At 59.0% G+C, this 55,689-nt stretch carries 57 protein-coding genes and 1 tRNA gene (1 of these 58 only partly in view); 22 read left to right on the top strand and 36 right to left on the bottom strand.

Annotation, left to right across the window (positions count from 1 at the left end):
- Window positions 1-23: 23 nt before the first annotated feature.
- Entirely contained in the window at window positions 24-1,286 is a 1,263-nt protein-coding gene (gene ftsY / locus C7964_RS13190; RefSeq protein ID WP_110280275.1) for a signal recognition particle-docking protein FtsY, read from the bottom strand.
- Between the two features lie 70 nt (window positions 1,287-1,356).
- Entirely contained in the window at window positions 1,357-3,048 is a 1,692-nt protein-coding gene (locus tag C7964_RS13185) for an NAD(P)H-dependent oxidoreductase subunit E (protein WP_110280090.1), read from the bottom strand.
- Between the two features lie 143 nt (window positions 3,049-3,191).
- Here C7964_RS13185 and C7964_RS13180 point away from each other — a divergent pair, with 143 nt between their 5' ends.
- Both C7964_RS13180 and C7964_RS13175 read left to right on the top strand, forming a co-directional pair.
- Entirely contained in the window at window positions 3,192-4,208 is a 1,017-nt protein-coding gene (locus tag C7964_RS13180; RefSeq protein WP_110280089.1) for an alkane 1-monooxygenase, read from the top strand.
- On the top strand, window positions 4,201-4,587 hold the full coding sequence (locus tag C7964_RS13175; RefSeq protein ID WP_110280088.1) for a hypothetical protein: 387 nt from the start codon (window positions 4,201-4,203) through the stop codon (window positions 4,585-4,587). The genes C7964_RS13180 and C7964_RS13175 overlap by 8 nt, the downstream gene beginning before the upstream one ends.
- Here C7964_RS13175 and xseA read toward each other — a convergent pair.
- Together xseA and C7964_RS13165 are read right to left on the bottom strand one after the other, a co-directional pair.
- On the bottom strand, window positions 4,576-6,063 hold the full coding sequence (gene xseA / locus C7964_RS13170) for an exodeoxyribonuclease VII large subunit (RefSeq protein WP_110280087.1): 1,488 nt from the start codon (window positions 6,061-6,063) through the stop codon (window positions 4,576-4,578). The genes C7964_RS13175 and xseA overlap by 12 nt on opposite strands.
- Entirely contained in the window at window positions 6,060-6,653 is a 594-nt protein-coding gene (locus tag C7964_RS13165) for a hypothetical protein (protein ID WP_110280086.1), read from the bottom strand. Before C7964_RS13165 ends, xseA begins: the two co-directional genes overlap by 4 nt.
- 162 nt (window positions 6,654-6,815) lie before the next feature.
- Between C7964_RS13165 and purD the strand changes: the two genes are divergently transcribed.
- A complete protein-coding gene (gene purD, locus C7964_RS13160) occupies window positions 6,816-8,078 on the top strand; it encodes a phosphoribosylamine--glycine ligase (RefSeq protein ID WP_110280085.1) in 1,263 nt (420 codons plus the stop codon).
- Between the two features lie 66 nt (window positions 8,079-8,144).
- Here purD and C7964_RS13155 read toward each other — a convergent pair whose 3' ends face one another.
- Together C7964_RS13155 and fdxA are read right to left on the bottom strand one after the other, a co-directional pair.
- Window positions 8,145-8,651 (bottom strand): CarD family transcriptional regulator, encoded by a 507-nt coding sequence (locus C7964_RS13155; RefSeq protein WP_055294644.1) that lies wholly within the window; start codon window positions 8,649-8,651, stop codon window positions 8,145-8,147.
- Between the two features lie 207 nt (window positions 8,652-8,858).
- Window positions 8,859-9,194, bottom strand: coding sequence for a ferredoxin FdxA (gene fdxA, locus C7964_RS13150; protein ID WP_110280084.1), 336 nt, complete (start codon window positions 9,192-9,194; stop codon window positions 8,859-8,861).
- A gap of 217 nt (window positions 9,195-9,411) precedes the next feature.
- On the opposite strand from fdxA, the gene C7964_RS13140 reads away from it, so the two are divergent.
- The 3 genes from C7964_RS13140 to C7964_RS13130 all read left to right on the top strand — a co-directional run bounded on the left by C7964_RS13140 (window position 9,412) and on the right by C7964_RS13130 (window position 11,151).
- A complete protein-coding gene (locus tag C7964_RS13140; protein WP_146214858.1) occupies window positions 9,412-9,696 on the top strand; it encodes a hypothetical protein in 285 nt (94 codons plus the stop codon).
- A 124-nt stretch (window positions 9,697-9,820) separates the two neighbouring features.
- Window positions 9,821-10,120: an ArsR/SmtB family transcription factor gene (locus C7964_RS13135; protein ID WP_110280081.1), complete on the top strand. Its 300-nt coding sequence runs from the start codon at window positions 9,821-9,823 to the stop codon at window positions 10,118-10,120.
- Entirely contained in the window at window positions 10,117-11,151 is a 1,035-nt protein-coding gene (locus C7964_RS13130; protein WP_110280080.1) for a permease, read from the top strand. The genes C7964_RS13135 and C7964_RS13130 overlap by 4 nt, the downstream gene beginning before the upstream one ends.
- On the opposite strand, the gene C7964_RS13125 is transcribed toward C7964_RS13130, so the two are convergent.
- Genes C7964_RS13125 through C7964_RS13115 form a run of 3 tightly spaced genes read right to left on the bottom strand, consistent with a single transcriptional unit; the run spans window position 11,143 to window position 14,710 of the window.
- Window positions 11,143-11,514 carry an RNA-binding S4 domain-containing protein gene (locus tag C7964_RS13125; protein WP_110280079.1) on the bottom strand — a complete coding sequence of 124 codons (372 nt, stop codon included), beginning with the start codon at window positions 11,512-11,514 and terminating at the stop codon, window positions 11,143-11,145. The genes C7964_RS13130 and C7964_RS13125 overlap by 9 nt on opposite strands.
- Complete coding sequence (locus C7964_RS13120; protein WP_110280078.1) at window positions 11,511-14,210, bottom strand: helicase-related protein; 2,700 nt, start codon at window positions 14,208-14,210, stop codon at window positions 11,511-11,513. Before C7964_RS13120 ends, C7964_RS13125 begins: the two co-directional genes overlap by 4 nt.
- A 32-nt stretch (window positions 14,211-14,242) precedes the next feature.
- The gene (locus C7964_RS13115; protein WP_353652415.1) at window positions 14,243-14,710 is read right to left on the bottom strand and encodes a tetratricopeptide repeat protein; all 468 of its coding nucleotides are present in this window, start codon (window positions 14,708-14,710) and stop codon (window positions 14,243-14,245) included.
- A 166-nt stretch (window positions 14,711-14,876) separates the two neighbouring features.
- Between C7964_RS13115 and C7964_RS13110 the strand changes: the two genes are divergently transcribed.
- Window positions 14,877-15,167 carry an SCP2 sterol-binding domain-containing protein gene (locus C7964_RS13110; RefSeq protein WP_110280076.1) on the top strand — a complete coding sequence of 97 codons (291 nt, stop codon included), beginning with the start codon at window positions 14,877-14,879 and terminating at the stop codon, window positions 15,165-15,167.
- Entirely contained in the window at window positions 15,167-16,117 is a 951-nt protein-coding gene (locus tag C7964_RS13105) for an alpha/beta hydrolase (protein WP_110280075.1), read from the top strand. The genes C7964_RS13110 and C7964_RS13105 overlap by 1 nt, the downstream gene beginning before the upstream one ends.
- Here the strand turns inward: C7964_RS13105 and C7964_RS13100 are convergent.
- Window positions 16,114-17,328 (bottom strand): threonine ammonia-lyase, encoded by a 1,215-nt coding sequence (locus tag C7964_RS13100; RefSeq protein WP_110280074.1) that lies wholly within the window; start codon window positions 17,326-17,328, stop codon window positions 16,114-16,116. The two genes, C7964_RS13105 and C7964_RS13100, sit on opposite strands and share 4 nt — an antisense overlap.
- A gap of 104 nt (window positions 17,329-17,432) precedes the next feature.
- Between C7964_RS13100 and C7964_RS13095 the strand changes: the two genes are divergently transcribed.
- The 3 genes from C7964_RS13095 (at window position 17,433) to C7964_RS13085 (ending at window position 21,917) form a co-directional block, all read left to right on the top strand.
- Entirely contained in the window at window positions 17,433-18,446 is a 1,014-nt protein-coding gene (locus C7964_RS13095; protein WP_110280073.1) for a ligase-associated DNA damage response exonuclease, read from the top strand.
- The gene (locus C7964_RS13090; RefSeq protein WP_110280072.1) at window positions 18,443-20,032 is read left to right on the top strand and encodes an ATP-dependent DNA ligase; all 1,590 of its coding nucleotides are present in this window, start codon (window positions 18,443-18,445) and stop codon (window positions 20,030-20,032) included. The genes C7964_RS13095 and C7964_RS13090 overlap by 4 nt, the downstream gene beginning before the upstream one ends.
- A 67-nt stretch (window positions 20,033-20,099) precedes the next feature.
- On the top strand, window positions 20,100-21,917 hold the full coding sequence (locus tag C7964_RS13085; RefSeq protein ID WP_110280071.1) for a M3 family oligoendopeptidase: 1,818 nt from the start codon (window positions 20,100-20,102) through the stop codon (window positions 21,915-21,917).
- Window positions 21,918-22,000: 83 nt separating this feature from the next.
- Here C7964_RS13085 and C7964_RS13080 read toward each other — a convergent pair whose 3' ends face one another.
- From C7964_RS13080 to C7964_RS13055, 6 genes are all read right to left on the bottom strand, one after another.
- Window positions 22,001-22,285 (bottom strand): DUF4389 domain-containing protein, encoded by a 285-nt coding sequence (locus C7964_RS13080; RefSeq protein ID WP_055294772.1) that lies wholly within the window; start codon window positions 22,283-22,285, stop codon window positions 22,001-22,003.
- A 9-nt stretch (window positions 22,286-22,294) separates the two neighbouring features.
- Window positions 22,295-23,269: a Gfo/Idh/MocA family protein gene (locus tag C7964_RS13075; protein WP_110280070.1), complete on the bottom strand. Its 975-nt coding sequence runs from the start codon at window positions 23,267-23,269 to the stop codon at window positions 22,295-22,297.
- 120 nt (window positions 23,270-23,389) lie between these two features.
- Window positions 23,390-24,286, bottom strand: a complete 897-nt coding sequence (rpoH, locus tag C7964_RS13070; RefSeq protein WP_055687569.1) for an RNA polymerase sigma factor RpoH — start codon at window positions 24,284-24,286, stop codon at window positions 23,390-23,392.
- A gap of 162 nt (window positions 24,287-24,448) precedes the next feature.
- Complete coding sequence (locus tag C7964_RS13065) at window positions 24,449-25,480, bottom strand: RluA family pseudouridine synthase (protein WP_110280069.1); 1,032 nt, start codon at window positions 25,478-25,480, stop codon at window positions 24,449-24,451.
- 28 nt (window positions 25,481-25,508) lie between these two features.
- Window positions 25,509-25,585 (bottom strand) — tRNA-His (locus tag C7964_RS13060).
- A gap of 43 nt (window positions 25,586-25,628) precedes the next feature.
- Entirely contained in the window at window positions 25,629-26,108 is a 480-nt protein-coding gene (locus C7964_RS13055) for a GNAT family N-acetyltransferase (protein WP_110280068.1), read from the bottom strand.
- Between the two features lie 80 nt (window positions 26,109-26,188).
- Here C7964_RS13055 and C7964_RS13050 point away from each other — a divergent pair, with 80 nt between their 5' ends.
- Window positions 26,189-26,380 carry a DUF6324 family protein gene (locus C7964_RS13050; protein ID WP_110280067.1) on the top strand — a complete coding sequence of 64 codons (192 nt, stop codon included), beginning with the start codon at window positions 26,189-26,191 and terminating at the stop codon, window positions 26,378-26,380.
- On the opposite strand, the gene C7964_RS13045 is transcribed toward C7964_RS13050, so the two are convergent.
- Window positions 26,367-26,825, bottom strand: coding sequence for an MmcB family DNA repair protein (locus C7964_RS13045; protein WP_181417174.1), 459 nt, complete (start codon window positions 26,823-26,825; stop codon window positions 26,367-26,369). The genes C7964_RS13050 and C7964_RS13045 overlap by 14 nt on opposite strands.
- 320 nt (window positions 26,826-27,145) lie before the next feature.
- Here C7964_RS13045 and C7964_RS19990 point away from each other — a divergent pair, with 320 nt between their 5' ends.
- Window positions 27,146-27,292 (top strand): hypothetical protein, encoded by a 147-nt coding sequence (locus tag C7964_RS19990; protein ID WP_165689306.1) that lies wholly within the window; start codon window positions 27,146-27,148, stop codon window positions 27,290-27,292.
- Window positions 27,293-27,520: 228 nt separating this feature from the next.
- Here the strand turns inward: C7964_RS19990 and C7964_RS13040 are convergent, their stop codons facing one another.
- From C7964_RS13040 to C7964_RS13015, 6 genes are all read right to left on the bottom strand, one after another.
- The gene (locus C7964_RS13040; protein WP_110280066.1) at window positions 27,521-27,829 is read right to left on the bottom strand and encodes a hypothetical protein; all 309 of its coding nucleotides are present in this window, start codon (window positions 27,827-27,829) and stop codon (window positions 27,521-27,523) included.
- A gap of 49 nt (window positions 27,830-27,878) precedes the next feature.
- Window positions 27,879-28,358: a transcription antitermination factor NusB gene (nusB, locus tag C7964_RS13035; RefSeq protein WP_110280065.1), complete on the bottom strand. Its 480-nt coding sequence runs from the start codon at window positions 28,356-28,358 to the stop codon at window positions 27,879-27,881.
- The gene (locus C7964_RS13030; protein WP_110280064.1) at window positions 28,355-28,894 is read right to left on the bottom strand and encodes a 6,7-dimethyl-8-ribityllumazine synthase; all 540 of its coding nucleotides are present in this window, start codon (window positions 28,892-28,894) and stop codon (window positions 28,355-28,357) included. The genes nusB and C7964_RS13030 overlap by 4 nt, the downstream gene beginning before the upstream one ends.
- Window positions 28,894-30,024, bottom strand: a complete 1,131-nt coding sequence (gene ribB, locus C7964_RS13025; protein ID WP_110280273.1) for a 3,4-dihydroxy-2-butanone-4-phosphate synthase — start codon at window positions 30,022-30,024, stop codon at window positions 28,894-28,896. The genes C7964_RS13030 and ribB overlap by 1 nt, the downstream gene beginning before the upstream one ends.
- A 100-nt stretch (window positions 30,025-30,124) precedes the next feature.
- On the bottom strand, window positions 30,125-30,682 hold the full coding sequence (locus C7964_RS13020) for a hypothetical protein (RefSeq protein WP_110280063.1): 558 nt from the start codon (window positions 30,680-30,682) through the stop codon (window positions 30,125-30,127).
- Window positions 30,682-31,278 (bottom strand): riboflavin synthase, encoded by a 597-nt coding sequence (locus C7964_RS13015; protein ID WP_110280062.1) that lies wholly within the window; start codon window positions 31,276-31,278, stop codon window positions 30,682-30,684. The genes C7964_RS13020 and C7964_RS13015 overlap by 1 nt, the downstream gene beginning before the upstream one ends.
- Before the next feature lie 128 nt (window positions 31,279-31,406).
- Between C7964_RS13015 and C7964_RS13010 the strand changes: the two genes are divergently transcribed.
- Window positions 31,407-32,702, top strand: coding sequence for a capsule polysaccharide biogenesis protein (locus tag C7964_RS13010; RefSeq protein WP_181417173.1), 1,296 nt, complete (start codon window positions 31,407-31,409; stop codon window positions 32,700-32,702).
- A 10-nt stretch (window positions 32,703-32,712) separates the two neighbouring features.
- A complete protein-coding gene (locus C7964_RS13005) occupies window positions 32,713-34,707 on the top strand; it encodes a capsule polysaccharide biogenesis protein (RefSeq protein ID WP_110280272.1) in 1,995 nt (664 codons plus the stop codon).
- On the opposite strand, the gene ribD is transcribed toward C7964_RS13005, so the two are convergent.
- The 4 genes from ribD to C7964_RS12985 all read right to left on the bottom strand — a co-directional run bounded on the left by ribD (window position 34,704) and on the right by C7964_RS12985 (window position 37,147).
- A complete protein-coding gene (gene ribD / locus C7964_RS13000; protein WP_286163936.1) occupies window positions 34,704-35,801 on the bottom strand; it encodes a bifunctional diaminohydroxyphosphoribosylaminopyrimidine deaminase/5-amino-6-(5-phosphoribosylamino)uracil reductase RibD in 1,098 nt (365 codons plus the stop codon). The two genes, C7964_RS13005 and ribD, sit on opposite strands and share 4 nt — an antisense overlap.
- Window positions 35,798-36,271 carry a transcriptional regulator NrdR gene (gene nrdR, locus C7964_RS12995; RefSeq protein ID WP_110280060.1) on the bottom strand — a complete coding sequence of 158 codons (474 nt, stop codon included), beginning with the start codon at window positions 36,269-36,271 and terminating at the stop codon, window positions 35,798-35,800. Before nrdR ends, ribD begins: the two co-directional genes overlap by 4 nt.
- A 159-nt stretch (window positions 36,272-36,430) precedes the next feature.
- A complete protein-coding gene (locus tag C7964_RS12990) occupies window positions 36,431-36,835 on the bottom strand; it encodes a secondary thiamine-phosphate synthase enzyme YjbQ (protein ID WP_110280270.1) in 405 nt (134 codons plus the stop codon).
- Window positions 36,836-36,880: 45 nt separating this feature from the next.
- Entirely contained in the window at window positions 36,881-37,147 is a 267-nt protein-coding gene (locus C7964_RS12985) for a hypothetical protein (RefSeq protein ID WP_110280059.1), read from the bottom strand.
- 194 nt (window positions 37,148-37,341) lie between these two features.
- Between C7964_RS12985 and C7964_RS12980 the strand changes: the two genes are divergently transcribed.
- Window positions 37,342-38,919 carry a sulfotransferase family protein gene (locus tag C7964_RS12980; protein ID WP_181417172.1) on the top strand — a complete coding sequence of 526 codons (1,578 nt, stop codon included), beginning with the start codon at window positions 37,342-37,344 and terminating at the stop codon, window positions 38,917-38,919.
- 20 nt (window positions 38,920-38,939) lie between these two features.
- Here the strand turns inward: C7964_RS12980 and C7964_RS12975 are convergent, their stop codons facing one another.
- The 7 genes from C7964_RS12975 to C7964_RS12945 all read right to left on the bottom strand — a co-directional run bounded on the left by C7964_RS12975 (window position 38,940) and on the right by C7964_RS12945 (window position 48,503).
- Window positions 38,940-39,200, bottom strand: coding sequence for an HlyU family transcriptional regulator (locus C7964_RS12975; protein WP_110280057.1), 261 nt, complete (start codon window positions 39,198-39,200; stop codon window positions 38,940-38,942).
- Window positions 39,201-39,334: 134 nt separating this feature from the next.
- On the bottom strand, window positions 39,335-41,314 hold the full coding sequence (gene rpoD, locus C7964_RS12970; protein ID WP_110280056.1) for an RNA polymerase sigma factor RpoD: 1,980 nt from the start codon (window positions 41,312-41,314) through the stop codon (window positions 39,335-39,337).
- Between the two features lie 129 nt (window positions 41,315-41,443).
- Window positions 41,444-43,411, bottom strand: a complete 1,968-nt coding sequence (gene dnaG / locus C7964_RS12965; protein ID WP_110280269.1) for a DNA primase — start codon at window positions 43,409-43,411, stop codon at window positions 41,444-41,446.
- A gap of 76 nt (window positions 43,412-43,487) precedes the next feature.
- Window positions 43,488-44,006, bottom strand: a complete 519-nt coding sequence (locus C7964_RS12960) for a sarcosine oxidase subunit gamma (protein WP_286163935.1) — start codon at window positions 44,004-44,006, stop codon at window positions 43,488-43,490.
- Window positions 43,999-46,935, bottom strand: a complete 2,937-nt coding sequence (locus C7964_RS12955) for a sarcosine oxidase subunit alpha family protein (protein WP_110280055.1) — start codon at window positions 46,933-46,935, stop codon at window positions 43,999-44,001. Before C7964_RS12955 ends, C7964_RS12960 begins: the two co-directional genes overlap by 8 nt.
- Entirely contained in the window at window positions 46,932-47,195 is a 264-nt protein-coding gene (locus C7964_RS12950; RefSeq protein WP_110280054.1) for a sarcosine oxidase subunit delta, read from the bottom strand. Before C7964_RS12950 ends, C7964_RS12955 begins: the two co-directional genes overlap by 4 nt.
- Window positions 47,196-47,249: 54 nt before the next feature.
- Window positions 47,250-48,503 (bottom strand): sarcosine oxidase subunit beta family protein, encoded by a 1,254-nt coding sequence (locus C7964_RS12945; protein ID WP_110280053.1) that lies wholly within the window; start codon window positions 48,501-48,503, stop codon window positions 47,250-47,252.
- A 361-nt stretch (window positions 48,504-48,864) separates the two neighbouring features.
- Here C7964_RS12945 and C7964_RS12940 point away from each other — a divergent pair, with 361 nt between their 5' ends.
- Genes C7964_RS12940 through C7964_RS12930 form a run of 3 tightly spaced genes read left to right on the top strand, consistent with a single transcriptional unit; the run spans window position 48,865 to window position 51,906 of the window.
- A complete protein-coding gene (locus C7964_RS12940) occupies window positions 48,865-50,727 on the top strand; it encodes a Tad domain-containing protein (protein ID WP_110280052.1) in 1,863 nt (620 codons plus the stop codon).
- A gap of 13 nt (window positions 50,728-50,740) precedes the next feature.
- Complete coding sequence (locus C7964_RS12935; RefSeq protein ID WP_110280051.1) at window positions 50,741-51,298, top strand: TadE/TadG family type IV pilus assembly protein; 558 nt, start codon at window positions 50,741-50,743, stop codon at window positions 51,296-51,298.
- A 2-nt stretch (window positions 51,299-51,300) separates the two neighbouring features.
- A complete protein-coding gene (locus tag C7964_RS12930; protein ID WP_110280050.1) occupies window positions 51,301-51,906 on the top strand; it encodes a TadE/TadG family type IV pilus assembly protein in 606 nt (201 codons plus the stop codon).
- Here C7964_RS12930 and C7964_RS12925 read toward each other — a convergent pair.
- Both C7964_RS12925 and C7964_RS12920 read right to left on the bottom strand, forming a co-directional pair.
- Window positions 51,903-52,379 (bottom strand): hypothetical protein, encoded by a 477-nt coding sequence (locus C7964_RS12925; RefSeq protein WP_110280049.1) that lies wholly within the window; start codon window positions 52,377-52,379, stop codon window positions 51,903-51,905. The two genes, C7964_RS12930 and C7964_RS12925, sit on opposite strands and share 4 nt — an antisense overlap.
- A 31-nt stretch (window positions 52,380-52,410) precedes the next feature.
- Window positions 52,411-53,007 carry a TetR/AcrR family transcriptional regulator gene (locus C7964_RS12920; protein ID WP_110280048.1) on the bottom strand — a complete coding sequence of 199 codons (597 nt, stop codon included), beginning with the start codon at window positions 53,005-53,007 and terminating at the stop codon, window positions 52,411-52,413.
- A gap of 87 nt (window positions 53,008-53,094) precedes the next feature.
- Here C7964_RS12920 and C7964_RS12915 point away from each other — a divergent pair, with 87 nt between their 5' ends.
- From C7964_RS12915 to glpX, 3 genes are all read left to right on the top strand, one after another.
- A complete protein-coding gene (locus C7964_RS12915; RefSeq protein ID WP_110280267.1) occupies window positions 53,095-53,328 on the top strand; it encodes a hypothetical protein in 234 nt (77 codons plus the stop codon).
- 54 nt (window positions 53,329-53,382) lie between these two features.
- Window positions 53,383-54,669 (top strand): homoserine dehydrogenase, encoded by a 1,287-nt coding sequence (locus tag C7964_RS12910; RefSeq protein ID WP_110280266.1) that lies wholly within the window; start codon window positions 53,383-53,385, stop codon window positions 54,667-54,669.
- A gap of 68 nt (window positions 54,670-54,737) precedes the next feature.
- On the top strand, window positions 54,738-55,689 hold the 5' portion of the coding sequence (gene glpX, locus C7964_RS12905; protein ID WP_110280047.1) for a class II fructose-bisphosphatase. 14 nt of this gene lie beyond the right edge of the window; the window shows 952 of its 966 coding nt (coding positions 1-952); its start codon is at window positions 54,738-54,740; its stop codon lies beyond the right edge, outside the window.

Genomic DNA, 55,689 nt, shown 5'->3' with positions numbered 1-55,689 from the left:
AAGCGATGCCGCAATAAGTCGTCTCACCGGTCCAGACCCACCAGCGCCGCCGCAAAATCATCGGGATCAAAGGGAGCCAGATCGTCGATCTGTTCGCCCACGCCAATCGCGTGGATGGGCAGCCCGAATTTATCGGCCAATGCGACCAGCACACCACCCTTGGCGGTGCCGTCAAGTTTCGTCATCGCAAGGCCGGACACATCCGCAAGCTCTTGGAACACCTTGACCTGCTGCACCGCGTTTTGTCCGGTGGTGGCATCCAGCACCAGCAGCGTATTATGCGGCGCATCGGGGTCTTTCTTGCGAATGACCCGCACGATTTTGGCCAGTTCTTCCATCAGATCGGCACGGTTTTGTAAACGGCCGGCCGTGTCGATCATCAAGAGATCCGCGCCATCCGCCTGTGCCTTGGTCATCGCGTCAAAGGCCAGACTTGCAGGGTCTGATCCTTCGGGGGCCGTCAGCACAGGCACGCCCGCGCGATCACCCCAGACCTGCAGTTGTTCGACAGCGGCTGCACGGAAGGTATCACCCGCGGCGATCACAACCGATTTTCCAGCCGCCTTGAACTGGCTGGCCAGTTTACCAATCGTGGTGGTTTTGCCAGATCCATTGACACCGACCACCAGCACCACCTGCGGCGTCTTGGCGTAAAGCGGCATCGGACGCGCGACAGGTTCCATGATCCGCGCGATCTCTTGGGCCATCAGTTCCTTGATTTCTTGCACAGACAGCCGCCGGCCCAGACGCCCCTCGGCCATGTTCGCCGTCACGCGCAGGGCCGTATCAACGCCCATATCCGCTGAAATGAGCAGCTCTTCGAGCTGTTCCAGCATGTCGTCGTCAAGCGTCCGCTTCACAACCGTTTTTGCCGCGGCACCGCCACCAAAGAAGCGCCCAAGCAGGCCCTTTCTTTCTGGCTCGGATGCAGCCTGCTCGGTGAGAGGCGCCGTCAGGTCGACATCAAACTGCACCGGTGTCGGAGCGGCCACGGGCTCGGCAAGCGCAGCGGGTGTCTCATCTTCAACCGGATCGTCAACTTCAGGCTCAGGCTCAGGCTCAGGCTCAGGCTCAGGCTCAGGCTCAGGCTCAGGCTCAGGCTCAGGCTCAGGCTCAGGCTCAGGCTCAGGCTCAGGAATTGGGTCGGCTACAGGGGGAACCGGCGCAACCGCTTCTTCAACAATTTCCTCTTCCTCACCGCCATTCTGCACGATGGCGTCCAGCCCCTCGTCAATCTTGGACGAGGATTTGAACATCCGGGATTTGAGTTTTTTGAAAAATGACATCTCGATCAACCGCAGCAGCCTTTCCTATCACCTAATGATGCAGGACAGGTTTGGAAAGCCTCAACGCGGTTTAACCCGACACCTCATCCTTGAAATGCTGCATCACCAGCTTGATCGGATTGGGCGCCGCCTGCCCCAGACCGCAGATTGATGCATCGGCCATCGCTGTGCACAGATCGGTCAGAAGAGGCTGATCCCACGTGTCCGCCTGCATCAGCTTCACGGCCTTTTCGCACCCCACACGGCAAGGCGTGCATTGCCCGCAGCTTTCATCCTCGAAAAACCGCAGCATGTTCAGCGCCGCATCACGGGCGCGGTCCTGATCGGACAGCACGACAACAGCGGCAGAGCCGATGAAGGTGCCCAAAGGCTGCAATGTGTCGAAATCCAGCGGCACATCATTGATGGACGCAGGCAATAGACCTGATGAGGGGCCACCCGGCTGATAGGCTTTGAACACATGCCCCTCGGCCATGCCGCCAGCGGCGTCGATAACATCCATGATCGTTGATCCCGCAGGCAACAGATACACTCCAGGCGCGGCAACCCGGCCAGAGACAGAGTAGGACCGCAGCCCTTTGCGCCCGTTCTTTTCCACACTGCTCAGAATTTCAGGCCCTTCACGGCAAATCCGCGCGACCCAATAAAGCGTTTCAACGTTGTGCACCAAAGTGGGGCGATCAAAGATGCCGACCTGTGCCACAAAGGGTGGCCGGTGGCGCGGAATGCCGCGTTTGCCTTCGATGCTTTCGATCATCGCGGATTCTTCGCCGCAGATATAAGCGCCCGCACCGCGCCGCAGATCGATATAACCCGCCGCCACGACCCCCGCATCCTCAAGCGCCCTGATCTCGCGCGCCAGGATTTCCAGCACTGCAGGATATTCGTCGCGCATATAGATAAAACACGTCTCGGCCTCGACCGCCCAGGCGGCGATCAGCATGCCTTCAAGGAACACATGCGGGGTGCGTTCCAGATAGTAACGGTCCTTGAACGTCCCCGGTTCGCCCTCGTCCCCGTTCACGGCCAGATAGCGCGGGCCCGCATTGCCGCGCACAAAACCCCATTTCTTGCCCGATGGAAAACCGGCACCACCCAAACCGCGCAGGCCAGAGGCCAGCACTTTGTCCTGGACGTCTTCCCAATTGCCACTGTCGCGCAATGACTGAAGCTCTGCATAGCCACCTGTCGCCACGTAATCTGCATAGCCTTGATAATCGGGCAGATGCGCGTGCGTTTCACCCGCCGCGATGGCCGCTTGTACCTTCTCGACCGTCGCGTGGTCGATGTGGTTATGGCCCAACTCCAACACCGGCGCAGTGTCACATCGCCCCATGCAGGGCGCACGCAAGACGCGGACTTCGGCAGGGTCCAAACCCTCTTTGAGGGCCGCTTTCAACTGCTGTCCGCCCGCCAATTCGCATGACAGGCTATCGCAGACGCGGATCGTCAGCGCAGGCGGAGCCGCTTCGCCTTCTTTCACCACATCAAAATGGGCATAGAAGGTCGCGACCTCGTAAACCTCGGCCTGGCTCAGGCGCATTTCCTCGGCCAAGGCGCGCAGATGCGCGGCAGAAAGGTGGCCGTAGGTATCCTGGATCAGATGCAGAAACTCGATCAGCAGATCACGCCGACGCGGGCGATCACCCAAGAGCGTGCGGACCTCGTCCCATGCGGCATCATCAAGCGCACGCCCCTTGGTACGGTGCCGCCCTTTGCCCTTGCCGGATTTCCAAACACCTTTGCGGTTGTCCAAAGCCATCACGCCTTTCCTCATCTCGTTAGGGCCAACATACGTCTCCGCGCGCAGCCAAACCACGCAAAAGCGACACCCGAGACGGCCAAACCGCGCAGCAATGCAATTTCCGCTACACCATGCGGAAACCCGTGCTAACTATCCGAAACATGGAACCACGTCTTTTGCATTTCGGCCTTGCCACCCTGACCCCCGCGGCCCTGATCGGCGCCGGCGCCTTTCTGGGGGGCGGCTGGGTGATTGCTGCGGTTGTTTATTTGACAGCAATGACAAGCCTGCTGGACCGGTTGATCAGGAAAGAAACCGCCGCCGGCGCGGCATCGCAGGATGCCGCGTTATCTGTTGCAATTGCTCTGACACATTTTTGCCTGCTGCCTGTTGTTGTATGGTCGCTCGCGAAGGCTGACCTCACGCCACTGGCAAAGACCGGGATATTCTTTGCCGCAGGGCTTTGGTTCGGCCAGATCAGCAACGCCAATGCGCATGAGCTGATCCACCGCCCCACCCGCGCTCTGCACCGGCTTGGCATGTGGTGCTACATCACGCTTATGTTCGGGCACCATACCTCTGCGCATGTGCTGGTACATCACCCGCATGTGGCCACCCCCGCAGACCCCAACACATCGCGCAAGGGCGAAAGCCTCTATCGCTATATGATCCGCGCGTGGACAGGTTCATTCCGTGAGGGCTACCGCGCCGAAAAAGCGCGTCTGGACCGGATAGGACGCCCCGCATGGCGCAACCCCTACGCGGTCTATGTGGGTGGTAGTCTTCTTTGTCTGACATCGGCGTTCCTGCTGGGCGGATGGCAGGCACTTGTCGCATATGGCGCACTTTCGCTATACGCGCAGTCGCAACTCTTGATGTCCGATTATGTGCAGCACTACGGGCTTGTCCGCACCATCCGCGACAACGGCAAGCCCGAGCCTGTCTCCTCCAGACACAGCTGGAACAGCCCGCATTGGTTCTCTTCGATGATGCTGCTGAACGCCACGCGGCACTCCGATCACCACGCGCATCCTGCGCGGCCTTATCCCGAACTGAATAATCCCGACGACGCCCCTATGCTGCCCCGCCCGCTCCCGCTGATGGCCAGTATCGCGCTGGTCCCCCCGCTTTGGCGGCGGATCATGGATCCGCGGGTTGAAAGGTGGCGCAATGCGTAGCCTGGCGATATGGCTCCTGCTTGCGACCCCTGCGGTGGCGCAAGACACCATGACCGGCCCCGAATTCGACGCCTATGTCACGGGCCGGACCATCACATTCCGCACCGCAACCAACCCGCTTTTCGGGATCGAGCGGTATCTGGAGGGCAAACGGGTCATGTGGTCGGCTTTTGACGGCACCTGCCAATATGGCGTCTGGTTCGAGAGCAAGGGTGATATCTGTTTCCGTTACGACGGTGATCCGGAACGCAAGTGCTGGGAAATCTATGCAGAACCCGAGGGCCTGCGCGGGGTTTATACCACGCGGCCCAACACGACGGTCATCTACGAGGTCCCCGAAAGCGACGCACCGCTGATCTGCAACGATCTATCGTCCTGAGCCAACCTGCAGTTTGCCATCCGCAAACTCGATTTCCAGCGCAGTCGCTCCGGCTGCCGCATCCTTGGTTGTCACCACTGCGCCGTCACCCCTTACCACGGCATAACCGCGTTTGAGGGTTTCGACATAGCCCAGCGTCTCGCGCAAGCGCTCCAGAGCGTCCAGCCGCGCCAGACGTTCGGCCTGCTGGCGCGATGCGCGGTCTGACAGGCGGCGCAGCAGCACGTCCAGCCGTTCAGTATGGCGCGCAACGCGGTCTTGCAGAACAGTCCCGCGCAAACCGCGCGCTGTCTGCTCAAGCGCTATGCGCCCGTCCCGTGTCCTGCGTTTCAACGCAGGTGCCAGCCGTTCGGACAACCCCGCCAAACGCCGCTGATCCTCGGCCAGCCGGCGTGACAGAATACCCGGACGCAACGCCGCCTCACTCATCTGCAGACGCTTCTTGGCAGCCGCACCCTTCAGTGCGGATGGCAGTCGCTCACCCAGGTAATCCAACCGCTGGCGCGGCCCTTCGACCAGCGCATCCACCTGCGGCAAGGCTCGCCCCAAATCGCGCACGCGTTGCTGGCGCTGCCCGAGGCCCGTTGTCAAAGCACGGCTCAGGCGCGCGCCCTGCTGGTCTGCCCAAGCGAGCAGTTCCATCCGTACAGGCACAGCAAGTTCCGCCGCTGCTGTCGGTGTCGGTGCGCGCATGTCCGAGACAAAATCAATCAGCGTGGTATCGGTTTCATGCCCCACAGCAGAAATCAGCGGAATATCCGATGCCGCAGCCGCCCGCGCGACAATCTCTTCGTTGAACCCCCACAGGTCCTCAAGCGATCCACCACCCCGCGCCACAATCAGCAAATCCGGACGCGGCAAAGCACCACCCGGTGTGAGCGCATTGAACCCTGCAATCGCTGCCGCCACTTCGGGCGCACATTTGGCCCCTTGCACTGCCACGGGCCACACCAGCACCTTGCGCGGGAAACGATCGCGCAGGCGGTGTAGAATATCGCGGATCACCGCACCTGAAGGCGATGTTACCACCCCGATGATCTCGGGCAGATAGGGCAAGGGTTTCTTGCGCTCCGGCGCGAAGAGCCCCTCGGCCGCAAGTGCCGCCTTGCGCTTTTCCAGCATCGCCATCAGCGCACCGGCACCGGCAGGGGCGATATCCTCGATCACCATCTGGTATTTCGACTGACCGGGGAATGTCGTGAGCTTGCCCGTGGCAATCACCTCCATCCCCTCTTCCGGACGCTGCGCCAACGCCTGCGCACGGCCTTTCCAGATCACACCGGCCAGAACCGCGCGATCGTCCTTGAGATCCATATAAATATGGCCCGACGCAGGCCGCGACACGCGCCCCACTTCACCGCGCACGCGGACATGGGAAAAGCCGCCCTCAATCGCCTTTTTGACTGCGCCGGAAATCTCGGAGACCGAAAACTCGGGCGTATTGTCGGCAGGCCCGTCGTCAAAAAGGTCCATCATATTGCTTCACCTTTTCCATGCGCCTGTAATGGCAAGGACGAGAACTGCCACTTCAGGAAATAGGCCGTCAGGCAGAGTACCCCCGCCAAAACGACAAAAAGCACCGTTTTGAAGACCAAAGCCAACACCAGCGCCAACACACCGCTGATGCACAACAGCATCCGCGAAATCCGCACCGTCGCAAAATCGGGATCAGGCCAGAACTGCACCTGCGCACGACCAAATTCTTCTGCGTAATGATCGAGGGTACGCCCATAGGCCGGATCATCCGCAAACTGCATCGGGTCATCAGGGCGATAAATGATGCGGCCAATAATCCGAGGACAAAAGTCTTCGAAATACGCCTTTTCATCCTGTACATGCATCTTCCAGACGACATCCACGATGGGCGATGGCACAAGCGTTTCGCCGGTACTGCCCACCAGATACATAAAGCGACGATATTCTTCGACGAGAATGTAGCACACATCAATCGAATGGCCGGTTTCCTCGTGCAGACGGTCGACCAGTGAACGCGTCAGTGGACGCTCGTGAAAGCTATAGCCTTCAAGGCGATGCCAAAGCTTCCGGTCCTTTTTGATCGGTTTCATCTTTGCGCCTATGCTCGCATTGGTTGTCTCGCTTGCGACACTAGTCCGATGCGGCACGCGCGCCAAGCACCGGAGACTAAAAAACCTTTGGCTTGGGTGACACTTGTGGTCATGCCATCCCCGCCTTAGAACCGTGGCAATCCAATTCTTGCAGGGACGAATATGAACATTCTCATTTTGGGCAGTGGCGGTCGCGAACATAGTCTGGCTTGGGCCGTCAAACAGAACCCCAAATGTGACCGCCTGATTGTTGCCCCCGGAAATGCGGGGATCGCGGCCCATGCGGAATGTGCAGACATCAACATTCTCGACGGTGATGCTGTGGCGACATTTGCAGAAGAGAACGCGATTGATTTCGTCATTATCGGCCCCGAAGCCCCCCTTGCGGCCGGTGTGGCGGACCGGCTGCGCAGCGCCGGGTTTCTGGTCTTTGGTCCAAGTCAGGCGGCAGCCCAGCTTGAGGCCTCGAAGTCCTTTACAAAAGCCATCTGCGACGCGGCAGGCGCGCCCACTGCCGCCTACGCGCATTTCACTGATGCCGATGCCGCCCGTGCCTATATCCGCGCCCAAGGTGCACCGATTGTGGTCAAGGCTGACGGGCTTGCCGCCGGCAAGGGCGTGATCGTTGCCATGTCCGAAGACGAAGCACTTGCCGCGATCGACGATATGTTCGACGGCAGCTTTGGCGCGGCAGGTGCCGAGGTGGTGATCGAAGAGTTCATGGACGGTGAGGAAGCTTCATTCTTTGTGCTCTGTGACGGCAAAACCATCCTGCCCGTGGGCACCGCCCAAGACCATAAACGCGCCTTTGACGGCGACACGGGCCCGAACACAGGCGGCATGGGCGCTTACTCCCCTGCCCCTGTGATGACCGATGCAATTACACAAAAAGCGCTGGACGAAATCATCTCCCCCACCATGGAAGAGATGCGCAAGCGCGGCACCCCCTTCCAGGGCGTACTTTTTGTCGGCCTGATGATCCAGAACGGCCAGCCGCGTCTGGTGGAATACAACGTCCGCTTTGGTGATCCCGAGTGCCAGTGCCTGATGATGCGTCTGGGCGGGCAGATCCTTGATCTGCTGCAGGCCTGCGCTGAAGAGCGTTTGGACGAGATGCAGGTCAACTGGGCGGATGATCACGCGTTGAACATCGTCATTGCCGCAAATGGCTACCCCGGAAACTATACCAAAGGCACCGTGATCGGAGGGCTGGACAGCCAGCCCGAAGACAGTTTCCACATGGTCTTTCACGCTGGCACCGCACTGAAAGACGGGCAGATCACGGCCGCAGGCGGACGTGTCCTGAATATCACAGCGCGGGGCGCGACCTTGGCCGAGGCACATGAACGGGCCTACGCTATGGCCCAGACGATCGACTGGCCGGACGGGTTTTACCGCTCGGACATTGGCTGGCGGGCACTCTGACCCTGCAAAAGAAAAGGCCGTGCTTGTTTCCAAGCACAGCCTTTTTGGTATTCGGTGGCGACGCAGTTATGCGGCGCGGCCGACCAGAACAGAATCAATCTCTGCCGCAGCCGCGTTTTCATCATTGCCCGCCACGGCCGCGATTTCGCGGGTCAGGCGCTCAAGTGCGGCTTCATAAAGCTGACGCTCGGAATAGCTCTGCTCACGCTGGTCATCCTGGCGATGCAGGTCGCGCACAACCTCTGCAATTGCGATCAGATCACCCGAGTTGATCTTTTGCTCGTATTCTTGTGCGCGACGCGACCACATGGCCTTTTTGACCTTTGCCTTGCCGCGCAGTGTCTTCATCGCATGGCTGACCACATCAGGTGTCGCCAAGGCACGCATGCCTACATCGGTAGCTTTGTCAGTCGGCACCCGCAGGGTCATTTTGTCTTTCTCGAACGAGATGACAAACATCTCAAGCTCGAAGCCGGCAATCTCTTGCGTCTCGATCGACACAATTTTGCCGACCCCGTGGGCGGGGTAAACGACAAACTCGTTGGGGCTAAAGTCGTATTTCTTCTTGCTCATGATCGTCCTTTCATGACGGCCAGCTAATGACGACAAAAAATCCGCCGGGGGCACTTCGCCTCCGCCGGAGCTATCGTCTGATGATCTGGATCACGTCGTTCGCAGCATTCCGCTAAGTATATCATAAAAACAAGGCCAGCGGAAGTATCGCGAATCAAAGCACGAAAGGCCTGTAAACATTGGCTCTCAACGCCGGATAGGCGCGAATCAGCCGCCTTCTCCGGCTGCTTCCGAGAAGAGCTCCATCTTGCCTTCTTTGCCGTCCATTTCTTCGGCAGTCGGCAGCGGGTCTTTCTTTGTGATGATCACCGGCCACAGCTCGGAATACTTGCGGTTGAATTCAACCCATTTTTCCATGTCAGGCTCTGTGTCCGGACGGATCGCATCCGCAGGGCATTCAGGCTCGCAAACACCGCAGTCGATACATTCGTCAGGATGGATCACCAGCATGTTTTCACCCTCGTAGAAGCAGTCTACGGGGCAGACTTCGACGCAGTCCGTGTATTTGCAGGCGATGCAGTTATCGTTGACGATGTAGGTCATAAGGCGGAGTTCCGATCAGTTCACGCAGCCTAGCTAGAATAGACTGGCCGCGCGTTCAAGGTCCAACAGCCCAACGAAGGCAGCCAAGTCCGAGATTGCGACAAGATGCGCGAAATTGCCGGGGTCTTTCAAGATGCTGGACAGCGCATAATCGACCGACCATCCTATCGGCCATAATTTCACAACAAAGAATTTTGACCCAGGGAGAAAACATACAATGTCACTTATGAATACGGTCGCAGCAATGGCGGTCGGCTTTGCGGTCGCCAAGGGCATGGAATCAGTACAGAAAAATGGTGGCCTTGGTGGGCTGCTTGGCGGACTCACAGGGGGCAGCGCCCCGCAACAAGCCGGCGGCATGGGCGGTTTGGGTGACATGCTGGGCCAATTGGGCGGCGGCAGTGGGGCACAATCCTCCGGCGGGCTTGGCGGTATGCTGGATCAATTGACAGGCGGCGCAGGCGCCAGCGGCGGTCTGGGCGCACCTCGGCTCTATAGCTGATACCAAACGGCATCGCCCTGCCCTGCAGAGGGCCATGCCGCGCACATTGGCCTGATCACTGTTGACATGCCTACCTATATTTCGATAAAACTAGAACTATCGAATTAAAGAAGGTAACCTGAGAATGGATATCGTCACCGCGACGCAAGGTTTTTCCGCCATGGGATCCGAGCCCCGGATGGAAGTTCTTCAGACTCTCGTCAAAGCTGGTGAAGACGGGCTGCTTGTGGGCGAAATCCAACAGCGCACAGGCATCCCTGCGTCAACCTTGGCCCATCATCTGAGATTTCTCGCCAGCGCGGGTCTCGTCAGCGCAGAGAAACAAGGCCGCACCATCACGAACCGCGCGAACTTTGACCACCTGCAACGTCTTGCAGCCTTCATCCTCGAAGAATGCTGCGCCGATATGGGAAGACCAGAATGACTGACGCAACCCGCCCCGCTCCGTCACTGGTCGACCGGGCGCGAACATACCTTGCGACACCTTGGACCATCACATTGCTGGTTCCGGTGGTTGTCGCAGCGATTGACCCCGCCAACCTCTGGCCGATCATCACATTCGCGGCAGGCGCACTTTGGGGCACTCTGCCCTATATCGCCTTCGCGGTTTTTCTGATCGCGGGGCTCAAGGCCGCGGGTGCCGAAGCCATGATCGCGAAGGCCTTTCAAGGCCGCGAAAACCGCATGATCGTGCTGGCAGCGCTTTTCGGCGGGCTAGCGCCGTTCTGTTCCTGCGAAGTCATCCCCTTTATCGCGGGACTGCTGGCGCTTGGTGCACCGCTTGCCGCTGTCATGGCCTTTTGGCTGTCTTCCCCGCTGATTGATCCGCCAACCCTGTTGATCACCGCCGCCGCCCTTGGTTGGCCCTTTGCCATCGGCAAGGCTGTCGCCGCAGTGGCACTTGGTTTGGCGGGTGGTTTTGCCATCAAAGCGATGACGCACGCGGGGCTGTTCTCTGACCCATTGAAGCTGCAGCAGGCCAAAGGCTGTGGCTGTGGCCCGAACCCCTTCGACGGCAAGCCGGTCTGGACCTTCTGGAACGCGCCTGCGCGCCGCGCCGTCTTTGGTCAGGAGTTCATGCACAATGGCATCTTCCTGATCAAATGGCTGTCGCTTGCCTATGCGCTTGAAGCGCTTCTGGTAACTTACGTCCCTGCCGAAACGATCGCCGGTATCGTCGGCGGCGAAGGTATCCTGCCCATCGGCATCGCAGCGCTTGTCGGCATGCCCGCCTACCTGAACGGGTACGTTGCCCCACCTTTGCTGGCTGGGCTGATCGCACAAGGGATGAGCAACGGGGCAGCGATGGCCTTCATGATTGCAGGGTCGGTCAGTTCGATCCCCGCGATGGCAGCGGTTTGGTCCTTGGTGAAAGGTCGGGTGTTCGCGGCCTACATCGGTTTGGGCGTATCTGGCGCAATCCTGTCTGGCATCGTCTTTGGCGCGCTAGTCTAGCCCCATATCGCGGCGGTCTTTCTTTGTCGGACGACCGCCCTTTTCATAGCGCGGGTTCGCTCCCTGCGTCTCTGCAGGCCGCGGTTTGGGTGCGGGCGTGAGGTCTTCGTAGAGCGCGTGCGCTTCGGGCGCAGGCCCGCGGCGTTCGCCACAAGCCACAACCCGCACCACTTTGGTTTCCTGGGCCTGCACGAAAGTCAGCACATTCCCTGGCCCGATCGCGCGGGCGGGTTTGCTGACAGGCTGGCTATCCACACGGACCTTGCCCGCGGTGACAACACCGGCGGCAAGGCTGCGCGATTTGAAAAACCGCGCATGCCAGAGCCATTTATCCAGCCGGATTGTCGGGCGCGGGTCGCTCAATCCTTCTTGAAACCTGCCAAAGCGGCAGCGAACGGATTGTCAGGATCAATCTGCTTTTCGCGCTTGGGTTTGGCTTGGAAGGTTTGCGGTTTGTTGTTGCCGCCACCCTGCGGTTTGCCTTTGCCCTTCGGCTTGCCTTTGCCACGGGGGCGGGCATCGCCTTGGGGGCGTGCAGGACGTGCCGCCCGACCACCCCATGTGAAGGTATAGAACACCTCCATCTCGGGGCCGGTGTCCGGCTTTTCTTCTGCTGCGCTCTCGGCTGGGGCGACCTCTGCGGCAGGCGCGGCATCAGCGGCGGGCGCCTCGGCGGCAACCGCTTTCACTTTCTCGCGCTCACCCTTCTCGGCCTTATAGCCCAGACCGGTCATGAGATCGGCGAATTGCTCGAGCGTCATGCCGGTGATCGACAACATGTCGGGGTTCGCTTCGAACCCGCCACGGCTGTCCTTGTGGCGCAGCATATCGGCGAGGCGTTCCAGCATATCAATGCGGATCGCGCGATCTCCAGCAGCGCGGTAGCCCGCCATCGCATAATACCCTGCAACCGCATCCTGAGCGGCAGGGACCGTCACCAGACCGGGGGGCGGGCTTTCAGGAAATTCGCCCAGACCCTTGGACAGCGACCACAGCACAAGACGCAGCCGTGTCGGCGCGGGCTTGAGCAGAAGCGGCATGAAAATCGTGAACTGGCCGAAACGCACACCGTGCTTGCGCAACGCGCCGCGGGCGTCCTGATCCAGTGCCTTGACCTCTTCGGCGACTTCACCGCGCGGGATGATCCCGAACTCCTCGGCCATGCGGAAGGCAAAGCCCTTCGCGGCGCCCGTCAGTGCCTCATCGTTTTTCAGCGCGATAATCGGCTCGAATCCGGCGGCAATCTTGCGGTCGATGAAATGCTGCAAACGGCGCTGCACCTTGGCGGCGACATCGGGGCCTGCTTCTTCATCGACAAAGGCCTCAACGCCCGGCTTGAACGGATCGTCGCCCTTGACCAGTTTGCCAACCGCCTGGCTGCCCCACATCAGGCCACCCTGTTCGGTGAAATCAATCTCGGGATCGGGGGCGTTATAGAAACGGTCCGCCAGCAAATGGAACTGCGGCACCAGCGCCTGCACAGAGGCCTGACGCAATGTCTTGGCCTCATCGGGGCTGCCTGCTTTGTCCATCCGGAAACGGAACCCTTCCAACCGTCCGACGAATTCGCCCTCGACGGTCACTTCACCCTTGTCATTCACGTCAGCCAAAAGGCTCTCCTTCTGTTTGAGCCGGCGAAGCAGAATGCTGGTCCGCCGGTCCACAAATCTTTGCGTCAATGCGCCGTGCAGCGCATCCGATAGTCGGTCTTCTACCGCGCGGGTTGCATCTCGCCAATGAGATTCGTCAACAAGCCACCCATTCCTTTGTGCCACATATGTCCAGGTCCGGATATACGCGAGCCGTTTGGAGAGCGTATCAATGTCTCCGTCTGTCCGGTCAATGCGTTTGACCTGCAGCGCGAACCAGTTGGCGGACACATGCCCAAGTTGATGCAGATCGTTGTAGATATGCGTCAAAAGGGCTGCGTGCTCACCTTTGCTGATACCGCGAAAATCAGGCACGCGGCACACATCCCAAAGCAGTTTGACCGACGGACCATCCGTCGCACGCGCGGCAACCTCGGTGTCCATCGCCAGTGCTTTGAGTGCGGCCAGATCATCACTTTCGCGTACACGGGTCAACCACGGGTCCTCGGTGCGGTCTTCCAGCGTGGCAATCAGACGCTTGACCGATCCGAATTGCAATCGGCTGTTGCGCCATTGCAGTTTCTTGATCGGGGCAAAGCGGTGATCGCAAATCGCCTGCGCGACACCTTCGTCCAGAGGCGGCGCCTCGCCGGTGACACCAAAGGTGCCATTGTCCACGTGCCGCCCCGCGCGGCCCGCAATCTGGCTCAACTCGTCAGGTTGCAGGTGCCGCATCCGGCGCCCGTCAAATTTGGTCAGCGAGGAAAACGCCACATGGCTGATATCAAGGTTCAGCCCCATACCAATCGCATCGGTCGCCACGAGATAATCGACATCGCCGTTCTGATACATCTCGACCTGCGCATTCCGCGTGCGGGGGCTCAGCGCACCCATCACCACAGCAGCACCACCTTTGGTGCGGCGCAAAAGTTCCGCGATGGCATAAACGTTTTCGACCGAAAACCCCACGATTGCCGATCGTGCAGGCATCCGGCTCAGTTTCTTGGACCCTGAATAGGTGAGTTGCGACATCCGCTCACGGCGCATGAACGACGCCTCAGGCACCAAGGCCGAGATCGCACCGCGCATTGTCTCTGCGCCCAGAAACAGGGTCTCATGCAGGCCGCGCGCATTCAGCAAACGGTCGGTAAAAATATGGCCCCTCTCCGGATCGGCGCAAAGCTGGATTTCATCAACGGCCAGAAAATCGCACCCCATGCCCTCGGGCATCGCCTCAACCGTGCAGACCCAATAGGCGGCGCGCGGCGGCACGATCCGCTCTTCTCCGGTCACAAGCGCCACGACGCCGGGGCCACGCACAGCCACAATCCGGTCGTAGACCTCGCGCGCCAGAAGCCGGAGCGGCAAGCCGATCACACCGGTGCGGTAGGCCAGCATCCGTTCAATCGCGTAGTGCGTCTTGCCAGTATTCGTCGGCCCAAGCACGGCCGTGATCCGGGACACCGTCATATTCTTCCCCGAACCAATCGGAGCGCCAGTGCCTAGAGCGCCTGACCCTCAAGCTGCAGTTCCAGACGATCAACGGCCTCCAGCGCTTCGCGTGCATTGGGGTTGATCGCAAGAACCATTTCATAAACTTCAAGCGCATCTTCGGGGCGCTCTAGTTCTTCCATCATCAAAGCAAGACCGCGCATCGCCTCAAAGTGACGCGGGTTCAATGCCAGCACCTGACGCACATCGTTCAGAGCAGGGCCAATGCGCCCGAGGAAATAATAAGCCGACGCACGACCATAATAGCCTTCGGCAAAATCCGGCGCATGATCGACCAAAGCGGTGAAATGTTCGACGGCCACTTCGGGTGCGCCGTCTTCCAGCGCATCCTTACCGCGACGCAGCAGCAGGTCCATCGCAGGCGAGCCGCTGTTTTCCCACTGCGCAATGATTTGCCGTTCGATACGCGCATAAGTGCTTTCATCCGCGGCGGCGAGCTCTTGAAAAAGTTCATCCAAGGGCTTTTGTTGCGCGTAAGCGGGTAAGGAAAACCCAACCGTAAGGCAAAGTGCCGTAACGATACATTTGAAGCGATGTGCGTGCATAACCATAACGGTAATGTAGCGCACTATGCGGCCAACACCAGAGGTCGCAGGGTGATATCAACCAATAGAGGACGAAAAAATGAGTGATGTTGTAACAGAGGCCGTCGCCGCCCTGAACGCAAAGATGGACGGGGCCGGTTTTGACGGCAGCGCGAAATTCGAGATCGCGGGTGAGGGAAGCATCATCATCGACCAGAACGGCGCTCACGCAGGTGACGACGATGCAGATGTGACCCTGACGGCCTCGACCGAGACGTTCAAAGCCATTCTTGACGGCGAAATGAACCCGACGACCGCCTTTATGACCGGCAAACTCAGTGTTGACGGCGATATGGGCCAAGCCATGAAGCTGGCGGGCGTTCTGGGCTAATGTTGGAGGCGGCCCCTCTTTTCGAAGATATCGCAGGCGGTCCCGCCGGAGGGGTCGCCCATTGGCTGACAACATCTGACGGGGTGCGCATTCGCGTGGGCCATTGGCCGCTGGCGGGTGCCAAAGGCACAGTGCTGATCTTTCCGGGCCGCACCGAATATGTTGAAAAATACGGCAATACCGCGCAGGCCCTGCAGGACCGCGGCTATGCCAGTCTGGCGATTGACTGGCGCGGCCAGGGCATTGCCGACCGCATGACACCCAAACGGGCGATCGGGCATGTTGGTGCATTTTCGGACTATCAAAAAGATGTGACCGCGACGCTCGCCTATGCGCAGGAAGCTGGTCTTCCGCGCCCCTATTTCCTGCTGGGGCACTCGATGGGGGGCTGTATCGGTCTGCGCGCGTTGATCGAAGGGCTGGACGTTCAGGCCGCGATGTTCTCGGCGCCGATGTGGGGCGTGCAGATGGCCACCCTGTTACGCCCCGTCGCGTGGGGGCTCTCCGCGATGAGCACACCTTTGGGGTTCGACCAGAATATCGTGCCCGGCCAGTCAGAGGAAAGTTATCCTTTGCGCGAAACGTTTGAAGCAAACACGCTGACCAATGATCCCGAGATGTGGGCGCAATTTGGCACGCAGCTTCGCCAACAGCCTGATCTAGGTCTCGGCGGGCCATCGTTACGCTGGCTCAACGCCTCTTTGCGTGAAATGCATCAACTCAGCACCGCCCCCTCGCCGCAGGTGCCCTGCCTGACCTATCTGGGCACCGACGAAGTGATCGTTGATCCCTCGCGTATCCGCGAACGGATGGCGAAATGGCCAAACGGCGTGTTGCGCGTCATTGAGGGCGGCAAGCACGAGATGCTGATGGACATGCCCGAAATGCGCGACATGATCTTTGATGAAACGACAGCGTTTTTTGACAAACAACTGGCGCCTGTAGCCTAGGCCAGATCACTGTCCGTGCGCACCTGAAATCCCGCGCCACGTAGCTCGCTGACCACTTCGGACACGTGCTGCTGATCGCGGGCTTCAATCACGATCTCAAGCTCGGCCTGCTTGAGCGACACGCTCTGCATCATCCGCTGGTGGATCACCTCGATCACATTGGCCCCCGCCGCGCCAATAATGCGCGAAATATCCGAAAGCTGGCCTGGTGTGTCGTCAATCTCGAACGTCAGGCGCGTAATCCGGCCATCGCGCACCAAACCGCGCAGAATAAGTGTCGAGAGCAGCCGCGAATCGATATTGCCGCCACAGACAACAAGGCCCACCTTTTTGCCTGCAAAATCCTTGGCATGCTTTTCGATGACAGCAAGGCCAGCGCCCGCAGCGCCTTCGGCCACGATCTTTTCGTAAGACAGAAGATCAAACACGGCCGCCTCAATCTCGGCCTCGGTCGCTGTTTCCACACGGTCCACATGCGTCTTGATCACAGCAAGGTTCGCCGCAGCCGGTTCACGCACTGCGATCCCCTCGGCCAGTGTCGCACCGCCGAAATTGGTGCCAAGGTCATCAAAATGCGCTTTCACCGCGTCGAAATTCGCAGCCTGCGCGCCGATCACCTGCACGTCGGGCTTGACTGATTTTGCAGCGACAGCCATGCCCGCAATCAGTCCCCCGCCGCCAATCGGGACGACAATCACATCAAGATCCGGTTCCTGTTCAAGCATCTCCAAAGCGACGGTGCCCTGCCCCGCAGCGACGATGGGATCATCAAAGGGATGCACGAAGGTCATCCCTTTTTCCGCCGCCATATCCAGCGTGAACTGCACACTTTCATCAAAACCCTTGCCATGCAGCACGACTTCTGCCCCGAAATCCTTGGTGCGCTTGACTTTGTTGAACGGTGTCCCTTCGGGCATCACGATCACCGCGGGAATGCCGAGGCGGCTGGCGTGATAGGCCACGCCCTGCGCATGGTTTCCGGCACTGCAGGCGATGACACCGGCGGCGCGCTCGGCATCGCTGAGCGTCAGAAGCTTGGCCAAGGCACCCCGCGCTTTGAACGCGTTGGTGTGTTGGAGGTTCTCCAGCTTGAGATAGAGATCAATGCCCAGATGCAGCGACAGGCGGGCCGCATGGACAGTGGGCGTGCGCATCGTGGCAGGTTTGATCGCCTCATAGGTTTTCGCAATCAGCGCAGGATCAAGGGCCATGGGCCACCTCGTTCAAGAATAATACCCCACAGCCCTACACCGTAAGGTGGGTGAAACCCACCCCCCACCATTGGCCAGCACTCTTCGCGCCCTATAGTCGGATCATGGCCGACGTTCTGACCTTCACTGACAGGGGCATTTATTGTCCAGCGGGCGATTTCTATATCGATCCGTGGCGGCCCGTGGACCGCGCACTAATTACCCACGGCCACAGCGACCACGCACGCTGGGGGATGAACCGCTATCTGGCCACGACAGGCACAGCCCCTGTCATGCGGCACCGCTTGGGCGATATCACGCTCGAAACCACGGAATACGGCGTTGAAACCCGCATCGGAGACGCAACCGTCTCTTTCCACCCTGCCGGACACGTGCCCGGCTCAGCGCAGATCAGGGTGGCCGTGAAAGGCGAGGTCTGGGTTGTCTCGGGTGACTACAAGACAGTGGCCGACGGGCTCTCTGAACCGTTCGAACCCGTCCCCTGCCACGCTTTCATCACCGAATGCACCTTTGGCCTCCCGATTTTCAAATGGACGCCCCAAGACATTCTCGCCCGGCAAATCAACGACTGGTGGGCCGCCAATGCCGCAGCCGGGCGTACCTCAATCCTCGGGGCCTATGCATTGGGCAAAGCGCAGCGGTTGCTGACAACCGTCAACCCTGACATCGGCCAAATCCTGACGCACGGCGCAATCGAAAACACCAATGCGGTACTGCGCGGCCAGGGTTTTACCCTGCCCGAAACCACCCTTGTCACCGCCGAAACCACCCATAAAACCCACCCCGGCGCGCTGGTACTGGCCACGCCCAGCGCACTTGGCACCCCTTGGGCACGCAAATTCGGCACGGCCTCCACCGCGTTCGCCAGCGGCTGGATGGCCCTGCGCGGTGTGCGGCGCAGGCGCGCGGCAGATCGCGGGTTCATCGTCTCAGACCACGCCGATTGGGAAGGGCTGAACGCTGCGATCAAGGCGACCGGTGCGACCAAGGTCTTTGCCACCCACGGCTACACGGGTGCCTTCCAGAAATGGCTGTCCAGCCAGGGCTATGACGCGCATATCGTCAGCACGGATTACCAGGGCGAAGGGTTTGACCAGGCGGACGAGGCCGAGGCATGAAAGACTTCGCCGCCCTCTTCACCCGCATCGACGAAAGCACCAAGACCAGCGTCAAGACCGCCGCACTTGCCGATTATTTCCGCACCGCAACGCCGGAAGACCGGCTGTGGACCATCGCCCTCTTCACAGGGCGTCGCCCGAAACGCACGATCACGGCCACAAGGCTGCGGGAATGGGCGGCAGAGGTCGCGGGCTTGCCTGACTGGTTGTTCGAGGAAAGCTATAGCATCGTCGGTGATCTGGCCGAGACCATCGCGCTGGTGTTGCCCCCAGCCACGCAAAGCCAAGACCACACGCTGACCCATTGGATCAGCTACATCAAAACGCTGACGACACTCGAAGACGACGCACGCAAATCAGGTATCTTGGACGCATGGGACAGCCTGCCCCACACCGAAAGGTTCCTCTTCACCAAGCTTCTGACCGGCGGTTTTCGCATCGGGGTCAGCGCAAAACTGATCACCCGCGCGCTGGCACAGGCCACCGGCCAGCCCGAACCGGAGCTCACCCACAAGCTCATGGGCAATTGGACGCCGGACACCACCACATGGGACGCGTTGATCGAAGCAAACGACCCAACGGTAGACCTGTCCCGCCCCTACCCTTTCTATCTCGCCTACCAACTCGACGCATTCGATGACCTCGGCCCGCCCGCCAACTGGAATGCGGAACGCAAATGGGACGGTATCCGCGGTCAGCTGATTATCCGTGGCGGTGAACACCACCTGTGGTCGCGCGGTGAAGACCTGATGACGGACCGCTTCCCCGAACTCGCGCAACTGCGCGATTACCTGCCTGATGGCACGGTCATCGACGGTGAGGTGCTGGCCTTCGCTGATGAAAAGCCCCTGTCTTTCAACGCGCTGCAAAAACGGATCGGGCGCAAGACGGTGCCAAAGAAACTTCTGGCCGAGGCGCCAGTGATCCTTATGGCCTATGACCTCCTGGAACATCAGGGGGCGGATGTACGCGATAAACCTCTGAAAGACCGCCGCGCGGCGTTAGAGGATCTGATCAAGGATGCCCCTGTGACAGCCCCCCTGCGGCTGTCCGCCTCCGTCCGTTTCCAGACATGGGATGATCTGCGCACCGCACGCGACCAATCCCGCGATCTGGGCGCCGAAGGTCTGATGCTCAAACGCCTAGACAGCCCTTACCTTGCCGGGCGCAAACGGGGCGACTGGTGGAAATGGAAGATTGATCCGCTGACCATCGACGCGGTGATGATCTATGCCCAGGCAGGGCACGGACGCCGCGCGAACCTTTTCACCGACTACACATTCGCTGTTCGCGACGGCAATGATCTGGTGCCCTTCACCAAGGCCTATTCCGGCCTGACCGACAAGGAATTCCGCGAAATCACGGCATGGGTGCGCAAGAACACGCTGCAACGCTTTGGCCCTGTCCGGCAGGTGCCCGCCGAACATGTGTTCGAGATCGCCTTTGAGGGCATCCAGGCCAGCCCGCGCCACAAATCCGGCGTAGCTTTGCGTTTTCCGCGCATGCTGCGCTGGCGGCGCGACAAACCCGTGGATGAGGCCAATACGCTGGACGATCTCAAAGAGATGTTAGCCACCTACGGCTGATCGCCCTTAACACTTTTCGCAACAGTGCCTATGTATTCCCCAACACATGAAAAACAGAGGTTACCCTATGCCATTCCCCCAGCCCGTCTTTGATGCCAACACCAGCGGTGGGAAGGACCTTGGCAACCTGCCCGAATGGGACCTGAGCGATCTCTACCCCGCCACCGACAGCCCCGAACTGGCGCGCGATATGGCATGGCTGGAAAAAGAGTGTGCGGATTTCGCGGCAAGCTATGAAGGCAAACTGGCGACACTGGATGCAGGCGGGCTCTTGGAGGCCGTGCAACGCTACGAACAGATCGACGTGATCGCAGGGCGCATCATGTCCTTCGCGGGCTTGCGGTACTATCAATGCACAACCGACAGCGACCGCGCAAAATTCATGTCGGATTGTCAGGACAAGATGACGACCGCCACGACACCACTGGTGTTCTACAGTCTGGAATTCAACCGGCTTGATGACGACCACCTTGCCGATCTGCTTTCCGCCAATACGGACCTCGCGCGCTATAAACCGGTCTTTGACCGCATGCGTGCGATGAAGCCGCACCAGCTTTCGGATGAGCTGGAAAAGTTCCTGCATGACCAGTCCACAGTCGGTGCTGCGGCTTGGAACCGGCTTTTTGATGAAACCATGGCGGCGCTGGAATTCGTGGTCGATGACGAGGTCCTGAGCCTTGAAGCCACGCTGAACCTGCTGACCGAACAGGACCGCGCCAAACGCGAGGCGGCGACCCATGCGCTGGCGGCGGTGTTCCGCGAAAACATCAAGATCTTCTCGCGCATCCACAACACGCTGGCCAAAGAAAAAGAGATCGAGGACCGTTGGCGCAAGATGCCCACCCCGCAAACCGGACGGCACCTGTCCAACCATGTCGAAGCCGAGGTGGTCGAGGCGCTGCGCAACGCCGTTGTCGCCGCCTACCCGCGTCTGTCGCACCGCTACTATGCGCTCAAAGCCAAATGGCTGGGGCTGGAGCGGATGCAGGTCTGGGACCGCAACGCGCCTTTGCCGATGGAGAGCGACAAGATCGTCAATTGGGACGAGGCCACGGCCACGGTGATGGACGCCTATGCAGGGTTTGACCCCAAAATGGCCGAAATCGCCAAGCCCTTCTTTACCAAAGGCTGGATCGACGCCGCCGTAAAACCCGGCAAAGCGCCGGGCGCTTTCGCACACCCCACAGTGACACCCGTGCACCCGTATGTGATGCTGAACTATCTCGGAAAACCGCGCGACGTGATGACTTTGGCCCATGAATTGGGGCATGGTGTGCATCAGGTACTGGCAGCAGAACAGGGTGAGCTTTTGTCCTCAACCCCGCTGACACTGGCCGAAACGGCGTCGGTCTTTGGCGAAATGCTGACCTTCCAGAAATTGCTGGACGGTGCGAAGACCAAAGAAGAACGCAAGATCCTGCTGGCGGGCAAGGTCGAGGACATGATCAACACGGTCGTGCGCCAGATTGCCTTCTATGATTTCGAATGCAAACTCCACGCCGCCCGCGCCGAGGGCGAGTTGACACCGGACGATATCAACGCGCTCTGGATGTCGGTGCAGGCCGAAAGCCTTGGGCCTGTCTTCGATTTCGCGGATGGCTATGAAACCTTCTGGGCCTATATCCCCCACTTTGTACACTCGCCCTTCTACGTCTACGCCTATGCGTTCGGCGACGGGTTGGTGAATGCGCTCTATGCGGTCTATGCCGAGGGCGACCCCGATTTCCGCGAAAAGTATTTCGACATGCTGCGCGCTGGCGGGTCAAAGCACCACAAGGAATTGCTGGCGCCCTTCGGCCTCGACGCCTCTGATCCCAAGTTCTGGGACAAGGGCCTGTCGATGATCGAAGGCTTCATTGACGAATTGGAAGCGTTAGAGGACTAGAACCAACGCAGTCCCGGACTTGATCCGGGACCTCAACGTCGCACCACGAGGTCCCGGATCAAGTCCGGGACTGCGCGGCGCCTTCAATCCAGTTCAGTCCATGGCCAGGGCTTCACCTCGCTCGCGGCTGTCTGATAACGCGCGGCCTTGGCCATCCAAACGCCCATCGTCGTGCCCATTTCGGCCAGTTGGTCATTCGGCTGACGCTGATTGACCAACATGATCAGGAACTGCGCCACAGTCATGATCCCGAGCAATGTGCTCGCCATGCTCATCAGCACGGCAATGATCACCATATGCACCAAGCGCAGCCAGATGTTTTCGTAGTCGTCCACATTTATGTCGGAGCGGTCATCATCATTGGGCATCGTCATCTCCTAAGCGGGCCGTCCACCAGCCGCAAAAACCATATCAATCATCTTCTGCGTTCCGCGCGAAAACTCAAGCGGGCATGGATAGGCGGCACCAGTCTGCACCGATTGACAGAAATTTTCCACCTGCAGGACATATTGGTTCACCCCCGGCCAACGCTCGGTCGTGACGGTCTGGCCATCGGTTGTCATCGTCAGAACAGCCGCATCAAAGACATTGGCATTGTAAGGACAGGTCAATTTGAGCACACCCTTGTCGCCGTGAAAGGTGATTTCCTGACGCGGGAACATGCGGATCGACACCATGGCTGCATAGCTGAAGCTTGGAAAATCCGCCGCGACCTGCGCAAAGATATCGACATCATTGTCGAACCGCAGCTTGGCATAGGGCACCGCAAGTGGCTCTTCTCCGGACACAAAACGCGCGGACCCGAAGGTATAGACCCCGATATCACGCAAACCGCCACCACCCGCGGCAGGCTGATTGCGGATATTGCCCGCGTCATCATTAAAGAAACTGAACGCCGCATCCACATGCATCAAGGTGCCAATTGCGCCGCCTTGCACCAGTTCGCGCGCGCGGATGAATTGCGGATGATGCACGATCATATAGGCCTCGGCGGCCAGGACACCCGCCGCATCCCGCGCGGCAATCAACTGATCAAACTCCGCTTCTGCGAGCGTCATGGGCTTTTCGCATAACACATGCTTGCCCGCCGCCATCGCCTTGAGCGACCATTCCACATGCATGTGATTTGGCAGCGGAATATAGACCGCATCAATCGCCGGATCAGCCAAAAGCGCATCATAGCTGTCATGGATCTGAATGCCCGGCGCAAAGGCCTGAAAACCGGCGGCTTTTTCAGGGCTGGATGTGGCAAGGGCTGCCAGTTCGGCGCCTTTGGCCGCGTGTATCGCAGGCCCCATGTGTTTTTCAGCAAAGTTCGCGGCACCCAGAATGCCCCAGCGCAATGGTTTCATGTTCGTTTCCCCTTTGGCGCGATGTTAGCGCCACCAAGGACCAAAAGGAAATACGCGCAGAAACGAAAAATCCCCGCCAGCAGCGCTGACGGGGATGATTATTGCGAGAGCGATACGGCCTTACGCGTCAGCCAACATGCCCTTCTGGCGCGCCAGCTCCTGCATCTTTGCCTGCAGCTTTTCAAATGCACGCACCTCGATCTGGCGGATACGCTCGCGGCTGACGTCATACTGGCTGCTCAGATCTTCAAGCGTGACAGTCTCCTCGGACAGACGACGCTGCATCAGAATGTCTTTCTCACGCTCGTTTAGAACAGACATGGCATCGGCCAAGAGTTCGCGGCGCGCATCAAGTTCGTCATGCGCTTCATACTCGGCCGCTGTATTCGCGCTCTCGTCCTCAAGCCAGTCCTGCCATTGCGCGGCACCTTCACCATCGGCACTGACCGTGGCGTTCAGCGATGCATCCCCACCGGACAGACGGCGGTTCATGGAAATCACTTCGTCCTCGGTCACACCAAGATCGGTCGCAATCCGCTGGACGTTTTCAGGGCGCAGATCACCGTCTTCAAGCGCACCAATGCGGTTCTTCGCCTTGCGCAGGTTGAAAAAGAGCTTCTTCTGCGCTGATGTCGTGCCCAGCTTCACCAAAGACCATGACCGCAGGATATATTCCTGGATCGAGGCACGGATCCACCACATGGCATAGGTTGCCAGACGGAAGCCCTTTTCAGGATCAAAGCGCTTCACCGCCTGCATCAGGCCGACATTCGCCTCTGAAATCACCTCGGCCTGCGGCAGACCATAGCCGCGATAGCCCATGGCGATTTTGGCTGCCAGACGCAGGTGCGATGTCACCATCTTATGCGCAGCTTCCGTATCTTCATGGTCAACCCACCGCTTGGCAAGCATATATTCTTCTTCAGGCTCCAGCATCGGAAACTTGCGGATTTCCTGCATGTAACGGTTCAGGCCACCTTCCGGCGTCGGCGCTGGTAGATTCTTGTAGTTACTCACTGTATCTGCCCTCCTATGTATAAAGGCTTAACATGGATATGGGAACGCTAACATTTGGTTTCAAGAGCGGTCATATCCGATTCCATTAAAAAGAATATGAACTAATCAGTTCAGTTTTGCGACCCATGTTTCCGTGCATTCACGCACATGGGATCGTTTATTTCAGCCCTCAGCGCCAAGAGCGCGCAAAAGATTGCGCATATCTTGGGGGATTTCCGCCTCAAACTGCAGAAATTCGCCTGAAACAGGGTGTTCAAACCCCAAAGTCGCCGCATGCAGCGCCTGACGCGGAAACGCGGCTACAGCCGCAACACCCGCCTCACCAATTGCTTTGGGCGACAGTTTGCGCCGCCCGCCATAGACCGGATCACCGATCAACGCGTGCCCGCAATGGGCCATATGCACCCTGATCTGATGGGTGCGCCCCGTTTCCAGCCAGCATTCGATCAAGGCCGCGCAAGGCGGCGTGCCCAACGGCTCAACAATGCGCGACCGCGTCACGGCATGGCGCCCGCTGGTAAAGGACACCGCCTGCCGCTGCCTGTCTGTCCGGTGACGGCCCAGAAACGTCTGGATCTTCAGAATATTGCCCGGCTCAAACGACGTCCCCTTGATCCCGCGCAAACGCGGGTCATTCTGGTCCGGCAGGCCATAGCAAACCGCCAGATAGCGGCGCTCCACCGTATGGGCCGCAAACTGGTCAGCCAGATGATGATGCGCGCGATCCGATTTCGCCGCCACCAGCAACCCCGTGGTTTCTTTGTCGATCCGGTGCACGATACCTGGACGCTTCATGCCCCCCACACCCGAAAGCGTATCACCGCAGTGATGGATCAGGGCATTGACCAAGGTCCCGCCCGGGGTGCCTGGTGCCGGATGCACAACCATACCGCTGGGTTTATTGACGACAATCAGGTCTTCATCTTCAAAAACAACATCCAGCGCGATGTCTTCCGCGCCAATGTGGCTTTCCTCGGCAACAGCGACACTGACAGCCACGACAGCGCCTTCCGCAATCCGGAAACGTGGATCAGTGATGACAGCGCCGTCCACGGTCACAGCCCCGTCAGCAATCAACTTGGCCAACCGCGACCGGCTGAGTGCAGCCTCTTCCGGCACGTCACGCCCCAGCGCCTTATCAAGGCGTGGCGGCGGGTTTGGCCCGATTTCAAATGTAATGAGCGTCTCACCCATGATCGTCTCCGGCACTGCATGGGAGGGATGGTACCGCCTCCCCGGCTTGAACGGGGGACCCCTGGTTCCACAAACCAGTGCTCTAACCAACTGAGCTAAGGCGGCAACAGGGGTGATCTAGCGGGATGGGATCACGATTGCAAGTCCCCTAAAACGCAATCTGCCAAGTCTCTTCCACAAGATCGACGCCAAAGGAATGGACAGGTTCCGCCCGCGTCCGCGTCAAACCGTTGCGTTTGTAAATGCGGCCAGCCGCGGCATGGCTTTCATGGGTCCAAAGCGTAAGCCCTGCGTAGCCGGCATTGCGTGCAAAGCCTAGACATGCATCCAGTAAAGCCTGCGCAACCCCACTGCCCCGCGCATCTGCAACCACATAAAACAGACGGAGCTTGGCAGTCGTTGCGTCGTTACGTACGCAAAAGATACTGCCCAGCCGTTTGTTGCCGCTTTGGGCAATCCAGCCTGCCTCGCAACCGGGATCATGATCAGACAGATATGATTGAACGATGTCGCGCACCAAGGGGCCAAAACTGTCGTCAAACCCCTCGACCAGCGTATAATGCGCTGCATGTTCCGCCACCAACCAATCGGCATCACCGGCATCAAAAGGACGTAGTGTGAACTCCATGCTGCATGATCACCTGCATCCTCTTGCCAATCAAGCCTGGCGCACGGTAGGACAAGAGCCAGCAAGTCAAAGGGACCATCATGGGTATCAACAACGAGCGCGACATCGAAGCGAACATGCAGATCGGACCAACCGATCTGGGCATGGTGCGGATATTCATCGAAGCCGATGGTATCGAAATTCCGATGGATTTTGACCCTGAAGAAGCTGACGAGATCGCCGAAGAGATCAAGGCCGCGGCAATGGCAGCCCGCGCCGTCAAAAAGCGGTAATAAACCCTGGATCGCGCGCGGCCTGCGCACGCACCGCGGCATGGCGCGCAAATTTCTGCATCATCACTTTACGGCGTGCAGCGGCCAGTCTGGTTTCAGGCCCCATCCGGATGATCTCGGCGTCATAGGCATCAGCAAGAATCAGGCCCGTCTCTTCCGGCAATAACTCGGTTGGAAAATCGCTATCGACCGCCCAGAAAAAACGGTCAGACCATTCCAGATATCCGCGCCATTTGCTGTCTGACTGAAAATCGGCGCGGCTGGATTTGCATTCGACAATCCAGATCTCGCCCTTCGGCCCCAGTGCCATCACATCAACGCGCAGGCCGGATGTCGGCACCAACTCTTCGACACTCACAAAATCATGACCCCGCAAGGCGCGGCTGACCCCCCGCGCCAAAAGCTGGCCGGGCATCAGGCTCGGGCTGTAGGACAGGTCGGACATAGCCAATACCATGAACAATAGGTGAACATAACGCAAGGCCAAACCGCGTCTCCTCAACGCGACTCAGTGCAGTAAATCGGCAAAAGCGCAAAGCGAAACAATCTCGAATCATGGGTGGGATTGATCAAGGTGGATAATTTTAATTATTAAATATCAACTATTTACGCAATATTTAGCCTCTAATGCAAATTGAAACGCGCCACATTTATGACTGAAACGGGACACATTGGGCGCAATCACAGGGGCAAAAGCCTTGTCCACGTCACGTTTTCGGCCGCTTTCCTACGTAAAACTTAAGGCAACCAAGAGGAGCGTAACGAATGTCACTGTTTGCCAACATTACTTTTTTCGAAGTCTCTATGGCTCTTGTCTTTGTCGGTATCGCAGAGCGTTTGTTGCTCGGCTACGCCCCTGCCGAAATGGTTGGCGCAAAAGGCTGGCTCATCCGCGGTGACATCGAAGAATAAGCTGTTCGAGGGGCTTGCCCTTCGTCACACACACCCCTACCTGTTGGGCGACGGGTTCTGCGCCTCTCGTATACCATAGGTACAAATCCAGTGGCCTTAAGCAAATCCGAGGGAGCTGGCTCTGTTCTGACCCTGGTCTGATTACCTGGCGCCCACCTGTACATACAGGTCCTCGGGATTAGTTACCTCTACGGTTGCCGTGGTTCCCGTCACTTCCCCAAAGCCTGACTATCTGCCGCGCGATGCGCGCGCTTCAACGCGGATCGGAATAAGCGGGCCGCGATGGTCATCATCATCGTCGTCATCTGCCTGTGACATGACCACGATTGCAAACTGGACGCTGCCAAACACCGTGCCGTGAAAGAACCACAGCAGAAATACCGCCAGATAGCCTACATCAGAGCCGGCAATCAGGCTGCCAAGTCCGGCCACATCGTTCCAGAGGATCAGTGCGACAAAGACCGCCGACAGCGCAAAGCCGATGGCACAATGGCGCAGATAAAGACGCATAAGATCAGGTTCATTCTCAGGGCGCATGTGCGATCCTCCTGCGCTTTAGAATATACCTAACTTCGGCAATGGCAAATCACGATGATTTCCCGAATGCCTCCGGCTGGGCTTCGCGGGCCATGTGATCAAGGACAGCGTTGACGAACTTGGGCTCTTTGCCATCGGCGGAAAACGCCTCGGCCACGCCGACAAATTCGCTGATCACGACTTTGGGCGGCGTCTGTTTCAGCATCATTTCTGCACCAGCCGCGCGGAAGAGCGCGCGCCATGTGGGATCAATGCGCGCAATCGGCCATTTCGCCACCAGCGCACGGTCGGTCATCTGGTCGATCGCGGCCTGATCATCAACGGCCTTTTCCATCAACCCGCGGAATGTATCCACGTGGCCCTCGGCCATCTCGCCGTCCTCATAGACAGCGCCAAGGCGATGATCCTCGAACTCGCGCGTGACCTGATCGACGGTCTGGCCACTGGCCTCCATCTGGAACAGTGCCTGTACAGCATAAAACCGTGCGGCGGATTTCATTTTGCGGAGCTGGTTGTTCGAGAGGGTCATGTGCTGGTCTTGCTATCCGTATCGCCGGCCATCAGGATGTCGCGGGTGAACCCCACGCCCTTGTCGGCCTTGCCCCACTTACGGGCCAGCGCAATCAGGTGCAAGGCCGCAGCGGCCGCCCCGCCGCCTTTGTTCATTTCTGCCGGATCGGCGCGGACGGCAGCCTGTGCATAGTTTTCCACGGTCAGGATACCGTTGCCGATGCACAAACCCTGCAAGCCCAAAAGCTGGATCGCGCGGCTGCTGTCATTGCAGACGGTATCATAATGCGTTGTCTCGCCACGGATGACACAGCCAAGGGCAACGTAGCCGTCAAAATTACTCATCCGCTCGGCGATGCCGATGGCCGTCGGGATTTCCAGTGCACCGGGCACCTCGACAAGATCCCATGTCGCGCCCGCCTTTTCGATCTCGGCCTTGGCGCCGGCAATCTGGTTGTCCGAGATGTCCTTGTAATAAGGCGACGCTACGATCAGGATTTTCACCGGCTTATCGAATTCCGGCAGGGGCATGATGTAGTGCGATGGTCCGGCCATTATCCGATCTCCGAGATTTTACGTGTACCGACAATTTCCAATCCGTAGGCGTCCAGCCCCACCACCTTGGGTTTTGGCGAATTGGTCAGCAATTCAATCTCATGCAAGCCCAGCGAGCTGAGGATTTGCGCACCAAGCCCGTACTGGCGCAGCGTTTGCGGCGAGACCTCTTCACCTGTCTCAAGCTTCATATGCACATCACGCAGCAGCACCAGCACACCGCGCCCTTCTTCGGCAATCAGTGACATCGCATCGCCGAATTCGTTGCGCCGCCCCTTGGGGCCTGCGCCTACAATATCCAGCAATGGATCCATGGCATGCATCCGCACAAGCACAGGCTCGGGTGTTGAGATATTGCCTTTGATCAGGGCGATATGTTCCGCCCCTTGGGTTTCGTCAGTGTAGATGCGCAGTTCCCATTCACCTCCGAATTCCGACTGGATGGTACTGCTTTCGCGGACACGCACCAGATTGTCGTGGCGACGGCGATAGGCGATCAGATCACTGATCGTCCCGATCTTGAGGTTATGCAGCTGCGCAAAGGCAATCAGATCAGGCAGGCGCGCCATCTCGCCGTCTTCCTTCATGATCTCGCAGATCACACCCGAAGGGTTCAGCCCCGCAAGACGGCTGATATCCACGGCGGCCTCGGTATGCCCGGCACGCACCAGAACGCCACCGTCGCGGGCACGGAGCGGAAAGACGTGACCGGGTGTTGCGATATCGGCAGCGCCCTTTGATGCATCAATCGCCGTCGCCACAGTACGCGCGCGGTCGTGGGCAGAAATACCGGTGCTGACACCCTCACGGGCCTCAATGCTGACGGTAAAGGCGGTTTCATGGCGTGACGAGTTCTGTGACGCCATCAAGGGCAGGCCCAGTGCATCAATCCGCGCACCTGGCAGCGTAAGGCAGATCAGCCCGCGCCCGTGCTTGGCCATAAAGTTGATTGCATCCGGCGTGGCCATCTGCGCGGGGATCACCAGATCGCCCTCGTTTTCGCGGTCCTCATGGTCCACAAGAATGAACATCTTGCCGTTGCGCGCATCTTCAATGATATCTTCGATCTTGCTGATCGCGTCGGACCAATCCCGTTCAACAGGGCCGGGTGTCTCAAATTGCTGGGTCATATCTGTCTCCGCAGGCGTCTTGCCTGAGGCAGATAGCCCAGAGGCAGCACTTTGGAAAGCGTCTATGGGCAGGTTCACGTAAGGTGGATCAAGATCCACCTTACCCGCAAAAGAACTGCTCTGCCTGCAAATAGCCCGCAGTCCGTGCCGCCTCGGCCCATTCACGCTCAAACGCGGTGTCACCCACGATCACAAAACGGTCCGCAGGATGCCCCTCAGCCGTGATCATTACGCGCATCCGGTCGCGCATTGCGGCCCAGCTGTCACTGAAGGCCGGTGCGGCATGGGCACCGGAAAGACCTGCCAAGGACCCAAGATGGGTCGCGCTGACAGGTTTATGCGCAACACCTGTGCAGGTCGTCCGCACCAAACCAGTCAGCTTTCCAGCGCGGTCCACCGGAAGCGGCTGGCCCTCGCGCAAGACGCGCAAAGCATTGTTCGAAAATAGAAACCCGATCAGATCATGGCCTGTGCTGGCGCGGATACCGGCATAGGTCTTATACGGCAAACCCAACTCGGCCGCGCGCCGCACGCGCAGGCGCACCACCTCGACCGGCAATGTCGGCATCAGGTCTTTGCGCGCCCGCGTCCACACATGGGTCCGCCAGCTTTTACCCGGCACATCGACCTGACCTGAATTATGCCCGATGCCTGCCATCAGGCGTATTCCTGCAGCCGCGCCACATAACGGGCCATCGTATCAATCTCGAGATTGATCCGGTCGCCGACCTTGGTGTCACCCCACGTGGTGGCAACCTTGGTGTGCGGAATAAAATTGATCCCGAAATCCGCGCCATCCACCTCGTTCACCGTCAGTGACGTGCCGTCCAGCGCCACCGAGCCTTTCGGTGCAATAAACCGCGCCAGCTCCTGCGGCGCACGGAAGGTCACGCGTGTACTGTCGCCTTCATCACGCATCGCTATCACCTCGGCCACACCGTCCACATGCCCCGACACGATATGCCCGCCAAGCTCATCGCCGACCTTCAAGGCCCGCTCAAGGTTCAGGCGCGTCCCGACAGACCAACCACCGACATTGGTCGCCCCCACAGTCTCGGCGGAAATTTCGACGTCAAACCAGTTCTGCGGCGCGCGGCCCAGCGCCACGACGGTCAAACACACACCATTGCAGGCAATCGAGGCCCCGATATCAATGCCGGCCACATCATAGCCTGTCCCGATCCGCGCCCGCAGATCGCCGCGCTGTTCAAGCTCAAGCACTGTGCCGATATCTGTAACAATTCCCGTGAACATTGATGCGCGTCCCTTTTCTGCTCTGTCCTGACCTAGCGTTTCAGAGACGCTGCGGCAAGCCGGACGCTTGCCAGAAACGCCTATTCAGGTCAGTAAGAAACTCAGGACACCTTTCCATCAATGTGATTATGCCCGATCAAAAGTCTTTTCTTTTTCTGCAAGGCCCACACGGCCCGTTTTTCCGTCAATTGAGCCGGATGCTGCGCCACACCGGCGCCAAGGTCTGGCGTGTCGGCTTTAACGCAGGCGATGCGGCCTTTTGGGGCCGTGCACCGGGTTACATCGCGTTTCAGGACGACCTTGGCACATGGCCCGCAAGACTGGCCGCGATCCTGCAAGACCACGCCATTACCGATATCGTGCTTTACGGTGACACCCGCCCCACCCACGCAGAGGCGGTGCGACAGGCCAAAGCCCTAGGCCTGCGCATCCATGTCTTCGAGGAGGGCTATCTGCGCCCCTATTGGGTGACCTATGAACGCGGCGGCAGCAACGGCCATTCCCGTCTGATGGATATTTCCGTTGATGAAATGCGCGACAGGCTCGCACAATCGGACGTCGACCTGCCCACCCCGCCTGCGCATTGGGGCGTTATGCGGCAACATATCTTTTACGGCGCGCTCTATCATTGGTTCGTGATGTTCCGGAACCACCGCTACCCCGGGTTCAAGCCGCACCGCGCACTGCCCGTCCACCGCGAGGCATTGCTTTATACAAAGCGCCTTCTGCTCATGCCCTTCCTGCGCCTGCACCGGCGTTGGGCCACCCTGCGCATCAAGGCCGGCGGCTATCCTTACCATATCGTCTTGTTGCAACTGGAACATGACGCAAGCTTTCAGGCCCATTCCTCATTCGCGACCATGCAGGACTTCATCGCCGAGGTGATTGCGGGCTTTGCCAAAGGCGCGCCTGCGCATCACCATCTGGTCTTCAAGGCGCATCCATTGGAAAGCGGGCAGTCCCCTTTGCGGCGCATGATCCGCACATTGGCAGAGGCGCACGGGGTCAATGCGCGGACGCATTACCTGCGCGGTGGTAAACTTGCACAGATCCTTGGTGACGCGCGCTCTGCTGTAACTGTGAATTCCACCGCAGGACAGCAAGCACTCTGGCGTGGCATCCCGCTCAAAGCCTTTGGCACAGCCGTTTACAGCAAGCCCGAATTCGTCTCGGACCTTCCATTGCATGCGTTCTTTGCAGCCCCTGAACGCCCCGACGCCAAAGCCTACCGCACCTATCGCCAGTTCCTGCTTGAAACCAGCCAGGTCCCTGGCGGCTTCTATTCCGCCTCGGGCCGCCAGCAGCTCTTGCGACACCTTGTCGATATGATGCTGCAGGACGCCGATCCTTACGATGCCCTGCTGCCGAGACAATCGCAGGCAAGCCCGCCTTTGCGCGTTGTACAGAGCGGACGGCTGCAATAGTTTGCCGCCGATGACACAGGAAAAACGCCAGAACCTCTACGTCTACAATGGCGGCTTCCTGACCAAAGGACGGGTCCGGCGGATTGTGGAACTGGCAGGCTATGACATCAAGATCGGCGCACCGGGTGACGGGGATCTTGTTAGCGTCTGGGGACACAGCCCTACATCCCCGCGCGGTGAGGCAGTGGCCGCAAGGCGCAATGCACCCATCCTGCGCGTCGAAGACAGTTTTCTGCGCTCTGTGGGGCTGGGGCGCGACGGCGCGCCGCCCATTGGCCTGAATATTGACCGCAATGGCGTGCACTTCGATCCTGCAACTGAATCTGATCTGGAACTCATCCTTGCCGAAGAGCCTTTGGACGACACCGCCCTGCTGAACCGCGCCCGCGCCGGGATCGAGATACTCAAATCGGGACATCTGTCAAAGTACAACGCCTTTGATCCGGCTCTGCCCGTCCCTGAGCCGGGCTATGTTCTGGTGATCGACCAAAGCCGCAAGGATGCCTCGGTCACGGCTTCGGGTGCGGACAGCAATACCTTCCGCGAGATGCTGTTCTACGCGCAAACCGAATTCCCCAACGCGCAGATCCTGATCAAGTCACATCCTGAAACCACGGCAGGGCACCGCAAAGGGTATTTCACTCAGAAAGATACAAACGCGCGCATTGCGCTCGCTGACGACAACCTGTCGCCTTGGGCGCTCTTGGAAGGCGCGATTGCCGTCTACACGGTCAGTTCGCAGCTCGGTTTTGAAGCCATCCTTGCAGGGCACAAACCTGTCGTCTTCGGCCAACCTTTCTACATGGGCTGGGGGCTGACAGATGATCGCAAACCGCTGCAGCGCCGCCAACGCAACCTGACCCGCGCACAGCTTTTTGCCGCCGCCATGATCCTCTATCCCACATGGTACGATCCATTCCATGACCGCTTGTGCAGCTTTGAAGAGGCCGCCGCGACACTGGCTTCCGAGGCACAGGCATGGCGCGATGATTATAAGGGGTGGGTCGCCGCCGATATGCGGCTTTGGAAACGCAGGACCCTGCAGGATTTCTTCGGGCGGCCCAAACCTGTGAAATTCCTGCGCGGCCCCAAGGCCAGCCATAGCGCCCGCGCCAAAAACCACCGCTTGATGCGTTGGGCCAGCACCGGCGCAAAGGATGCGGTGCTGGTCGAGGACGGCTTTCTGCGCTCCCGCGGACTGGGTGCCGATTTGATCGCGCCACTTAGCCTCGTTCTGGATGATCAGGGCATCTATTACGACGCCACGCGGCCCAGCCGATTGGAAACACTGCTCAACGCCGCGGACGATCTGAGCGACCATGAACGCGCACGGGCGGCGGCATTGATCGAACGGATCACCGAGGCGCGGCTGTCGAAATACAACCTCACCGCCAAGCCGTTGCCTGATCTGCCCCAAGGCCGCCGCATCCTAGTGCCCGGTCAGGTCGAGGACGACGCGTCAGTCATCCATGGCAGCAGTGAGGTGACCACCAATCTGGCCCTGCTTGAGATCGTACGCAAAGCAAATCCCGCCGCTGTGATCGTCTATAAACCGCACCCCGATGTCGAAGCGGGTCTGCGGCCCGGTGCGGTGCCAAATGCGGCGGAACTGGCCGATGTCGTGCTGGCGGGCACCGATCCCATCGACGCGATCGACGCGGTGGATGAGGTTTGGACCATGACCTCTCTCTTGGGTTTTGAGGCGCTTTTGCGCGGCAAGAAAGTCACCTGTCTCGGCACGCCGTTCTATGCGGGCTGGGGCCTGACCGATGACCGCGCCATGCCCGAGCCGCGCCGTCAGGCAAGGCTTGATCTCGCGGCTTTGGTGCATGGCACACTGATAAGCTATCCGCGCTACCGCGATCCGGTCACAGGTTTGCCCTGCCCCGTCGAAGTGATCGTAGATCGCATTGAAAACAATGACTTGCCAAAACACAGCGTCTTCAATCGCAGCCTGGCAAAACTTCAGGGGGTTTTCGCAAGCTACGCGTTTCTGTGGCGCTAGACGGCGGGCTCACGCGACCAGATGTGGCAGATATCCCGTCCCACAGGCGTCACGCTATCCAAGGCAAAACGCGGTGCAGAGGCCAGCCGGTCAATCCCCATCGCGGCCAGCATCGGCGTGCCTTCGGCCCCGATCGCGGCCCCCGCAGAATAGACAATCAACTGATCCACCAGACCCGCGTTCAGCAGCGACGCAGCCAGCATCCCGCCACCTTCGCAGAACACGCGGGTCACACCCTTTGCGGCCAGTGCTTCCAGCGCAGAGCGTGGGTCCACCTGGCCTGATGCCGTGGCACAAGGCAGGCTTTGTGCGCCCTTTGTCGTCCACTCGGTGACATCCGCTTCGGCCCCGTGACAAAGCCAGACAGGTACCTCATGTGCCGTCTGCGCAAGCAGTGCTGAGGCGGGAATTTTCATCGCACGCGACACAACCACACGCACAGGCTGGCGCGAAATCCCCAGACCCCGCACTGTTAAGGACGGATTATCGGCACGCACCGTTCCCGCGCCCACCATGACCGCATCATGGCGCGCGCGGTGCATATGCACATCGCGGCGCGCCTGAGGTCCGGTGATCCATTGGCTTTCCCCTGTGGCGGTTGCAATGCGCCCGTCCAGCGTGCCGGCCATTTTCAGCGTCACAAAGGGGCGGTTTTGGGTGGTGCGCAGCAAGAACCCCGCATGATCGCGCAGCGCCTCTGCTTCCCCCACACCACAATCCACGATAATCCCTGCATCGCGCAACATCCGGATACCACGCCCTGCAACGCGGCTGTCAGGATCACCCGTCGCGACAACCACACGCGCCATACCCGCTCCAATCAAAGCTTGAGAGCAAGGCGGCGTCTGTCCGTGATGCGCGCAGGGTTCCAGCGTGACATAGGCGGTCGCACCTGCCGCCGCAGCCCCGGCCTGTGCCAGCGCGCGCGTTTCAGCATGGGGCCTGCCACCATCAGCCGTCCAGCCGCGCCCGACAATCTGGCCCTCTTTGACAATCACGCAGCCCACAGCAGGATTGGGCCAGACACGCCCCATCCCGCGCCGCCCCAACATCAGGGCGAGCGCCATAAACCGGTCATCCTGGTGCTGGGTCACGTATCCAGATCGTCTTTGTGATCAGGGCGCAATTCGCTGACGAATTTGTCGAAATCGTCTGCCGCCTGGAAGTTCTTGTAAACACTCGCAAAGCGCACATAGGCCACGGTGTCGATCCGCGCGAGGCTTTCCATCACGATCTCGCCGATTGTGCCGGACGGAATATCCGTCTCGCCAAGGCTTTCGAGACGGCGCACGATGCCGCTGATCATCTGGTCAATCCGCTCGGGCTCGACAGGGCGTTTTTGCAACGCGATCCGGATCGAGCGTTCCAGCTTGGGCCGGTCGAAATCTTCGCGGCGGCCATTGGTCTTGATCACCACAAGGTCACGCAATTGCACACGTTCATAAGTGGTAAACCGTCCACCACAGGCCGGACAAAACCGCCGCCGGCGGATCGCCACGTGGTCTTCGGCGGGGCGGCTGTCTTTGACCTGTGTGTCAACATTTCCACAAAACGGGCAACGCATGTTCAGTCCTCATTCATTTGCGGGGGGCTACGACTGGTAGCGCGGCCCCACTTATCCACAGGCACTATATGAGCGCAGGCAGGTTTTGGGTAGGGGGGAAATGAAGGCGCAAGATGCTGGGCTGAGGTGTTGCTTTTGCGGCGCGGTTGACCAGTGCGATCAGCCCAGATGCGCAATCACACGCCTCTGGTGCGGCCTGTCGCGGTGCTCAAAAAGATAGATCCCCTGCCACGTGCCCAAGGCCAGCCTGCCATCGGTCACAGGAATGCTCAGATGGGTCGGCAGCAAGGCTGCCTTGATATGTGCAGGCATATCGTCAGGGCCTTCATAGGTATGTGTCAGATAGTCCATGCCGGGGTCGGTCGTGGGCGGCACCAGGCGCGCAAAGAAGTTCTGCAAATCCACCTGCACTTCAGGGTCTGCGTTTTCCTGAATAACAAGACTGGCCGACGTATGCTGGACAAACAGTGTCAAAAGGCCGGTCCCCTTGGCCCAGCTGGCCACTTGGCGGGTAAACTCATATAGGCCGGGGCCGTTTGTTGCGATTGTCAGTTGCGTCTGCATGGCACCAGCATCGGATGGTGCCACGCAAAGCGCAAGCCCGTGCCCTTACTCTTTCGCGCAGGCCAGCGACGTCTCGGATCGCGCGTAGGTTTCCGCGTAGATATCGTCCGGAAGTGCCAGCATGGTTTTCAGAACCGACGCAATCGGCAGGCTACAGGCGTCATCGGTTGTCGCTTTCTGGCTTGCCGGTACAACCAATTCGGCTGTCCTGTCAGGCACCAGGTTGCCGGGTTCAAACTCATAGGCGTGGAGTGCAGGCACAAAAGCGATCGAAAGCGTGGCAGTCGCCAAGGTCATCTTCAAACGGGTCATAGTGTCTTCCTTCTTTGACTGGCATGTGGGCCTGCCTGCGGGGCCTATCAATCTGCACAGATGCGATGGTGTGTGATCATAAATGCACATCAGATCATCGTGATGACCTTGCAGAGGAAAACTGGTGGTTTTCGCGCCCGCGACTTGCGGCTATACGCAAATCCAGCAACGCAGCCGCTCAGAAAGATCTCTTCATGGCCCAAATCGCCCTTCCAAAAATGCTTGCCGATGCACAAGCCGCTGAAGAGGCGGGGAAACTCGGGGTGGCGCAGGCAATTCTGAGCAAAGCCACCACAGACTATCCCAAAGACCCAAAATCACTGCTGCGCCTTGTCCGGCTCCTGGCGCGCAAGGGCAAGCAACCCAAACTGGCGCTTCCGCTGCTGCCGCGCCTGCTGAAACTCGCACCGGCCTCTGGCCTCGCGCACGAACTTGCCGCCGAAACATACTGCAAATTGCGCAGCTACGAGATTGCACTGGTGCACGCGGACAAGGCGCTGGCACTTGCGCCGAAATCCCCCGACTGTCTCTATGTGGCCGCAACCGTCTATCAGCAGAATGCACGCCACGACGAGGCGATCAAACTGATCAAGCGCGCCCTGGCGCTGCGCCCCGATCACCGCCCGTCAAAGCTTTTGCTGGCATCGTCACTCAACGCAACGGGCCAACAAAAAGAGGCCGAGGCCATCTGCCGCGCCATCTTTGCCGAAACGCCGAATAACCAACACAATCTGATGCTTTGGAACAGCGCGGTAAAAGCGTCCGTGGATGATCCCATCTATCAGTACATCAAGAACAAGCTGTTGCCGGAGTTCACAGCAACGGATGAGCAAAGCCTGCGGTGGGTGTTGCGGACACTTGGCAAAGCCGAAAACGACATCGGCAATTATACGCAGTCTTTCAAATACTATACGCAAGCCAAGGCACTTGAGCCCAAACGCCACGAGCGCGGCAAGAACAAACAATTTGTGAGTGCATTGCTCGCCAAAACATCCCGGGCCGACTTTTTTGGCGGCACCGGACATGACAGCGAAAACCCCGTCTTGATTGTGGGCATGCCACGCACAGGCAGCACGCTGCTCGAACAGATCCTGTCCAGCCATCCGCAGATCGGGGGCATCGGTGAAAGCGCACAGTTGCGCAATCTGGCGACATCCATCGGGTTCAAGAGCGGTGACGGCGCAGGTCTGGCCAAGCTCGTGCAGAACCTGTCACCCCAAAAGGCCAAAGAGCTTGCTGAAATCTACCTCAAGAATTCCAGCACAATTGCCCCCGGCAAACTGCGGGTCGTCGACAAGAACCTGCATAATTTCGAGCTATTGGGGCTTTATGCGAAACTGTTTCCCAAAGGCAGGATCATCCTTGCGCTGCGTGACCCGATGGATAACTGCGTGTCATGCTATCTGCAGCCGCTCAGCGGGTTCCACAGCTACACCCAGGACCTCACATCCATGGGGCAGTACTATGCAGAGTTCCGCAGGCTGGTTGCGCACTGGCAAAAAGTTATCCCCAATCCGATGATGGAAGTGCACTACGAAGACATGGTCGCCGACACCGAGGGCATGGCGCGCAAAATCATTGATTTTATCGGGGTTGACTGGGATCCCGCCTGTCTTTCCTTTCAGGAAAACAAATCACATGTGCGGACCCTGTCGGTCTCGCAGGTGCGTCAGCCGATCTACAAAACGGCGGTGAAACGGTGGCAGCGGTATGAGGAATTTCTTGATCCGCTCAAGGCCGAGCTTGCGCATTTGTACCCTGACGGGTTCTGACCGCCCGAACGGGGCGGCGCTTAGCGAAACAACCGATCACCCTGTTCGTCGATCACCTGCTTGGCCTTGGCCACAGAGGCATCCGCAGCCTGCTCTTTGGACTGCAACACATCGGCGCGGATCAGGTCATGCACCTGCCCGTCCTGCTCGATGCGCGCGCCGATCCGCCAGCCATTGCTCGCTTTTTCGGGGGTCGGCGTGATGGTGCAGTCCTTGTAGGTTTCCGCAGGAGTCGCCTGCGTTGTCTTGCCGCCACCAAAGAGCTTGGAAAAGAGTGCCATAGAACCTCACCTGTTTTGGGCAGCATAAACACCTGTCCGTGGGGTGAAAAGAGCGCAGGCCGCCACGGCGACAGGCAAAGAAAAACCCCACCGTGTTGCGCACGATGGGGCTTGTTCTTCAAAGCTGTAAAAGCCTACTGGTCGAGGAACGACCGCAGCTTCCGGCTCCGGCTTGGGTGCTTGAGCTTGCGCAGTGCTTTCGCCTCGATTTGACGAATCCGTTCGCGTGTCACGCTGAACTGCTGACCCACCTCTTCCAGCGTATGGTCGGTGTTCATGCCGATCCCGAAACGCATCCGCAGCACGCGTTCTTCGCGTGGTGTGAGTGACGCCAGAACCCGTGTCGTGGTTTCCTTCAGGTTCTCCTGGATCGCTGAATCCAAAGGCAGGATCGCATTCTTGTCCTCGATAAAGTCACCAAGCTGGCTGTCTTCCTCGTCACCAATCGGCGTCTCGAGCGAAATCGGCTCCTTGGCGATCTTCATCACCTTGCGGACCTTTTCCAAAGGCATTTGCAGCTTTTCGGCCAATTCCTCTGGTGTCGGTTCGCGGCCGATTTCGTGTAGCATCTGGCGACCGGTCCGGACCAGCTTGTTGATCGTCTCGATCATATGGACAGGAATACGGATCGTGCGGGCCTGATCCGCGATAGACCGCGTGATCGCCTGACGGATCCACCATGTGGCATAGGTCGAGAATTTGTAACCGCGACGGTATTCGAACTTGTCGACCGCCTTCATCAGACCGATGTTACCTTCCTGGATCAGATCAAGGAACTGTAGACCACGGTTGGTGTATTTCTTGGCAATTGAAATAACGAGACGCAGGTTCGCCTCGACCATTTCTTTCTTGGCCTGACGCGCCTCTTTCTCGCCCTTCTGGACCTGCTGCACAATGCGGCGGAATTCGGTAATATCTACGCCCACATACTGACCGACCTGCGCCATGTCGCCGCGCAGCTCTTCGATCTTGCCGGTCGATTTCTCGATCAGCATCTGCCAACCACGACCGGATTTTTCCGCCATGTCATCAAGCCAGTTCGGATCAAGCTCGCGTCCGCGATAGGCGTCGACAAATTCGCGGCGGTTGATACGGGCCTGATCGGCCAGCTTCACCATCGAACTGTCGATCGACATGATCCGGCGGTTGATGCCGTAAAGCTGGTCGATCAGCGCCTCGATCCGGTTGTTGTGCAGGTGAAGCGAATTCACCAGCTCAACGATTTCCGAGCGCAGTTTCTGGTATTTCTTTTCCTGCTTGTCCGAGAATGATGAATCCTCGTTCAGCGTGGCCGACATCCGCGCGTCCTGCATGTCGGACAAGGCCGCAAAATCGCGCGCGATCAGTTCCAGCGTTTCAAGCACGCGGGGCTTGAGTGCGGCCTCCATTGCCGCAAGCGACATATTGGCCTGATCGTCATCATCGTCTTCGTCATCTTTGGCAATCGGGTTGCCATCGGCGTCAAGCTCTTGGGTCGCTTCTTTCTTCTCTTCGGATTGGCCAGCAGGGGCCGCCACGACGGGTTCCTCACCCTCTTCGCCCAACTGGTTGCCAAAGGTGGTTTCCAGATCAATCACATCACGCAGCAAGATGTCTTCGGACAAAAGTTCGTCGCGCCAGATCGTGATCGCCTGAAAGGTCAGCGGGCTTTCGCACAACCCGAGGATCATCGTGTTGCGACCGGCCTCGATCCGCTTGGCAATCGCGATTTCACCTTCGCGCGACAAAAGCTCGACCGAGCCCATTTCGCGCAAATACATTCGCACCGGATCATCCGTGCGGTCCAGCTTCTCGGCCTCGGCCCCGCCCAGCGTGACCTCACGCGAACCCGCGACAGTCGCCAGGGCCGTGTTGCCCTGATTCTCTTCGGTCTCTTCGCTTTCTTCTTCTTCAGTGACCTGGATGCCCATTTCGGACAGCATCGACATCACATCTTCGATCTGGTCCGACGACACCTGCTCGGGCGGCAGAACAGCATTGAGTTGGTCGTAGGTGATATAGCCCCGCTCGCGCGCATCAGAGATCATTTTCTTGACCGCGGCTTGGCTCATATCAAGGCTGATATCACCGTCCTGGTCAGCGTCCTTGCGATCATCGTTGTCTTTCGCGGCCATGCGGAATGCCCTTTCGGATGCGTTATTTGTGCCAAAGTGATTCGGCTGATTCGGTTAATTTCGAATCAACCTCGCATCGAGGTGATTCGCAAGCAGTTGACTTATTGTTCTTTGTACCTGTTGCGCAAACTACGACTTAGGCCGATCCCGCCCCTTTGCAAAGGAGATTTGCTCAATCAGTTGCGCAAATGCGCTTTTCTCTTCTTTCTTCATCCGTGCGCCATTCGCGCCGATGGCGTATTCGGCTTTGTCCTCGTTGTCGCCGCGCCCTGCCTGATCCACCGCTTTGGTGGCCTGTGCAAGCCGCCACGTCAGCCCCTCATCCGCCACGCCACCAAGGTCTTCGACGGCATCTTCGATTTCTCTGGCGTGTCCGCGGCGGGCCGCAAGTTTGGCGAACTCTTCGGCAAGGCACAAACGCGCGATCTCGGCATCACCACCCCGCCGCACAGCGGGGCTAATCGCTACGTGGTTCTGCGCGAACAGTTTTTCAAGGGGCATCTCGCCCATCTCCTGGACGATGCAATGGCGCAAATCCTCTGCGCCAAGATGACGCAGAAGGCAGCCCTGAAGATCACGGTGCATCGGATCACGGCTGTCCATCTGCTCCAGTGCCGTTTCGAACTCGGGTGCAACAGCGGGGGCCACAATCAGCGTGGCTAGGATCACAGCTTCACGCAAATGGTCCTGATCGGTGGCCCCTGCCGCGAGTGCCGAGGCGCGTGACGTGGCCACAGGGCTGACATCGCGCTTCCATGGATCAAGACGCGGGTTCCATCTCCCGCCCCCGCTCTTGCGCGCGACGGGTGCCTTGCGGTTGGAAAACAGCGCCCAGCGCATGTCCTTGATCGCCTGCCCGTAATGGCTGCGGATCGAGGGGTCCTTGATGAGCATGATCTTTTCACGCAGCGCCTTATCAAGGGCGGCCTTGCGCTCGGGACTGTCAAAATTGCGGCCCTCGGTTTCACGCTGCCACAACAGCTGCACCATCGGGATCGCCTGATCGAGCAGCTTTTGCATCGCACCCGCACCCTGCGCCTTGATCAGATCATCAGGGTCCAGTCCCTCCGGCATCAGCGCAAAACGCAACGATTGCCCCGCCTCGAGCAGCGGCAATGCGATATCAATCACGCGCATCGCGGCACGTAGACCAGCAGTGTCACCATCCAGCGCGATAATCGGCTCGGGCGCCATACGCCACATAAGGCGCAACTGGTCTTCGGTAATGGCGGTGCCCAGCGGCGCGACCGTCGCTGTAAACCCCGCCTCCGAAAGGGCAATGACATCCATATAACCCTCGGCCACGACCAAAGGCTTGCCCTTGCCTGCCGCCTCGCGGGCAGGGCCATGGTTGTAGAGGCTGCGGCCCTTGTCAAAAAGCGCGGTTTCGGGGGAATTATAGTATTTCGCCGGATGGTTCGGGTCCATCGCACGACCGCCAAAACCAATGGCCCGCCCCCGCGCATCACGGATCGGAAACATGATCCGGTCGCGGAACCGGTTATAAAGGCCGCTGCCTCGGTCACTCTGCGCCGCAAGCCCCGCATCAACGATCAGTTTCGGGTCGACCCCCTTGCCCGAAAGCTGCTCGAGCACGCCTCCATTGGCAGGTGCAAAGCCGATCTCCCAGCGCGCCTGCGCCTCGGGGCTTAGCCCGCGCCGCGCCAGATAATCCCGCGCATCCGCCGCAGCCCCTGTCTGCAACTGCAACCGGTGATACTGCACCGCCTGCTCCATCACATCGACCAGCACCGTGCGCGCATCCGCCTTCTCCTGCGCGCGCGGATCACGTTCCGGCATCGTCATCCCCGCCTCAGCGGCAAGGATTTTCACAGCCTCCATGAAATCAACATTTTCGGTTTCACGCACAAAGGAAATCGCATCGCCTTTGGCATGACAGCCAAAGCAGTAATAAAACCCCTTGCGGTCATCGACGTGGAAACTGGCGGATTTTTCCTGGTGGAACGGACACGGCGCCCAAAGATCGCCCTTGCCCTGATTGGACTTGCGCGTGTCCCACATGACCTTACGGCCCACGACCTGCCCCAGCGACAGCCGATTGCGCAATTCATCAAGGAAACCAGGGGGCAGACTCATGCGCGCAGTATGACCCAACCCCTCGGGACTTTCCATGTCCAATCAAACTTCCGCCGGAGGCATTCCGACAGCGCGCCTAACGCAACGCCACCGCCCGCATCGCCACCCCAAGATCATGCACCAGTGTCCGCGCCATCGACCGCATCACCATGATCTCGACACTGTCAGGACCTGTGCGGATGACCGTCACCGCCATGTGCCCCAACATCGTCTTTGCCACGTGATGTGTCTTGAAGACCTGCGCGCGAAAATCAACCGGCACCAGCCGCGCCAGGACATCCTCGGCCCGCGCCCCTGACACCTGCACGACGGCCCATGCATCCGACTGATCCGTGACGGCAGCCCCCGCGAGCGCCACATCGCCCGCAATCATCCAAGTGCCATGCCCGAACCACGTCACAGCCCCACTACGCCGGTTGGGCGGAGCAAGCCCTGCCCCGATTTGCGCTTCCAATTGTGCCGAGACAGCCGCCTCCTGTCCCGCAAAGGGCGCAACAGACATCAACCGGGCGGGCAAAACCTCCACCATCTCAACGCCGCCATGGGCCAGCGGCAACAGCCCCGCACAGGGCGTCAATGCAATCAGATCAGCCACGGGCACGCCCTCCGGTTGGATCGAAGAAAACAGGATCGCAGACCGTCACCTCTTCGCTGATCCCCCGCAAATGATCACGCAATTTGATCACCTCGCCGTGGCGGGCACGGCCATTCTCCAAAAATCCCAGCGCCAGATAGGTGCCAAACGTCGGCGAAAAGCACACCGAGGTCACATAACCCTGACTGTTCTCCCGCGTTTCCGCCGCCGCGCGTTCAAAAAGATGCGCTCCTGTGGTTAACGCGTGATCGCTGCCTTTGGCACGCAAGCCCACCAATTGCTGCCGTTCGGCGCCAAGAAGGCCCGGACGGGCCGCCGCGGTCTTCCCGATACAGTCCTTTTGGGCGCTGACCATCCGTTCCATCCCGAGATCATATGCGGTCGTGCGCCCGTGCATTTCGGCATGCGTGATGAACCCCTTCTCGATGCGCAGCACATTGAGGGCTTCCATCCCGTAGGGCCCGCCACCCAGCACTTCTGCCTGCGCCACGAGGATGCGAAAGAGGCTCTCACCATAACGCGCCGGGACGGCAATCTCATAGGCATGTTCGCCCGAAAACGAGATCCGGAACAAACGCCCCGCGACACCGCCGACGCGGACCGCGCCACAGGCCATGAATGGCCAGCTCTTATCATCAATCTCTTGATCCAGAACTGTATTGAGAAGTGTGCGCGCCTGCGGCCCTGCCACCGCAAATTGCGCCCACTGCTCGGTGGCAGAGATCACCGTGGCATCCAGATCAGGACGCAGAACCTGCAAGACAAACGCCAGATGCCGCATCATCTGACTGGCAGCAGCCGTCGTTGTCGTCATCACAAAATGCGTCTCGCCGAGGCGCGCTGTGGTGCCGTCATCCATGACATGACCGTCCTCGCGCAGCATCAAGCCGTAGCGCACACGCCCGACCTTCAGGGTCGAAAACTTATTGGTATAGACAAAATCCAGCAGTGCGGAGGCATCCGGCCCCTGAATGTCGATCTTGCCAAGGGTCGACACATCACAAACCCCGACCGCATTGCGCACATAGCCCACTTCGCGGTCACAGGATGCCCGCCAGTCGGTTTCACCTCTCTGGGGGAAATAACTGGGGCGATACCAGAGCCCTGCCTCGATCATCGGCGCACCCCGCGCGACACTGGCCTGATGCGACGTCGTGAACCGCTGCGGCGCAAATCCCTTGCCCTGACCGCCTGCCCCCATCGCGGCAATCGGCACAGGCACATAAGGCGGGCGGAACGTGGTCGTGCCTGTCTCGGGGATCCCCCTGCCGGTGGCATCCGCCAGCACCGCAAGGGCGACCACATTCGACGATTTGCCCTGATCCGGCGCCATCCCTTGCGTCGTATAGCGCTTCATATGCTCGACCGAGCGGAAGTTCTCCTGCGCGGCCAGCTTGATATCCTTCACATGGACATCGTTCTGGAAATCAATCCATTTACGACCTTTGCCGGGCACAGCCCAAAGCGGCGTGACAGAATAGGCGGCATCATCAGCAGCAGGGACCGTCACCTTGGGTTTCAACCCAAGGCCCCCTGCAACCTGCGCCGCCACCTCTGCTGCTTCGCTCAAACATCCTGCGGTGCTGAACGTCCCGTTGCAGGCCCCCGCTGTCACCAGCCCCGGAACACTGTCAGGTGTCGGCACAAAAGACGCGATCTCTTCATTCCATGTGGGCCGCCCGTTCATATGACAGGTCAGATGCACCGTCGGGTTCCAGCCCCCCGAGACCGCCAGACAGTCCGCCTTGATCGTCCGCGTACCACCTTTGTGGCGGATCGTGATGCTTTGCAGTGCATGACGACCTTTTGTGCCGATTACCTGCGCGCCCATATAAACGGGATAGTCACCGCCAAGTGTCACATCGTCACGATTACCCGTCACGACGGCCTCGCCGTCACGACTATCAATCACGGCAACCACCTTCACACCGGCCACTACCAGATCACGGGCCGTACGGTAGACATCATCATTATTGCCAAAGACCGCGACGGCCTTGCCGGGAACCACGCCCCAGCGATTGACATAGGAGCGCACGGCGCTCGCAATCATGATCCCGGGCCGGTCGTTGTTGGGAAAGGCAATCGGACGCTCCAAAGCACCAGCGCACAGGATCGCCCGTTTGGCCACGATACGCCAAAAACACGCCACCGGTTTATCCGGCATACGCGGCCCCGCGACACGCTCAAGCGCGCCATAGGTACCCTGGTCATAGGCCCCCGTGACCGTTGTGCGGGTCATCAGACGGACATTCGGCATCGCATCAAGTTCCGCCAGCACCTCGGCCACCCACTCCCTGGCGGGTCTGCTGTCGATCTGCTCGTGCTCGCGCAGCAACCGACCGCCCATTGCGGTATCTTCATCCGCAAGGATCACATCGGCGCCCGCGCGCGCGGCAGTCAAAGCCGCCATCAGCCCCGCCGGTCCCGCGCCAATGACAAGCACATCACAAAAGGCGAAGGCCTTTTCGTAAGTCTCCGCATTATTCTCGCCACTCAACGCCCCCAGTCCGGCGGCACGCCGGATCACGGGCTCGTAAAGCTTTTCCCAGAAACTGCGCGGCCACATGAAAGTCTTGTAATAAAAGCCCGCAGCGAGGAACGGCGCGACAAAGTCGTTCACCGCCATCACATCATAGCGCAGCGACGGCCAGGCGTTCTGGGACCAGACCTCCAACCCCGCGGCCACCTCCAGCGTGGTCGCCCGCACGTTCGGTTCGGCCTGCGCGCCGCGCCCTAAGGTGACCAGGGCGTTTTGCTCCTCTGATCCCGCCGACATCACCCCGCGCGGGCGGTGATACTTGAACGACCGCGCCACCAGCTTGATCCCGTTGGCCAAAAGCGCCGCCGCAACAGGCTCACCCAGCACGCCTTTGATCCGCCGCCCGTCGAAGGTGAAATCGACGGTGTGCTCAGGGGCTTGCAATCTCATCTGGGCGACCGTTCGGCCAAAGCGGTGTCAAGCACGGCATGGGTCGCCGTGTTCCGGGTGACCACCACCCAAGCCCCGCACCCCGCCTCATGAAACCACAGATCGCGCGTATCGCCCGCGGGATTTTCGCGGTTGTGCAAATAGTCATCCCAGGCCTCCAACCCCGCATCAGGTGCAGGACGCGACAACGCCACAGCATCACCCTGATAGTAGAATTCCCTGCGGTCGCGTTCGCCGCAATTGGGACATGTGATCCTCATGCTATGCGCATCCCATCATCTCGCCATAAATACTCAAACCCATCATGCCAGCCTCTAGTGCAGGTTGTGCTGAGAGCCCGTGCCCTCTTCATCCATCAAGCCCGCACCAGTGCGGAACCGGTCCAACCGGAACTTTGCCGCAGGCGCGTGATGCTGACCGGTCGCCATCAGATGCGCAAAGCTGAACCCCGATCCGGGTACAGCCTTGAACCCGCCGTAACACCAGCCACAATCGATAAAGAGCCCCTCCGTTGGCGTTTTGTCGATAATGGGCGATCCATCCGGCGTCATATCCATGATTCCGCCCCAGGACCGCAGCACCTTTGCCTTGCCGATCATCGGCATCAGGGTCATCGCCGCATCCATCACATGCTCTTTCATCGGCAGGTTGCCCCGTGCGGCGTAAGAAGCATAAAAATCAATATCGCCGCCAAAAACCAGCCCGCCCTTGTCGGACTGGCTGATGTAGAAATGTCCCATTCCGAAACTGACAACATGGTCGATCACAGGCTTTAGCCCCTCGGTCACAAAGGCCTGTAAAACATGGCTTTCTATGGGCAATCGCATCCCCGCCATCGCTGCCACCTGGCTTGAACGTCCGGCAACCACAATGCCCACTTTCTTGGCCCTGATCGCCCCGCGCGTGGTTTGCACGCCTTTCACGACACCGCCTTCGATATCAATGCCAGTAACCTCGCAGTTCTGGATGATATCAACGCCGCGCAGGTCCGCGCCGCGCGCATAGCCCCAAGCCACCGCATCATGGCGCGCCGTGCCACCGCGCGGGTGGTAAAGGCCGCCATAAATCGGGAAGCGCACGTTGTCGAAGTCGAGATAGGGCAGATATTCGCGCACGCCGTCTTGGTCCAACAGGATCGCATCATCACCCTGGTTGATCATCGCATTGCCCCGGCGCGCAAAGGCATCACGCTGGCTGTCGGAATGGAACAGATTGATCAACCCGCGCTGCGAATGCATGACGTTGTAGTTCAACTCCTGCTCCAATGTTTCCCACATTTTCAGCGAATGGGAGTAGAATTCAGAGTTGCCGGGCAGGAAGTAATTCGCGCGCACAATGGTCGTATTGCGCCCCACATTGCCGCCGCCGATGTAACCCTTTTCCAGCACAGCGATATTGGTCATTCCGTGCTCTTTGGCCAGATAGAATGCGGTCGATAGCCCATGCCCTCCACCACCGATGATCACCGCATCATACGCCGCTTTCGGTGCAGGATCGCGCCAAACCGGCTTCCAGCCTTTCTGGCCAAACAACCCCTCTTTGATCACGCGAAAGCCGGAATATCCCATGCCCCATCCCTTCTGGTCCTAGGTAAGCCTAGCAAGGGGCAGGACCTGTTGCATATCTCCTTTTCGACACTGCGACGCTGGCCAGCGACCCTGAGGTAGCAGCACCACAAAAAACACGCTTTTGGCCGGCATGATACAATGGATCAAAACCCCGTATTTTCAGATGAAATCGATTCGCTCCCCTCACGGTCATGCCGCAGGCAATATGCATTTGTCGCTCATTTTGTGGTCTTTTGGCCTCACAATTCCGCCCACTGTTTCCGAAAAAATTACAGTACCCGATGAAACGTTGAACTGTATCAACCAACATGCGACCCATTAGGCGCGCCACAGCACCTCGCCATTTTTTTGCCACATCAAAATGCTGAATGTGGTAATAAATACGAGTTTAAAGCCTGCCAGCGCCACATTGATGCGCCGAACGCCTGGGGATCTGATGATGTTGAATTTTAAGAACCGTGAAAACAAGCTCAAAAAGCTACAAGAAACGCGTCGTGCCTATCTGGAACAACTCGCTTTTATTCGCCAGTTCAAGAAGGACGAGGATGGTGGTCTGATTGTCCTGACGCTCATCTTGCTTATCTCGATGCTGGTCGTCGGCGGTATGGCCGTCGATTTCATGCGTTTTGAGTCCGAGCGGACAAAGCTGCAGAGCGTTTCGGACCGCGCCGTTCTGGCTGCTGCGAACCTCAACCAAGAGCGCGATGCTGGAGCTGTCCTGACAGACTTCTTTACCGCCGAAGGCTACGCTGACGCAATCGTTGGTGAGCCATTTATCGAGAAAACAGCAAGCGGCAGTGAAATCCGGCTCTCATCTCAGATCGATATGGACACCTTCTACCTGCGCCTCATCGGTATGGATACCTTGACGGCGCCCGCAAGGGCAAGCGCGGTCGAAGGAACCGGCAATGTTGAGGTATCTCTTGTCCTCGATATTTCAGGTTCGATGGGACGTTTGATGGAGGGTCCGATCTATCGCCGTGATGAAAACGGTGATCCGATCCGTGACTCCGACGGCAATATCCTGACTGATGAAGGTACGGAAACGAGGATGTTCTTTCTTCAGCAAGCAGCAAACCAGTTTATCGAAGACCTTTTGCTTCCTGAATATGAGGACCGTGTCTCAATCAACCTGATTGCCTACTCTCAGCACGTACGGCTTCGCGATGACCTTTATATGGCTCTCAGAACAACGCCAGACTCCATCAATGAGAATGATGTCATTGGCAGTTCATTCGGCGCGATCGAAGATGGTTATGCAGCCCCGCCTGCTTACATTTGGGTCGACGCAGACGGCAATGAAGTACCGGCTGGCACCGAAGGCGCAACGCTTCAAGCACCTTGGGATCAGCCGGTAAACGTGGAATGGGCTGGCGGGTTTGACGTTTTCACAAACCCGTCCCGCTGTATCACATTCGAGGACGACGAATACGAAACGCTCACGTTTGACGTGAACCGCGTTTACGAACAAGTCGAATGGGTGGACTTCTACTCGCGGCCCAGATGGCCAGAACCGAGCGGCCCTAGTTTTTCTAGAGAACCATGCTCGCCTGAAGAATCTCATGGCATCATATTGATGTCACAGGATGTCGAGGAACTGCAGGCTGCAATTAACTCTTTCTACCCTACCGAAAATACATCGATCCACCGGGGTATGAAGTGGGGCGTTTCATTGCTGGATCCGTCCATGCGCGATCTGATCGGCGGTATCCAGACCGTGGATGACGCATTTCGCGGCAGACGCCCCGCCGATTATACTGACCGTACAACGTCAAAGTACGTCGTTATCATGACGGATGGTGAAACAGTTTCATCACAACGCATACTACCTGAGCGGTATGACGAATATGATGAACGTTTCGGACTGTCGGAGCATGCCGCAAACTACTACCCTGTTATTGATGACGACAATTCAACGACTGCAACAGCCGGTTGTTATAGTAGAGGCGATTGCGTCTGGTACCTTAACAACATCACGGAATCGATCGGTAGCGAAGAAGACCTCAATGAAAAACTGAGTGACATTTGTGAACTGGCCGGGGATCAGGTGACCGAGGTCTACACAATCTCGATGGGTCTTTTCAACGAGACAATGCGGGATTGCGCAAGCAAGGAAGGCAACGCATTCCAGTCAACCATCACGAATGATCCGGGCGAACCTGGACTGGATGAGATATTCCGGAAGATTGCAGAGCAGATCACAGCGTTGCGTCTGGCATTGTAATGGGACATTCGCGATGAAAACTCTGCTGCAAAATTTCTTGAAAGACGAACGAGGAACCGCGTCGATTGAGATTGTGCTGGTGTTCCCTGTCTTCTTCGGCTTCTTCCTTATGACCTATGAGTCAGGGGTCTATTCCGCACGGCAAGTGATGCTTGAACATGGAGTTGACGTAACGGTCCGCGAGATACGCATCGGCGTCATCACGAACCCGGACCGCGACAACCTGCGTACGCGGATCTGTGACGCAGCCCGCATTTTGCCAGACTGCATCAGACAGCTCGAAATCGAACTGGTGCAGCGTGACCCAAGGACGGCTTGGGTGCCGCTTGATGCGAATGTACGCTGTGTCGACCGGGGCGACCTGGACGCGGCATATGGCGGCACAATTGATCCGACAGGCAACAATGAGCTGATGTTCTTGCGGGCCTGCATCCGTATTGACCCCTTCTTGCCATCTTCCGCCTTAGGAAAGGCATTCATAGAAGCAAATGCGGGTGATACGGCCGCGGGCGAATCCTATGCATTGATCGCCACCGGTGCTTTCGTCGTTGAACCTTTCCGGAACAATTAATCATGAAGAGAATTGCATCATCCTTCCGCGCCTTTCGCGATGACGAACAAGGATCAATGGCAATCGAACTGCTGCTGGTCGTCCCGATCTTGGTTTGGGTCTTTTTGTCGACATTCGTCTACTTTGACGTGTTCCGTGTTGAAACGAACGCCGTCCGCGCGACAATCACGCTGGCCGAAATGTTCAGCCGTGAGGACAGTGTGAACAACACTTTTATGAACAGCGCGCGAAGTGTTCTGCAAACTCTTACATTTGAGGAAAATGATCCAGACTTCAGGGTGACAGTTTACACTTATAACGAGGCTGATGACGAATTCCGGGTTGTTTGGTCGCGCAGACGCGGCGCCGGCATAGCGCAAAACTTGACGAATGCAGACCTTGCAGACCTTAGGGCAGAAGGCCGCCTGCCCCCGATGGATAACTTTGACCAGAACATCTATATTGAGACGCGCACGGAATATGATGCGCCATTCAATATTGGTTTGGGCCCTTTCACCGTGACCAATCTGGAAGACCTGACGTTCACGAATGATATGATTATCCGTCCACGTGGCGTAAGGCTTTGCTTTGAGAGAAACAGTAACCCGCCCCTCTGCGGACCGGGTTAATCCTTGATCATCATGCTGATGCGTTCAGCCATGAATTTGGATTGACCGGCATTTGTCACGCCACCCACACCAACACGGCGCCCAAAGCGCCACCAAAGCCCCGGCAGCCATGCGCGGGGCGTTTTGTTGTGCAGCACCAAGGTAAACCCGTTTGTCGGTTTGAAGGCAAAAACGCCCCGATCAACGCTGCGAATATCATCAATCCGCGCCAGAACGGTGCCGGTGCTATCGCGCAACTCTGTCTCCGTCAGCGCGATGGTCACATGGGTCGCACGGCGGAGCCGCTCGGCCTGCCAGAGCATCAGAACACCGAACGCCAGCATAAAGACCATCCAGTGAAACGCGGGAGGGTGCAGAAGCGTAAGATAAACCACCAGCGCCCCTAAGCCGAACAGGACACCATAGGCAAAAATGCGGCGCGCGGGCGAGGCCTCTACGACCGCAAGAACCCCGTTTTCATCTGGTTGGAACATGATTTGTCTCCGTCACTGCAGAGGCCTTATCCTACCTTGCAGAGGCTGTCACGGCACGGCGGACCATGTCCCAGTAGATCGCTTCAATTTTGTCGCTCTCAAGCCGCCCGCCCGCACGATACCAATTGCTGATCCCTGTCAGCATCGCAATCAGCGCCATTGTGGTAATGCGCGGATCAGGCACAGCAAAAACGCCCTCGGCTTCGCCATCCCGGAGGATGTTTTCAAGCACATCCTCATAGGCCCGTCGCAGCGCCTCGACGGCTGCGAAATTGTCATCCGTCAGGTTGCGGAGTTCCATATAGGACACAAACACCTGATCGGGGCGCGGCAGATGAAACCGGATATGAAACCGTGTGAACCCTTCCAGCCGCGCAAGACTGTTGCCCTGCAAATCAGCCGCTTCCAGCGCGGCCAGTAGATCGGTCATATGACCCTGCATCAGGTCAAACAGAAGCGTCTGTTTGTCCGGCGTGTAGTTGTAAAGCGCGCCCGCCTGAATGCCGACTTCCGCCGCGATCTGGCGCATCGACACCGCCGCATAGCCGTGCCGTGCGATCAGTCGCAACGCCGCATCGCGCACCCTTGGGCCGGTGATATCAGAGTGGGAACCTTGCTTGCGTGCCATAACAGCCATTTAACTGAACGCTTGTTCATTTGGAAACCCCTCATCGGCAGTTGCCCCCGCCCTGCGACCGCAGGTATGGTGGCAATCATGCGTCACCTTTGGCCCCTTCCCTTTCTGCTGATCCCCGCCTGCGCCACTTTTCCGGCGCTGGACGGCACGATCAGCGATGCCGCAAGACAGGCGCCCTACCCCACATTGACACAGCTTCCATCACTGCCGCCCGTTTCTGCCGCTGAGGACGCCGATTTGCAGGCCCGGATCGCGGCATTGCAGGCCCGTGCTGACCAACTGCGCCAGATTGACATCGGCGCGTTGCAGTAGCCGCGCGCATTCGCTAGACCCGTGCTGACGTAGCACAACGATGGATTTATGCAGATGACAACACCACTTCGCCTTGGGATCGCGGGACTTGGCACCGTGGGTGTGGGCATTGTCCGGATTGTGCAAAAACACGGGGAGTTGCTGGCGCTGCGCGCAGGCCGCCCGGTAGAGATCGTCGCGGTCTCGGCACGGTCCAAAACCAAGGATCGCGGCGTGGACCTGTCCGCCTATGCATGGGAGGACGACCCCGTCGCCCTTGCAAAACGTGACGACATTGATCTTTTCATCGAAGTGATGGGCGGCCACGAAGGCCCTGCCAAAGACGCGACAGAAGCGGCCATTGCCACTGGCAAAGACATCGTCAGCGCCAACAAGGCCTTGCTTGCCATCCACGGCCAGGCGCTCGCCGAAGCGGCCGAGGCCGCAGGGCACGTGATCCGCTTTGAAGCGGCTGTCGCAGGGGGTATCCCCGTGGTCAAATCCCTGACCGAAGGGCTTGCGGGCAATGAAATCACCCGCGTCATGGGTGTGATGAACGGCAGCTGCAACTACATCCTGACGCGCATGGAAGATGCGGGGCTCAGCTATGAGGCCGTCTTCGAAGAGGCCAATCAACTGGGCTATCTCGAAGCCGATCCCGAATTGGACGTGGGCGGCATTGATGCGGGTCACAAACTCGCGCTTCTGGCCTCTATTGCCTTCGGCACGCAGGTTGATTTCGACTCGGTCGAGCTTGAAGGGATCGGTTCGGTGACCATCGAGGACATCCATCAGGCCGCCGACATGGGCTTTAAGATCAAACTCCTGGGCGTGGCACAAATGACAGGTCGCGGTCTGGAACAGCGGATGTCGCCTTGCCTTGTCCCCGACACATCACCGCTTGGCCAGCTGCAGGGCGGCACCAATATGGTCGTGCTCGAAGGTGACGCGGTCAACCAGATCGTTCTGCGCGGCCCCGGCGCGGGCGAAGGCCCTACTGCAAGTGCCGTCATGGGCGATGTGATGGATATCGCGCGCGGATGCCGCATCTCGACCTTTGGCCAGCCCGCGAACACCCTGCGCAAGGCACGCGCCGCGCGCGCGGCTGTACCCGCACCCTATTACTTGCGTCTGAAACTGCTCGACAAACCGGGGGCTTTGGCAAAAGTCGCGCACGCCTTGGGCGAAGCAGGCATTTCGATCGACCGGATGCGCCAATACGACCACACGGACACAACAGCACCCGTTCTGATCGTCACCCACAAGACGACACGCACCGCATTGGAAGAGGCGCTTTCCGATTTCAAATCCACCGGCGTGGTCAGCGGCACCCCTGTCGCAATCCGCATCGAAGCAGTTTAGCGCAAACAGGCTTGTAGCCCGGGCGCGGACAGGCTTTAGGTGGGGTACGTTACAAAAGGACTTTACTGATGCCCGCCGCACTTGATTTCAACGACCGCAACCTGTCTCTCGGCCTCGCCCGCGTCTCCGAGGCTGCGGCCATCGCATGCGCCCCGCTGATCGGACGCGGCGACGAGAAGGCGGCAGATCAGGCCGCGGTGGATGCCATGCGCACCCAGTTGAACAAGCTGGATATCGCAGGCGTCGTGGTCATCGGCGAGGGCGAACGCGACGAGGCACCCATGCTGTTCATCGGTGAGGAAGTGGGCACTGGCACTGGCCCCGGCGTGGATATCGCCCTTGATCCGCTGGAAGGCACGACACTCACCGCCAAAGACATGCCCAACGCGCTGGCCGTCATCGCGATGGGGCCGCGCGGATCGATGCTGCACGCGCCTGACGTCTATATGGACAAGCTCGCCGTCGGCCCCGGCCTGCGCCCCAGCGTTGTGACCCTTGATATGTCGCCCTCCGAGCGTGTCTCGGCGCTGGCCGCCGCCAAAGGCTGTTCGACCAATGACATCACCGTCTGTGTGCTGGAACGCCCGCGCCACGAAGACATGATCGCGGAAATCCGCAGCACCGGTGCCGCAATCCGCCTGATCACTGACGGCGACGTGGCCGGTGTGATGCATTGCGCCGAACCCGACGTGACGGGCATTGATATGTATATGGGTTCCGGCGGAGCACCCGAGGGTGTTCTTGCAGCAGCGGCACTGAAATGCATGGGCGGGCAGATTTTCGGCCGTTTGCTGTTCCGCAACGATGACGAACGTGGCCGCGCGAAGAAAGCAGGCATCACGAATTTTGACCGCGTCTATACACGCGACGATATGGTGACAGGCGATGTGATCTTTGCCGCCACGGGCGTGACCGACGGATCGCTCGTGCCGGGGATCAAACGCGAGGTGGGCTTTGTCACCGCTGAAACGATCCTGATGCGCTCCAAGACCGGATCGGTGCGGCGCATGATCTATCGCA

The sequence above is a fragment of the Loktanella sp. PT4BL genome, from assembly GCF_003201935.1.
In the GTDB taxonomy this organism is placed as follows: Bacteria; Pseudomonadota; Alphaproteobacteria; order Rhodobacterales; family Rhodobacteraceae; genus Yoonia.
The sequence above is the reverse complement of the archived record's forward strand: the minus strand, read 5'-3'. Positions and strand labels throughout refer to the sequence as shown.

What these genes read in the sequence shown, in the direction of transcription:
- C7964_RS13055 (WP_110280068.1), bottom strand. Translation starts at nt 26,108, where the DNA reads ATGGAGTTCACACTACGTCCTTTTGATGCCGGTGATGCCGATTGGTTG.
- C7964_RS13045 (WP_181417174.1), bottom strand. Translation starts at nt 26,825, where the DNA reads ATGTCCGACCTGTCCTACAGCCCGAGCCTGATGCCCGGCCAGCTTTTG.
- C7964_RS13030 (WP_110280064.1), bottom strand. Translation starts at nt 28,894, where the DNA reads ATGGCCGGACCATCGCACTACATCATGCCCCTGCCGGAATTCGATAAG.
- C7964_RS12980 (WP_181417172.1), top strand. Translation starts at nt 37,342, where the DNA reads ATGGCCCAAATCGCCCTTCCAAAAATGCTTGCCGATGCACAAGCCGCT.
- C7964_RS12975 (WP_110280057.1), bottom strand. Translation starts at nt 39,200, where the DNA reads ATGGCACTCTTTTCCAAGCTCTTTGGTGGCGGCAAGACAACGCAGGCG.
- fdxA (WP_110280084.1), bottom strand. Translation starts at nt 9,194, where the DNA reads ATGACCTACATCGTCAACGATAACTGCATCGCCTGCAAATACACGGAC.
- C7964_RS12955 (WP_110280055.1), bottom strand. Translation starts at nt 46,935, where the DNA reads ATGAGATTGCAAGCCCCTGAGCACACCGTCGATTTCACCTTCGACGGG.
- C7964_RS12920 (WP_110280048.1), bottom strand. Translation starts at nt 53,007, where the DNA reads ATGGCACGCAAGCAAGGTTCCCACTCTGATATCACCGGCCCAAGGGTG.
- C7964_RS13155 (WP_055294644.1), bottom strand. Translation starts at nt 8,651, where the DNA reads ATGAGCAAGAAGAAATACGACTTTAGCCCCAACGAGTTTGTCGTTTAC.
- C7964_RS13085 (WP_110280071.1), top strand. Translation starts at nt 20,100, where the DNA reads ATGCCATTCCCCCAGCCCGTCTTTGATGCCAACACCAGCGGTGGGAAG.
- nrdR (WP_110280060.1), bottom strand. Translation starts at nt 36,271, where the DNA reads ATGCGTTGCCCGTTTTGTGGAAATGTTGACACACAGGTCAAAGACAGC.
- C7964_RS12910 (WP_110280266.1), top strand. Translation starts at nt 53,383, where the DNA reads ATGACAACACCACTTCGCCTTGGGATCGCGGGACTTGGCACCGTGGGT.
- C7964_RS13135 (WP_110280081.1), top strand. Translation starts at nt 9,821, where the DNA reads ATGGATATCGTCACCGCGACGCAAGGTTTTTCCGCCATGGGATCCGAG.
- C7964_RS13050 (WP_110280067.1), top strand. Translation starts at nt 26,189, where the DNA reads ATGGGTATCAACAACGAGCGCGACATCGAAGCGAACATGCAGATCGGA.
- C7964_RS12945 (WP_110280053.1), bottom strand. Translation starts at nt 48,503, where the DNA reads ATGGGATATTCCGGCTTTCGCGTGATCAAAGAGGGGTTGTTTGGCCAG.
- C7964_RS13040 (WP_110280066.1), bottom strand. Translation starts at nt 27,829, where the DNA reads ATGCGCCCTGAGAATGAACCTGATCTTATGCGTCTTTATCTGCGCCAT.
- C7964_RS13005 (WP_110280272.1), top strand. Translation starts at nt 32,713, where the DNA reads ATGACACAGGAAAAACGCCAGAACCTCTACGTCTACAATGGCGGCTTC.
- C7964_RS13095 (WP_110280073.1), top strand. Translation starts at nt 17,433, where the DNA reads ATGGCCGACGTTCTGACCTTCACTGACAGGGGCATTTATTGTCCAGCG.
- C7964_RS13015 (WP_110280062.1), bottom strand. Translation starts at nt 31,278, where the DNA reads ATGTTCACGGGAATTGTTACAGATATCGGCACAGTGCTTGAGCTTGAA.
- ftsY (WP_110280275.1), bottom strand. Translation starts at nt 1,286, where the DNA reads ATGTCATTTTTCAAAAAACTCAAATCCCGGATGTTCAAATCCTCGTCC.
- C7964_RS13075 (WP_110280070.1), bottom strand. Translation starts at nt 23,269, where the DNA reads ATGAAACCATTGCGCTGGGGCATTCTGGGTGCCGCGAACTTTGCTGAA.
- C7964_RS12990 (WP_110280270.1), bottom strand. Translation starts at nt 36,835, where the DNA reads ATGCAGACGCAACTGACAATCGCAACAAACGGCCCCGGCCTATATGAG.
- C7964_RS13080 (WP_055294772.1), bottom strand. Translation starts at nt 22,285, where the DNA reads ATGCCCAATGATGATGACCGCTCCGACATAAATGTGGACGACTACGAA.
- C7964_RS13165 (WP_110280086.1), bottom strand. Translation starts at nt 6,653, where the DNA reads ATGAAACCGATCAAAAAGGACCGGAAGCTTTGGCATCGCCTTGAAGGC.
- C7964_RS13120 (WP_110280078.1), bottom strand. Translation starts at nt 14,210, where the DNA reads ATGACGGTGTCCCGGATCACGGCCGTGCTTGGGCCGACGAATACTGGC.
- C7964_RS12985 (WP_110280059.1), bottom strand. Translation starts at nt 37,147, where the DNA reads ATGACCCGTTTGAAGATGACCTTGGCGACTGCCACGCTTTCGATCGCT.
- rpoD (WP_110280056.1), bottom strand. Translation starts at nt 41,314, where the DNA reads ATGGCCGCGAAAGACAACGATGATCGCAAGGACGCTGACCAGGACGGT.
- C7964_RS13180 (WP_110280089.1), top strand. Translation starts at nt 3,192, where the DNA reads ATGGAACCACGTCTTTTGCATTTCGGCCTTGCCACCCTGACCCCCGCG.
- xseA (WP_110280087.1), bottom strand. Translation starts at nt 6,063, where the DNA reads ATGATGGACCTTTTTGACGACGGGCCTGCCGACAATACGCCCGAGTTT.
- C7964_RS13090 (WP_110280072.1), top strand. Translation starts at nt 18,443, where the DNA reads ATGAAAGACTTCGCCGCCCTCTTCACCCGCATCGACGAAAGCACCAAG.
- nusB (WP_110280065.1), bottom strand. Translation starts at nt 28,358, where the DNA reads ATGACCCTCTCGAACAACCAGCTCCGCAAAATGAAATCCGCCGCACGG.
- C7964_RS13185 (WP_110280090.1), bottom strand. Translation starts at nt 3,048, where the DNA reads ATGGCTTTGGACAACCGCAAAGGTGTTTGGAAATCCGGCAAGGGCAAA.
- C7964_RS12940 (WP_110280052.1), top strand. Translation starts at nt 48,865, where the DNA reads ATGCTGAATGTGGTAATAAATACGAGTTTAAAGCCTGCCAGCGCCACA.
- C7964_RS13020 (WP_110280063.1), bottom strand. Translation starts at nt 30,682, where the DNA reads ATGGCAGGCATCGGGCATAATTCAGGTCAGGTCGATGTGCCGGGTAAA.
- C7964_RS13110 (WP_110280076.1), top strand. Translation starts at nt 14,877, where the DNA reads ATGAGTGATGTTGTAACAGAGGCCGTCGCCGCCCTGAACGCAAAGATG.
- C7964_RS13065 (WP_110280069.1), bottom strand. Translation starts at nt 25,480, where the DNA reads ATGGGTGAGACGCTCATTACATTTGAAATCGGGCCAAACCCGCCGCCA.
- C7964_RS13105 (WP_110280075.1), top strand. Translation starts at nt 15,167, where the DNA reads ATGTTGGAGGCGGCCCCTCTTTTCGAAGATATCGCAGGCGGTCCCGCC.
- C7964_RS13010 (WP_181417173.1), top strand. Translation starts at nt 31,407, where the DNA reads ATGCCCGATCAAAAGTCTTTTCTTTTTCTGCAAGGCCCACACGGCCCG.
- C7964_RS12925 (WP_110280049.1), bottom strand. Translation starts at nt 52,379, where the DNA reads ATGTTCCAACCAGATGAAAACGGGGTTCTTGCGGTCGTAGAGGCCTCG.
- C7964_RS13130 (WP_110280080.1), top strand. Translation starts at nt 10,117, where the DNA reads ATGACTGACGCAACCCGCCCCGCTCCGTCACTGGTCGACCGGGCGCGA.
- C7964_RS19990 (WP_165689306.1), top strand. Translation starts at nt 27,146, where the DNA reads ATGTCACTGTTTGCCAACATTACTTTTTTCGAAGTCTCTATGGCTCTT.
- C7964_RS12935 (WP_110280051.1), top strand. Translation starts at nt 50,741, where the DNA reads ATGAAAACTCTGCTGCAAAATTTCTTGAAAGACGAACGAGGAACCGCG.
- C7964_RS13100 (WP_110280074.1), bottom strand. Translation starts at nt 17,328, where the DNA reads ATGGCCCTTGATCCTGCGCTGATTGCGAAAACCTATGAGGCGATCAAA.
- purD (WP_110280085.1), top strand. Translation starts at nt 6,816, where the DNA reads ATGAACATTCTCATTTTGGGCAGTGGCGGTCGCGAACATAGTCTGGCT.
- C7964_RS13175 (WP_110280088.1), top strand. Translation starts at nt 4,201, where the DNA reads ATGCGTAGCCTGGCGATATGGCTCCTGCTTGCGACCCCTGCGGTGGCG.
- C7964_RS12950 (WP_110280054.1), bottom strand. Translation starts at nt 47,195, where the DNA reads ATGAGGATCACATGTCCCAATTGCGGCGAACGCGACCGCAGGGAATTC.
- ribB (WP_110280273.1), bottom strand. Translation starts at nt 30,024, where the DNA reads ATGACCCAGCAATTTGAGACACCCGGCCCTGTTGAACGGGATTGGTCC.
- C7964_RS13140 (WP_146214858.1), top strand. Translation starts at nt 9,412, where the DNA reads ATGTCACTTATGAATACGGTCGCAGCAATGGCGGTCGGCTTTGCGGTC.
- dnaG (WP_110280269.1), bottom strand. Translation starts at nt 43,411, where the DNA reads ATGAGTCTGCCCCCTGGTTTCCTTGATGAATTGCGCAATCGGCTGTCG.
- C7964_RS12930 (WP_110280050.1), top strand. Translation starts at nt 51,301, where the DNA reads ATGAAGAGAATTGCATCATCCTTCCGCGCCTTTCGCGATGACGAACAA.
- C7964_RS12915 (WP_110280267.1), top strand. Translation starts at nt 53,095, where the DNA reads ATGCGTCACCTTTGGCCCCTTCCCTTTCTGCTGATCCCCGCCTGCGCC.